35 protein-coding genes and 1 riboswitch are annotated in these 41,559 nt (G+C 67.5%); of the genes, 19 read left to right on the plus strand and 16 right to left on the minus strand.

Annotation, left to right across the window (positions count from 1 at the left end):
* The first annotated feature begins 19 nt into the window (after positions 1-19).
* Together CSC78_RS17095 and CSC78_RS17100 are read left to right on the plus strand one after the other, a co-directional pair.
* Entirely contained in the window at positions 20-583 is a 564-nt protein-coding gene (locus tag CSC78_RS17095; protein WP_162339075.1) for a YceI family protein, read from the plus strand.
* Between the two features lie 12 nt (positions 584-595).
* Positions 596-1,573 carry an alpha/beta hydrolase gene (locus tag CSC78_RS17100; protein WP_202924213.1) on the plus strand — a complete coding sequence of 326 codons (978 nt, stop codon included), beginning with the start codon at positions 596-598 and terminating at the stop codon, positions 1,571-1,573.
* On the opposite strand, the gene CSC78_RS17105 is transcribed toward CSC78_RS17100, so the two are convergent.
* Together CSC78_RS17105 and CSC78_RS17110 are read right to left on the minus strand one after the other, a co-directional pair.
* On the minus strand, positions 1,495-2,097 hold the full coding sequence (locus CSC78_RS17105; RefSeq protein WP_162339077.1) for a DUF3365 domain-containing protein: 603 nt from the start codon (positions 2,095-2,097) through the stop codon (positions 1,495-1,497). The genes CSC78_RS17100 and CSC78_RS17105 overlap by 79 nt on opposite strands.
* A gap of 90 nt (positions 2,098-2,187) precedes the next feature.
* Positions 2,188-2,415 (minus strand): glutaredoxin family protein, encoded by a 228-nt coding sequence (locus CSC78_RS17110; RefSeq protein ID WP_162339078.1) that lies wholly within the window; start codon positions 2,413-2,415, stop codon positions 2,188-2,190.
* 76 nt (positions 2,416-2,491) lie between these two features.
* Here CSC78_RS17110 and CSC78_RS17115 point away from each other — a divergent pair, with 76 nt between their 5' ends.
* From CSC78_RS17115 to CSC78_RS17130, 4 genes are all read left to right on the plus strand, one after another.
* Positions 2,492-3,874: an L-serine ammonia-lyase gene (locus CSC78_RS17115; protein ID WP_162339079.1), complete on the plus strand. Its 1,383-nt coding sequence runs from the start codon at positions 2,492-2,494 to the stop codon at positions 3,872-3,874.
* Positions 3,875-3,879: 5 nt separating this feature from the next.
* Positions 3,880-4,218, plus strand: coding sequence for a hypothetical protein (locus CSC78_RS17120; RefSeq protein WP_162339080.1), 339 nt, complete (start codon positions 3,880-3,882; stop codon positions 4,216-4,218).
* Positions 4,219-4,789: 571 nt separating this feature from the next.
* Positions 4,790-7,822, plus strand: coding sequence for a ligand-binding sensor domain-containing diguanylate cyclase (locus CSC78_RS17125; protein ID WP_162339081.1), 3,033 nt, complete (start codon positions 4,790-4,792; stop codon positions 7,820-7,822).
* A gap of 55 nt (positions 7,823-7,877) precedes the next feature.
* Positions 7,878-8,882, plus strand: coding sequence for an alpha/beta fold hydrolase (locus CSC78_RS17130; RefSeq protein WP_162339082.1), 1,005 nt, complete (start codon positions 7,878-7,880; stop codon positions 8,880-8,882).
* A gap of 18 nt (positions 8,883-8,900) precedes the next feature.
* On the opposite strand, the gene CSC78_RS17135 is transcribed toward CSC78_RS17130, so the two are convergent.
* From CSC78_RS17135 to metX, 3 genes are read right to left on the minus strand one after another with little or no spacing between them, the layout of a single operon-like run.
* Entirely contained in the window at positions 8,901-9,977 is a 1,077-nt protein-coding gene (locus CSC78_RS17135) for a homoserine dehydrogenase family protein (protein ID WP_162339083.1), read from the minus strand.
* On the minus strand, positions 9,974-11,197 hold the full coding sequence (locus tag CSC78_RS17140) for an O-succinylhomoserine (thiol)-lyase (RefSeq protein ID WP_162339084.1): 1,224 nt from the start codon (positions 11,195-11,197) through the stop codon (positions 9,974-9,976). The genes CSC78_RS17135 and CSC78_RS17140 overlap by 4 nt, the downstream gene beginning before the upstream one ends.
* The gene (gene metX / locus CSC78_RS17145) at positions 11,194-12,240 is read right to left on the minus strand and encodes a homoserine O-succinyltransferase MetX (RefSeq protein WP_162339085.1); all 1,047 of its coding nucleotides are present in this window, start codon (positions 12,238-12,240) and stop codon (positions 11,194-11,196) included. The genes CSC78_RS17140 and metX overlap by 4 nt, the downstream gene beginning before the upstream one ends.
* A gap of 89 nt (positions 12,241-12,329) precedes the next feature.
* A riboswitch (SAM riboswitch) is annotated at positions 12,330-12,446 on the minus strand.
* A 113-nt stretch (positions 12,447-12,559) separates the two neighbouring features.
* Here metX and CSC78_RS17150 point away from each other — a divergent pair.
* From CSC78_RS17150 to CSC78_RS17170, 5 genes are all read left to right on the plus strand, one after another.
* Positions 12,560-13,654: an NHL repeat-containing protein gene (locus CSC78_RS17150; RefSeq protein WP_162339086.1), complete on the plus strand. Its 1,095-nt coding sequence runs from the start codon at positions 12,560-12,562 to the stop codon at positions 13,652-13,654.
* Positions 13,651-14,577 carry a peptidoglycan DD-metalloendopeptidase family protein gene (locus tag CSC78_RS17155; protein ID WP_238391326.1) on the plus strand — a complete coding sequence of 309 codons (927 nt, stop codon included), beginning with the start codon at positions 13,651-13,653 and terminating at the stop codon, positions 14,575-14,577. Before CSC78_RS17150 ends, CSC78_RS17155 begins: the two co-directional genes overlap by 4 nt.
* Before the next feature lie 73 nt (positions 14,578-14,650).
* On the plus strand, positions 14,651-16,267 hold the full coding sequence (locus CSC78_RS17160; protein WP_162339087.1) for a peptide chain release factor 3: 1,617 nt from the start codon (positions 14,651-14,653) through the stop codon (positions 16,265-16,267).
* 80 nt (positions 16,268-16,347) lie between these two features.
* Positions 16,348-17,040: a PAQR family membrane homeostasis protein TrhA gene (gene trhA / locus CSC78_RS17165; protein ID WP_162339088.1), complete on the plus strand. Its 693-nt coding sequence runs from the start codon at positions 16,348-16,350 to the stop codon at positions 17,038-17,040.
* Between the two features lie 87 nt (positions 17,041-17,127).
* The gene (locus CSC78_RS17170; protein ID WP_162339089.1) at positions 17,128-19,077 is read left to right on the plus strand and encodes an AsmA family protein; all 1,950 of its coding nucleotides are present in this window, start codon (positions 17,128-17,130) and stop codon (positions 19,075-19,077) included.
* Positions 19,078-19,083: 6 nt separating this feature from the next.
* Here the strand turns inward: CSC78_RS17170 and CSC78_RS17175 are convergent, their stop codons facing one another.
* Genes CSC78_RS17175 through mtgA form a run of 3 tightly spaced genes read right to left on the minus strand, consistent with a single transcriptional unit; the run spans position 19,084 to position 21,291 of the window.
* A complete protein-coding gene (locus tag CSC78_RS17175) occupies positions 19,084-19,512 on the minus strand; it encodes a CBS domain-containing protein (protein WP_162339090.1) in 429 nt (142 codons plus the stop codon).
* Positions 19,472-20,512, minus strand: a complete 1,041-nt coding sequence (locus tag CSC78_RS17180; RefSeq protein WP_162339091.1) for a glycosyltransferase family 2 protein — start codon at positions 20,510-20,512, stop codon at positions 19,472-19,474. The genes CSC78_RS17175 and CSC78_RS17180 overlap by 41 nt, the downstream gene beginning before the upstream one ends.
* Complete coding sequence (gene mtgA, locus CSC78_RS17185; protein WP_162339092.1) at positions 20,509-21,291, minus strand: monofunctional biosynthetic peptidoglycan transglycosylase; 783 nt, start codon at positions 21,289-21,291, stop codon at positions 20,509-20,511. Before mtgA ends, CSC78_RS17180 begins: the two co-directional genes overlap by 4 nt.
* Before the next feature lie 66 nt (positions 21,292-21,357).
* Here mtgA and CSC78_RS17190 point away from each other — a divergent pair, with 66 nt between their 5' ends.
* The 4 genes from CSC78_RS17190 to CSC78_RS17205 all read left to right on the plus strand — a co-directional run bounded on the left by CSC78_RS17190 (position 21,358) and on the right by CSC78_RS17205 (position 26,468).
* The gene (locus tag CSC78_RS17190) at positions 21,358-22,665 is read left to right on the plus strand and encodes an aspartyl/asparaginyl beta-hydroxylase domain-containing protein (protein WP_162339093.1); all 1,308 of its coding nucleotides are present in this window, start codon (positions 21,358-21,360) and stop codon (positions 22,663-22,665) included.
* Positions 22,659-23,546, plus strand: coding sequence for an Hsp33 family molecular chaperone HslO (hslO, locus tag CSC78_RS17195; protein ID WP_162339108.1), 888 nt, complete (start codon positions 22,659-22,661; stop codon positions 23,544-23,546). Before CSC78_RS17190 ends, hslO begins: the two co-directional genes overlap by 7 nt.
* Before the next feature lie 148 nt (positions 23,547-23,694).
* Positions 23,695-24,528: an XOO1806 family protein gene (locus tag CSC78_RS17200; RefSeq protein ID WP_202924214.1), complete on the plus strand. Its 834-nt coding sequence runs from the start codon at positions 23,695-23,697 to the stop codon at positions 24,526-24,528.
* Between the two features lie 95 nt (positions 24,529-24,623).
* Entirely contained in the window at positions 24,624-26,468 is a 1,845-nt protein-coding gene (locus CSC78_RS17205; protein WP_162339094.1) for a tetratricopeptide repeat-containing sulfotransferase family protein, read from the plus strand.
* On the opposite strand, the gene CSC78_RS17210 is transcribed toward CSC78_RS17205, so the two are convergent.
* From CSC78_RS17210 to CSC78_RS17240, 7 genes are all read right to left on the minus strand, one after another.
* Positions 26,414-27,379, minus strand: a complete 966-nt coding sequence (locus tag CSC78_RS17210) for a class I SAM-dependent methyltransferase (RefSeq protein ID WP_162339095.1) — start codon at positions 27,377-27,379, stop codon at positions 26,414-26,416. The two genes, CSC78_RS17205 and CSC78_RS17210, sit on opposite strands and share 55 nt — an antisense overlap.
* 145 nt (positions 27,380-27,524) lie before the next feature.
* Positions 27,525-30,104: a TonB-dependent receptor plug domain-containing protein gene (locus tag CSC78_RS17215; RefSeq protein ID WP_162339096.1), complete on the minus strand. Its 2,580-nt coding sequence runs from the start codon at positions 30,102-30,104 to the stop codon at positions 27,525-27,527.
* A 327-nt stretch (positions 30,105-30,431) separates the two neighbouring features.
* A complete protein-coding gene (locus tag CSC78_RS17220; protein ID WP_162339097.1) occupies positions 30,432-31,328 on the minus strand; it encodes a DUF4097 family beta strand repeat-containing protein in 897 nt (298 codons plus the stop codon).
* 10 nt (positions 31,329-31,338) lie between these two features.
* Positions 31,339-31,827: a hypothetical protein gene (locus tag CSC78_RS17225; RefSeq protein ID WP_162339098.1), complete on the minus strand. Its 489-nt coding sequence runs from the start codon at positions 31,825-31,827 to the stop codon at positions 31,339-31,341.
* Positions 31,824-32,414 (minus strand): RNA polymerase sigma factor, encoded by a 591-nt coding sequence (locus CSC78_RS17230; protein ID WP_162339099.1) that lies wholly within the window; start codon positions 32,412-32,414, stop codon positions 31,824-31,826. The genes CSC78_RS17225 and CSC78_RS17230 overlap by 4 nt, the downstream gene beginning before the upstream one ends.
* Before the next feature lie 222 nt (positions 32,415-32,636).
* Positions 32,637-34,442, minus strand: coding sequence for a phosphoenolpyruvate carboxykinase (GTP) (locus CSC78_RS17235; RefSeq protein WP_162339100.1), 1,806 nt, complete (start codon positions 34,440-34,442; stop codon positions 32,637-32,639).
* Between the two features lie 621 nt (positions 34,443-35,063).
* Entirely contained in the window at positions 35,064-35,807 is a 744-nt protein-coding gene (locus CSC78_RS17240) for a helix-turn-helix domain-containing protein (RefSeq protein ID WP_162339101.1), read from the minus strand.
* Positions 35,808-35,916: 109 nt separating this feature from the next.
* Here CSC78_RS17240 and CSC78_RS17245 point away from each other — a divergent pair, with 109 nt between their 5' ends.
* Positions 35,917-36,363 (plus strand): hypothetical protein, encoded by a 447-nt coding sequence (locus CSC78_RS17245; protein WP_162339102.1) that lies wholly within the window; start codon positions 35,917-35,919, stop codon positions 36,361-36,363.
* 5 nt (positions 36,364-36,368) lie between these two features.
* Positions 36,369-37,184, plus strand: a complete 816-nt coding sequence (locus CSC78_RS17250; RefSeq protein WP_162339103.1) for a DUF2145 domain-containing protein — start codon at positions 36,369-36,371, stop codon at positions 37,182-37,184.
* Between the two features lie 75 nt (positions 37,185-37,259).
* Here the strand turns inward: CSC78_RS17250 and CSC78_RS17255 are convergent, their stop codons facing one another.
* Positions 37,260-37,859, minus strand: a complete 600-nt coding sequence (locus tag CSC78_RS17255) for a TetR/AcrR family transcriptional regulator (RefSeq protein WP_225589231.1) — start codon at positions 37,857-37,859, stop codon at positions 37,260-37,262.
* Between the two features lie 145 nt (positions 37,860-38,004).
* Here CSC78_RS17255 and CSC78_RS17260 point away from each other — a divergent pair, with 145 nt between their 5' ends.
* Together CSC78_RS17260 and CSC78_RS17265 are read left to right on the plus strand one after the other, a co-directional pair.
* Positions 38,005-38,967 carry an alpha/beta fold hydrolase gene (locus CSC78_RS17260; RefSeq protein ID WP_162339105.1) on the plus strand — a complete coding sequence of 321 codons (963 nt, stop codon included), beginning with the start codon at positions 38,005-38,007 and terminating at the stop codon, positions 38,965-38,967.
* A complete protein-coding gene (locus tag CSC78_RS17265) occupies positions 38,964-41,441 on the plus strand; it encodes an acyl-CoA dehydrogenase (RefSeq protein WP_162339106.1) in 2,478 nt (825 codons plus the stop codon). The genes CSC78_RS17260 and CSC78_RS17265 overlap by 4 nt, the downstream gene beginning before the upstream one ends.
* Positions 41,442-41,559: the final 118 nt, after the last annotated feature.

Genomic DNA, 41,559 nt, shown 5'->3' on the forward strand with positions numbered 1-41,559 from the left:
ACCCCGCAGGATTCCCCCGATGAAAACCCCTGACCGCGTGCGCCTGGCGCTCGCTTCCCTGCTGCTGGCCGTCGCCGGCCAGGCTACCGCCGCCGATTACGTGCAGGCGCCGGGTTCGACCCTGGTGTTCGCCAGCAATTACCAGGGCGAAACCTTCACCGGCAAGTTCGGCGGCTTCACCACCACGCTGAGCTTCGATCCGGCGAATCTCGCCACCAGCAAGCTCGACGTCGCCATCCAGCTGGCCGGCACGCAGACCGGCAACGGCGACCGCGACGGCACGCTGGTGTCGGCCGACTTCTTCAACGTGGCCAAGTTCGCGCAGGCGCGCTACACGGCGACCAAGTTCCGTTCGCTGGGCGGCAACCAGTACGCCGCCGACGGCACGCTGTCGCTGCGCGGCGTCAGCAAGCCGGTGACGCTGACCTTCACCTGGACGCCGGGCGCGCAGCCCGTGCTCGCCGGCAAGGCGACGGTGAAGCGCCTGGACTTCGGCGTCGGCGGCGGCGACTGGGCCGATACGTCGACCATTCCGAATGACGTCGCGATCAGCACCAAGGTCGTGTTTAAACCGGCCAAGTAACGCCGGATGCGCGTGCGACGCCTGCTGATTCGTCTCGGCGTCGCCGTCCTGCTGCTGTGCGCAGCCGGTGCCGCCGGTCTGTTGTGGCTGGGTGGCACGCTGGTTGCGCCACGTCCTGCGGTGGTCGGACCGCCACCTGCGGATCTCGACGCACGCGAGGTGCGGATCGCAGTCCCTCATGCCACGCCGGTGGCCGGTTGGTGGCTCGAAGGGACGCCGGGGCATGCCAGCGTGCTGCTGTTGCATGGCATCCGCTCGGACCGTCGCGCGATGCTGGGCCGCGCCAGGCTGCTGTCGCAGCATGGATACGCCGTCTTGCTGGTCGACCTGCCCGCGCATGGTGAAAGTCCGGGCGACGCGATCACGCTGGGATGGCGCGAAGCCGCCGCCGTAACGGCCGCCCGCGACTGGATGCGTGAACAACGTCCCGGCGAGAAGCGCGCCGTCATCGGTTTATCGCTGGGCGGCGCGTCAGTGTTGCTCGGACCACAGCCCAGCGGCTTCGACGCGGTGGTGCTGGAAGCCGTGTATTCCGACGCGCGTCAGGCCATCCACAACCGCATCGCCATGCGGCTGGGCGACACCGCCGCCGCGCTCTCGCCGCTGCTGGCGATGCAGGCCGAGCTGCGGCTCGGCATTCCTGTGCGCCAACTTTCCCCCATCGACCGCATCGCCGGTCTCGGCGCGCCGGTGCTGGTGGTCGCGGGCGGACAGGACCGGCATACGCTGCCGGCCGAGTCGCGTGCGATGTACGAGCGCGCACGCGCGCCGAAATCATTCTGGCTGCTGCCGGATGCCGCGCACGTGGATTTCCTGGCGCACGCTCCCGCCGGTTATGCGCATCACGTGATCGGCTTCCTGGATCGACATCTGGCCGATTCCTCGCGGTGTCGCGGCCAACAACACCCCGCTCACGAGGACGTGACGCGCTCCGGCTGGCAGGAAGGCGATGCCGACTGCGAGGGGATGGTAAGCCGTCCCAGCCCATAACCCAGGGCGCCCAGCACGTCGCCCTCGCGATGGTCCTCATGGCATGACAGGCAGGCCGGGCGCGCACGGATCGCGCCCATCGCACGTTCGCCGCGCGGCGTGTTCCGCACGACGATTTCCTTGCCCGCCTGCAACGCCGCCAGCGCCTCGCGTTCCCACGGTTGCAGGCCGCGCGTGGAGGCAGGCGATGCGCGCAGTCCGGGGTCGCCATCCGGGTGCTGGAAGCCCATGAAGCTGGCGGCGTGGACCACCGGCGGATCGTGCCGGGCGACACCGACCAGTTCCACGTCGACCACGCAGCGCCCGTGCTCGTCGACCGCATTGAACGCGGCGTCGCGCATGCGCGCCATCATCGGCGTGACACGCATTCTGCCGAAGCCCCGGCTGTCCACGAAGGCATCGACGAACTCGCCATGCATCCGCCGTAGCGCCGGATCATCGTCGTGGACAGCCCCCGCGATCGCGAGTGGCGCGCAGGCACCCGCGATCACGACCATCAGCCACACGCCGCGCATCGATGCCATCGGAATCCCCTCGACTGGAGGGGCCAAGCCTAGCGCGGCCGTGCCGGGGACAGGCGCGCCATCGTCCGCCCGTTCCGTCGACGGACAGCCTTACCGGTGCAGGAACGCCGTCACCGCCCCCGCATCGAACGGCCAGTCCAGCTCCGCACCGGTGTCGCTGCGATGCAGCACAGGGATGCGGATGCCGTAACGCGCTTCAAGCGCATCGTCTCCGTCGATGAAAACGCTTTCGAACTCGGGAATGCGGGCGTGCGCGAGGATGTCGAGCGCCAGGTCGCACAGGTGGCAGTCGTCGCGCTGGTAGAGGGTCAGGGGCATCGCAATTGAGGGATGAAGGGCGTCCGGCGTCTACGTGCTTAGAATAGCGGCCTTTTTCGACGGCGGTTTTTGCAGCATGGCAGTCAGTACGTTCGACCTGTTCAAGATCGGCATCGGTCCGAGCTCCTCGCATACGGTGGGGCCGATGCGGGCGGCGGCGCGCTTCGTGGGCCGCTGGCTGGTCGATGCCGGCCGGCTGCAGGACGTGGCGCGCATCCGCGCCGAGGTGTTCGGCTCGCTGGCGCTGACCGGTCGCGGCCACGGCACCGACAAGGCCGTGCTGATGGGGCTGGAAGGCCATTATCCCAACGAGATCGACCCGGACATCATTCCGCCGGCGCTGGAGCGCATCCGCCAGGACAAGCGCATCCTGCTCGGCGGCACGCATGCGCTCGCCTTCGACGAGAAGCGCGACCTGCTGATGAACAAGCGGCAGAAGCTGCCGTACCACACCAACGGCATGCGCTTCACCGCCTACGACGCCAACGACGAGGTCATCGCTACGCGCGACTACTACTCGGTCGGCGGCGGCTTCGTGGTCAACCAGGACGATGCGGCCGTGGACCGCATCGTCGCCGACGAGACCCCGCTTCCCTACCCGTTCAAGAGCGGCGACGAGTTGCTGGCGCAGTGCCAGCGCAGCGGCCTGAGCATCGCCGCGTTGATGTTCGAGAACGAGAAGGCCTGGCGCAGCGAGGACGAGATCCGCGACGGCCTGCGCGCGATCTGGAACGCCATGCAGTCGTGCATGGCGCGCGGCATCCGCGAGGAAGGCACCCTGCCAGGCGGCCTGCACGTCTCCCGCCGCGCCCCGACACTGCACCGCGAACTGTCCAGCAAGCCGGAAGCCGCGATGCGCGACCCGCTGACGGTGCTGGACTGGGTCAACCTGTACGCGCTGGCGGTGAACGAGGAGAACGCCGCCGGCGGTCGCGTGGTCACCGCGCCCACCAACGGGGCGGCCGGCATCATCCCGGCGGTGCTGCACTACTACGACCGCTTCTGCCCCGGCAACAACGAGCAGCGGGTGTTCGACTTCCTGCTCACGGCGGCGGCCATCGGCATCCTCTACAAGGAGAACGCCAGCATCAGCGGCGCCGAAGTCGGTTGCCAGGGTGAAGTGGGCGTGGCCTGCTCGATGGCTGCCGGTGGCCTGGTTGCGGCCCTGGGCGGCAGCCCAAGCCAGATCGAGAACGCCGCCGAGATCGGCATGGAACACAACCTGGGCCTGACCTGCGACCCGATCGGCGGCCTGGTGCAGATCCCGTGCATCGAGCGCAACGCGATGGGCGCGGTGAAGGCGATCAACGCCAGCCGCATGGCGATGCGCGGCGACGGCAAGCACAAGGTCAGCCTGGACAAGGTAATCAAGACCATGCGCGACACCGGTCGCGACATGCAGGACAAGTACAAGGAGACCAGTCGGGGTGGGTTGGCGGTGAATGTTATCGAGTGCTAGGAAAGATGATCTTTGCTGCCGCCACAGATGAGGGCACGCTTTTCGTATTCCCGTCGTTGGAAGACGCCATCGCATATTGCGAAGGTATCGATGTGGAAGATGGCAGCTGGCTCTTCTGGAACGAAAACGGTAGCGCTCTTGTCGCCGACTTCGTCGTTCCCAACCATCGCGGTAGGCACACGATCTGCAGCGGCACCTATCAGTTGGTTCCAGCGAGCAGCCTGCCCTCACTGGAAGAAGTGCTGGCTCGCATTCTGCAGATGGACCGCAATCCTTACTTCACAGATCTTTCCGACGTCCGCGTCCATCTCGCAAGCGCGAGTCAGGCGTCCTTCCAATCGTAGTCTCCCGGGTAAGTTCCCGTAGCCCGGGTAAGCGAAGCGCACCCGGGAACCGACACACTGACGCACTCCCCGGGTGCGGCCGTTGGCCTTACCCGGGCTACGGAACTCGATGCCGAGGAAAATTGCCTCGTCGACCCACCTTTTGAGGTCACGCACGGTGCAATGCGTATTGGCGACCTGCCGAGCCCGCCTCGCGGCCGACGCAAATCGTCTTGCCACCGTATTTCGATGCCCTGCGCATGCACCATTCCGGGGTGGTTTCGCGGAGCCAGAGTAGCCCGGGTAAGCGAAGCGCACCCGGGACCCGACACACTGACGTACTCCCGGGTGCGGCCTCCGGCCTTACCCGGGCTACGGGCTGGCTCCAGGTTTCAATGTCCACGGTACGACCACACTCCGGGCCCGATCCTTCCACCCTTTAGGCCTGCGGCCCCGCGCCGATACCCTTCTTGGTAAACCGACTTACCGGAGACGCGTCCTGTCCGACCCCGTCGACAAGACCCGCTGCGGCACGCCCTGGTGGCGGCGCCGACTGGCGGCCTGGTGCCTGCCCCTGCTGGGCGGGATGGCCATGCTTTGCCCGACGGCGCACGCGCTGGACCCCTCCAAGTCCTTCCACCACTACGTGCGCAACCACTGGAGCCTCGAACAGGGCTTGCCCCAGCTGAGTGTGCTCGCCATCGCCCAGGACCGGCCCGGCTACCTCTGGTTCGGTACGCAGGCCGGCCTGAGCCGCTTCGATGGCGTGCGCTTCACCAACTTCGACCTCGACAACACGCCAGAACTGCCCAGCACCTGGATCCAGGCCCTGCACACCGACCGCGAAGGTCGCCTGTGGATCGGCACGCCGCAGGGACTGGCGGTCCGCGACGGCAACCGCATCAAGGCCATCCCGCTCGCCGCGGACGAGGCGGCCGGCGTCGTCGACGTGCGGGCGCTGACGCGCGACGTCCGCGGGCGCTTGCTGGTGGCCACCCATCGGGGCGTCATGGTGGTCGTGGCCGACCGCCTGAGGACGCTGCATCCGATCGACGACGGCGCGCTGTCCCTGCACGCCGACGACGACGGCACGCTATGGGCCGGTGGCCGTGGCCGCGTGCACGCCTTCGACGGCACCGGCGAGCGCGTCCTCAAGCTGCCCGCCGGCGCATCGCTGGCGACGGTCACCTCGCTGGCGCGCCACGACGGCCGCCTGTGGGCCGGCTGCGATGCCGGCCTGTTCGTCCTCGATGGCCAGCACTGGCAGCGCGACCGTAATGTCGTCGCCGTCAGCGGTGGGGTGCAGACGCTGCACGAGGACCGCGACGGCATCCTGTGGGTGAGCACCCGCGACACCGTGTACCGGCTGCAGAACGGTCGGCTGCTGGAACGGATCGCCGCCGACGGACCGCTCGCGGAAATCCGTGCCTTCTACGAAGACCGCGAGTCGAACCTGTGGCTGGGCAGCAACAACGAAGGCGTCAGCCGCGCGTGGAACGGCTGGACGCGGCGCTACAGCCGCGCCGAGGGATTGCAGCAACCCCTGCTGTGGTCTGTCGCGCAGGCGCCCGACGGACGCGTGTGGGTGGGCAGCGACGACGGTGTCAGCGTGCTGGAAGGCGGCCGGTTCCGCTCCCTGATCGCGGGACGCGACCTGCCGCACCCCGCCGCCTACAGCCTGCTGCCCGAGAACGGACAGACCTGGATCGGCACGCGCGACGGCGCCGCCGTGTACCGCGACGGTCGCGTGCAGCGGCCGCGGGCGCTGGCGGCGCTCGATGCCGCGCAGGTGAACGGCATCATCCGCGATCGACAGGGACGGCTGTGGTTCGCCACCAGCAATGGCCTCTACCGCTGGCGGGAAGGCGACGAGCGCGCGCGCCACTACGGCGAACGGGAGGGCCTGCGCGACATCCGCGTGCGCGTGCTGATGGAAACGCGCGACGGGCGCCTGCTGGTGGGTACGCAGAGCGGTCTGTACGAATTCGTCGATGAACACCTGGTCCAGGTTCCGTTGACCGGTACCGGCCTGGACGCGCCGCACATCGTGTCCCTGTACGAGCTCGCCGGCGGCCAGTGGCTGGCCGGCGCGCTGTCGGAAGAACTGATGCTGCTGTTCGACGGCCATCGCTGGACGCGCCTGGACAAGTCGCGCGGCATCCCGGCAAACGCGCCCTTCTTCTTCGCCGAGGACCCCGGCGGCTTCCTGTGGACAGCCGGTCTGCGCGGCATCTACCGGGTGCCGGTGGCCGAGCTGCTCGACGCCGCCGACGATCCTGCCCGGCGCGTGAACGCGCGGACCCTGCTCAACGAGCGCGGCGACCGCCATGGTGGGCAGAAGGGCGACTGCTGCAACGGCGCCGGCAACAGCCGCGGCTTCCTGGCCGACAACGCGCTGTGGCTGCCGACCCGCGATGGCGTGGTGGTGATGGCGACCGATCAGTCCCTGTCCAACGACTACCTGCCCGAGTCGGTGGTCGAACGCGTCCAGGTGCAGGGCCAGTGGCGGCCGGCCGAGCGCGCGACGGAATGGTCGCTGCCGAGCGCCGCGCGCGACCTGCGCTTCGAGTTCACCACGCTCAGCTTCCAGGCGTCGGACCACATCGACATCCGCTACCGACTCAAGGGCTACGACGACGAGTGGAAGCTGCTGGACGACCCGCACCAGCGCAGCGCCACCTACACCAACCTGCCCGCGGGACGCTACGTGTTCGAGGTGCTCGGCACCAACAACAGCGGCGTCTCCGGACGTGCGGCCGCCACGCAGGCGTTCGCCATCGCACCGTACTTTTACGAGAGCCCGTGGTTCTACCTGCTGCTGGCGTTCGCGCTGGCGGTCCTGGTGCTGCTGTCCAACCGGTGGGTGCTGCGCCGCCACCACAACCGTCGCGTCGCCCTGGAGCGGCTGGTGGAACAGCGCACCCGCGACCTGCAGCAGGCCAACCGGCAGTTGGAAGCCATCAGCCTCACCGATCCGCTGACCGGCCTGCACAACCGCCGCTACCTGACCCGCCAGCTGCCCGCCGACATCGCCTACTACCAGCGCATGCCCGGCTTCGCCGCCGGCGTGGACGTGCTCGCGTTCGCGCTGCTCGACATCGACCACTTCAAGTCGATCAACGACGGCCACGGCCACCAGGCCGGCGACCACGTGCTGCAGACCGTCGCGCACCGGCTGCGCACGCTCTCGCGCGATGGCGACTACGTGATCCGGTGGGGCGGCGAGGAATTCCTGATGGTGTTCCGGCCCATGCCGCGCCACGAGCTGCATGCGCTGGGTCGGCGCATCTGCACGGCGATCGCCGCGGAACCGGTCGACGTCACCGGCACGCAGCTGCAGGTGACCGCATCGCTGGGACTGATCGGCTATCCGCCGTTCCCCAGCGCTCCTGACCTGCTGGGGTGGGAGCAACTGGTCTCGCTCGCGGATCGCGCGCTCTACGAAGTGAAGGCGCATGGCCGCAACGGCTGGGCGTTGTACGAGGCGACGCCACTGGCGCTCCCCGCCGTCGATGCCGACCAGGTACGACGCGACCCCGGCGAACTGGTGCGCAGCGGCCATCTGGCGCTGCGGGGCCCGCATCATCCGGCCACGACAACGTCGCCCTCCGCACCCCAGGATTGACGTCCACGCAACGCGTCCGCGATACGCTGGCCTGCCCCGTCGCAGAGACCGCTGCATGAAGAATCCACGATCGGCGCCGGCCGCGCTCGCCATCCTGCTCGCTTCCAGCGCCATCGCACGGGCCGAACCGCTGCCCACCTACGGCGCCCGCCTGGAAGGCTTCGACTATCCCTATCCGGTGAAGACCTTCGCCTTCGATTCGCAGGCGCAGGCGCTGGAAATGGCCTACCTGGATGTGGCGCCCACGATGCCCAACGGCCGCACCGTGGTGCTGCTGCACGGCAAGAACTTCTGCGCGGCCACCTGGGAATCCGCGATCGCGGCGCTGGCGGGCGCCGGCTACCGCGTGATCGCGCCGGACCAGGTCGGCTTCTGCAAATCGAGCAAGCCGCCGCGCTACCAGTACTCGTTCGGCCAGCTGGCGGCCAACACGCACGACCTGCTCGACAGGCTCGGCATCCAGCGCGCGGTGATCGTGGGCCACTCCATGGGTGGCATGCTCGCCGCACGCTATGCGCTGCAGTATCCGGAGGCGACCGAGCGGCTGGTGCTGGTCAATCCCATCGGACTGGAGGATTGGAAGGCCGCAGGCGTGCCGTGGCGGAGCATCGACGCCTGGAACGCGCGCGAAATGAAGACCTCCTTCGACAGCATCCGCGACTACCAGCGCACCGTGTACTACAGCGGCGACTGGAAGCCGGCGTACGAACGCTGGGTACGGATGCTGGGCGGCATGTACGCCGGCGACGGACGCGAGGCCGTCGCCTGGAGCCAGGCGCTGACCTCGGACATGGTGTTCAACCAGCCCGTCGTGTACGAGTTGCCCCGCATCGCGGTACCGACCACGTTGTTCATCGGCCAGAAGGACCGCACCGCCATCGGCAAGGATCTGGCGCCGCCGGCGGTGGCGAAGCGGCTCGGCGACTACCCGGCGCTGGGCAGGCGCGCGGCCGCGGCGATTCCCGGCGCGACCCTGGTGGAGTTCGCAGAGCTTGGCCACTCACCGCAGGTCGAGGATCCGGCGCGCTTCAATACCGCCTTGCTCGACGCCTTGCGCTGAGGCGGCGGAAGGTGGGCGCTACGCGCGCCCGCTGATCGCCAGCACGTCGTCCAGCAATGCGGCGGCGGTGACTTCGGCGCCCGCACCGGGTCCCTGCACAACCAGCGGCTGCTCGGGATAGCGGTCGCTGTAGATGGCGACGCGGTTGTCGGTGCCGCCACCGCCGCAGAGCGGGTGGTCCAGCGGCAGTGCCTGCAGGCCCACGCTCGCGCGTTCGGCATCGAAGCGACCGAGGAATCGCAGGCGCGCGCCGTTGCGGTAGGCGTCCTTGAAACGCGCGGCGAGCGGCGCATCGAGATGGACGAGCGCACTGTCCAGATCGGACAGCGGCAGCGCGGCCAGGTCCGCCGGCACCAGCGAGTCCACGCGCACATCCTCGGACTGCAACGGCAGGCCGGCGGCGCGCGCCAGGATCAGCAGCTTGCGGCGCACGTCCTCGCCGGACAGGTCCACGCGCGGATCGGGTTCGGTGTAGCCGCCCTGCCGTGCCTGGCGGACGAAGCCGGAAAACGCGCGCATGCCGTCGTAGTGGTTGAACAGCCACGCCAGCGATCCCGACAGCACCCCTTCGACGCGATGGATGCGGTCGCCGCCGGCGACGAGGGCGCGCAGGCTGCGCAACAGCGGCAGGCCGGCGCCGACGGTGGCGGCATCGCCGTAACGGGCGCCGGACTCTGTACGCGCGCGGCCGATCGCCTGTGCGCGGGCCAGCGCACCGCCGATACCGAGCTTGTTCGCCGTCACCACGTGCACGCCGCGCGACAGCCATTCCGCGTGCCGGTCGGCGACGCTGTCGCTCGCGGTCGCATCGACCACGATGTCGCCGGCCCGCAGCGCCTCACCTTCGGCCCACGGCGGTACTGCGTCGTTACCGGCAGTGGCCAGCCTGGCGTTGTCCAGCGCCTGCTGCGCAGCGCCCTCACAGGCGTGCAGCGCGCGCGAATTGGCCAGCCACGCCAGCGCTGGCAACGGCAGCGCGCGATCCTGCAGACGCTGGTAACGCGCGACGAACGCACTGCCCACCACGCCGGTGCCGAGCAGCGCCAGCTTCGGCGCGGTGCGCGACGCGGTCGCGAGCCGGACGACGGTGCTCATGCGTCGGCGAGTTTGCGTTTGGACTCGGCGGCGACGGCTTCGGCGCGCGCCAGCGCGGCGGTGAGGTCGGCCAGCAGATCGTCGGTCGCTTCGATGCCGACCGACAGGCGCAGCAGGCCGTCGGAGATACCGGCCTTGGCGCGCGCCTCGGGCGTCATCGCGGCATGCGTCATGGTGGCCGGGTGCGCGACCAGGCTTTCCACGCCGCCCAGCGACTCGGCCAGGGTGAAGTAGCGCAGGCCTTCGACGAACGCACGCACCGCTTCCTCGCCACCTTCCAGTTCGACGCTCAGCATGGCGCCGAAGCCCTTCTGCTGGCGCGCCGCGACGGCATGGCCGGGATGCGACGCGAGACCGGGGAAATAGACCTTCGACACCACCGGGTGCGCATCCAGCAGCGCGGCGATGGCGGTGGCGTTCTCCTGGTGCGCGCGCAGGCGCGCGTCCAGCGTGCGCAGGCCGCGCAGGGTCAGGAAACTGTCGAACGGCGAGCCCGTCAGGCCCAGCGCATTCGCCCACCACACCAGCTGCTGGTGCGTTTCCTCGTCGCGCGCGATCACCGCGCCGCCGACCACGTCGCTGTGGCCATTGATGTACTTGGTGGTGGAGTGCAGCACGATGTCCGCGCCGAACGCGATCGGCGTCTGCAGCGCGGGCGACAGGAAGGTGTTGTCCACCACCGTGCGCGCGCCGGCCTTGTGCGCGGCGTCGATGACGAAACGCAGGTCGGTGATGCGCAGCAGCGGGTTGGACGGCGTTTCGATCAGCACCAGCGTCGGCGACTGCGCCAGCGCGTCGGCCAGCGAGCGCGGATCGGTCAGGTCGGCGGTGATCAGCTCGAAGTGGCCCTTCTTCGCCAGCGCATTGAACAGGCGCCAGCTGCCGCCGTACGCGTCGTGCGGCACCACCAGGCGGTCGCCCGGCTCCAGCAGCGCGTTCAACACCAGCGTGATCGCGCCCATGCCGGTCGCGGTGATGACGGCGCCGGCGCCGCCTTCCAGTTCGGCCAGCGCGTCGGCCAGCAGGTCGCGCGTGGGATTGCCGCTGCGGGTGTAGTCGTACTCGCGCTTCTGCGCGAAGCCGGCGAAGCTGAAGTTCGACGACAGCACGATCGGCGGCGTCACCGCGCCGTAGGCGGTGTCGCGGTCGATACCGGCACGGACGGCGGCGGTGGCGGGACGACAGGGCGCGTCGGCGTCGGTGGGGATGTAGCTGCTCATGCGAGGTCTCCGGCGGCGCGCAGGGCCGAGGTGAGGATGGAATCGATGCGGTCGGTTTCTTTCAGGAAGGCGTCGTGGCCGTAGGGCGAGCGCAGCACGCGCAGCTGGCCCAGCGTGGCGAGGCCTTCGACCAGCGAGACGGAATCGGACAGCGGCACCAGGCGGTCGCCTTCCACCGCGACCACCAGCGTGGGCACGCGGACATCGGCGGGATCGACACGATGCAGGTCGATGGATTCGGAAAGGCGCACGTAGGCGGTGATCGGCGTGCGCGCGACGTACTGCGCGCCAGCGGCGTCCAGATAATCCTCGGCGGCCACGCGCACGCGGCCGTTGACGATCTCGGGTGCGGTGTCGAAACGCTCGCCGAATTCCTCCGGCGTGCGGTAGCTCAGCATGGCGAACTGGCGCGCCAGCGACAGGCCCTGCGCATCGGCGCACTGCAACTGGCCCAGCGTCACCGCACGGCGCTGCAGCGCGCGCCAGGCGGCGGCATAGGGATGCGCGCGGTGGGCGCCGCTGACCGCAACCAGTGTCTTCAGCCGCTCGGCATGGCGCACGGCGAACTGCAGGCCGACCAGCGCGCCGTAGGAATAGCCGACGAAGGCCTCAAGCCGCGGGATGCCCAGCGCCGACAGCAGCTTGGCGATGGCGTCGGCCTGGTCGGCGGTGTCGATGGGGGCGTCGAGGCGGCCGTCGGCGCCGATGAAGTCGAAGGCGAGCAACTGGCGCTGCGACGGATCCAGCGCGCGATCCGCGCCGACCAACTCGTTCAGCCAGCCGCTCTCGGGAAACACGTCACTGCCCGCCAGGTGGCGATGCGCGGAAATGCCGCCGGCGACGAACACGACGGGTGCGCCGACCGGACCCTGCAGTTCGTAGCGCAGCGTCACCGCGCGTGTGCCGGCGTGGCGCATCGCCAGTTCCACCACCACTTCGCCGCGCAGCGCGCGCGGACCATCGTCCTGCGTGGACGACAACGGAAAGCCGTCGATCGACGAGGGCTCGGGCAGGCGGTTCAGGGCGGGACTGGCGTAACTCATGGCGGCATCCGGTGGCGGTGTCCCAAGCGGGACGGGACTGCACCACCGAGCTTCGCGGAGCTCGCGTTCGCCGTGCGAGGGCACGGTACGAACCATCTTCCGGCAGACGCTGGGGTCCCCGCAGGATTTGGCACCACCACGGCGCTTGCGCGTCGCTGGCTGCCCCGGCTTCTTCGGGCCTGTCCCTCTGCCGGTCTCGATGGTGGACGTACTGTGCCCACCCGTTTTGCGGATGTCAATCGCTTTATTCGGATGAAGCGATGAAGTTTGACGGGCGTCGCCCTGCCGGCCGGTGCGGCGATGCCGCATAATTCCTCACATGATCCGGAATCTCCTCCTGGGCGGCCTGTGCGCAGCCTTGCTCGCCGCCTGTTCCACCGCCCCGCTGCATACCTCCACCCCTCCCGCGCCGCCGCCGAAGACCGCGGCCGACGCCGTCATCGCCGAAACCTGGGTGTCCACGCCCGTGGCCGGCGACGAACTGGACTCGCTGGCCGCCTGGCCGACGGAAGACGGCCAGGTCTGGCTGATCGCCACGGCCAAGGCCGCCCACCAGTTGGCCATCTACGACGCCGACAGCGGGGAACGACTGCGCACGGTCGGCGCCCCCGGCAGCGCGGTCGGCCAGTTCAACCGCCCCAACGGGATCGCCGTGTTCGGCGACCTGCTGTTCGTGGCCGAGCGCGACAACCACCGCGTGCAGGCGTTCCGGCTGCCGGAATTCGCCCCGCTGGGGCCCTTCGGCGCCGACGTGCTGCGTTCCCCGTATGGCCTGTGGGTCCATGAGACCGCCCCGGGCGAGCTGGAGCTGTTCGTCACCGACAGCTTCATGGCCGACTTCCGCACCATGACCCTGCCGCCGATGGAAGAACTGTATGGCCGGGTGAAGCGGTTCCGCGTGCGGGTGGAAGAAGGCGGGAAGCTGGAAGCGCGCCTGCTGGGCCAGTTCGGCGACACCGGCGCGGCCGGCGCGTTGCGCATGGTCGAGTCGATCGCCGGCGATCCCGCGCACGATCGCCTGCTGATCGCCGAGGAAGACCGTCGCGTGGGCTCGACGCTGCGCGATTACCGGCTGGCGACCGGCACCTACAACGGCCACAGCCTGCCCACGTTCGATGCCGATGCCGAAGGCATCGCCCTGTGGTCGTGCAGCGTGGACAGCGGCTATTGGGTCGCGGTGGACCAGCTGATGCCGACCCGGTTCCGTCTGTTCGACCGCGCCACGCTGGCGCCTGCCGGCGTGTTCTCCGGCAAGGTGACCTCCAATACCGACGGCGAGACCGTCTACGCCGTCCCGACCAGACGCTTCCCCGCCGGCGCGCTGTTCGCGCTGCACAACGACGAATCGCTGGCGGCCTTCGACCTGCGCGACATCGCCCGCGCGCTCGACCTGCAAGGCGACTGCCCGCGGTGAACGCACGCCTGGTGGCCCTGGCCTGCGGCATCGCCGTGCTGGTCGGCAGCCTCGGCGACGCGGACGCCGCCCGCCTGTACCGCTGGAAGGACAAGCAGGGTTACACGCAGTACGGCGACCAGCCGCCTCCGCCCGAGCAACTGGCCGGCAGCGGCGTGGACGTCATGCGCTTCCGCAACCCGCCCAGCGCGCTGGTGCGGCTGCGGCTGGAGAAGCAGGGACTGCGCTACCAGGCCTGGGCCGACAACCTGATGCATGGGCCGGTGGAAGTGCAGCTCGGCTTCCGGCGCCAGCGCGACGTCCGCAGCGCTCCCAGCCTGCCCGCCCGCGTCGTGGTACCGGCGCGCAGCAGCGTGCTGGTCGCCGACATCGACGTGACCGACCCGCTGCGCGGCGGCGATTTCGAGCTGACCCTGGACGGCACGCCGGGCGATCCGGCCAGCCGGCCGCAGGACTACGAATACCGCCTGCCGTTCGACTACGGCCGCGTGCGCGTGGACCAGGGGCCGGGCGGGCGCTTCAGCCACAGCGACCCGCAGAACCTGCATGCGGTCGATTTCGCAGTGCCCGAAGGCACGCGGATCGTCGCCGCCCGCGAGGGCCTGGTGATGCAGGTGGAGTCGGACTTCGACAAGGCCGGCCTGAACCGCGAGAAGTACGGTGGCCGAGCCAACTTCATCCGCATCCTGCACAGCGACGGCAGCATGGCCCTGTACGCACACCTGAAGGCCGAAGGCGTGCAGGTGCGCGTGGGCCAGTACGTCACCAAGGGGCAGTACATCGGCCTGTCCGGCAATACCGGCTTCTCGACCGCGCCGCACCTGCACTTCGTGGTGCAGGCCAACCGCGGCATGCGGCTGGAGTCGGTGCCGTTCCGCATGTTCGGCCCGCTGGGCCAGCTGCAGTTCCCGTCGGGCCGCTGAGCCGGCGGCAGCCCGCCGGCCGGTATAATCGCCGCCTTCCCGCTCCTTCAGCGCCCGCCCGGGCGCCCGCCCCATGTCCAATCCGACCAGCGCCGTGGCCAACGAAGCCACGCGTCGCCGCACCTTCGCCATCATTTCCCACCCCGACGCAGGCAAGACCACGCTGACGGAAAAGCTGCTGCTGTTCGGTGGCGCCATCCAGATGGCCGGCTCGGTGAAGGGCCGCAAGGCCGCGCGCCATGCGACGTCCGACTGGATGGCACTGGAAAAGGAGCGCGGCATCTCCGTCACCTCGTCGGTGATGCAGTTCCCGTACGAAGGCAAGATCGTCAACCTGCTCGACACGCCGGGCCACGCCGACTTCGGCGAGGACACCTACCGCGTGCTCACCGCGGTGGACAGCGCACTGATGGTCATCGACGTGGCCAAGGGCGTGGAAGAGCGCACGATCAAGCTGATGGAGGTCTGTCGCCTGCGCGACACGCCCATCATGACCTTCATCAACAAGCTGGACCGCGAGGGCAAGGACCCGATCGAACTGCTGGATGAAGTGGAAAGCGTGCTGGGCATCCAGTGCGCACCGGTGACGTGGCCGATCGGCATGGGCCAGCGCCTGAAGGGCGTCGTGCACCTGCTGACCGGCGAAGTGCACCTCTACGAGCCCGGCCGCAACTTCACCCGCCAGGATTCCACCATCTTCCCGTCGCTCGACGCACCGGGGCTGGAGGAGAAGATCGGCAGCGAAATGCTGTCCGCGCTGCGCGACGAACTGGAACTGGTGCAGGGCGCCAGCCACCCGTTCGACAAGCAGGCCTACCTGGACGGCAAGCAGACGCCGGTGTTCTTCGGCTCGGGCGTCAACAACTTCGGCGTGCAGCCGCTGCTGGACTTCTTCGTCGAGCATGCGCCGTCGCCGCAGGCGCGGGAGACCACCGGCCGCGAGGTGCAGCCGGACGAAAACAAGCTGACCGGCTTCGTCTTCAAGATCCAGGCCAACATGGACCCGCAGCACCGCGACCGCGTGGCGTTCATGCGCGTGTGCTCGGGCCGCTTCGAGGCCGGCATGAAGACCTTCCACGTGCGCAGCGGCAAGGAGATGAAGCTGGCCAACGCGCTGACTTTCATGGCCAGCGACCGAGAGATCGCCGCAGAGGCGTTCCCGGGCGACGTGATCGGCATCCACAACCACGGCACCATCTCCATCGGCGACACCTTCACAGAGGGCGAGGCGCTGTCGTTCACCGGCATCCCCAACTTCGCGCCGGAACTGTTCCGCCGCGCCCGCCTGCGCGATCCGCTCAAGCTCAAGCAGCTGCAGAAGGGCCTGGCGCAGCTGTCGGAGGAAGGCGCGACCCAGTTCTTCCGCCCGCTGATGAGCAACGACCTGATCCTCGGCGCGGTCGGCGTGCTGCAGTTCGACGTGGTGGCCTACCGCCTGAAGGACGAGTACGGCGTGGACGCCTCGTTCGAGAACGTCAGCGTGGCCACGGCACGCTGGATCCGCTGCGACAACGCCAGGAAGCTGGAAGAGTTCCGCGACAAGAACGCGATGAACCTGGCGCTGGACGCCGCCGGCGAGCTGGTCTACCTGGCACCCACGCGGGTGAACCTGCAACTGGCGCAGGAACGCGCGCCGGACGTGCAGTTCCTGGCCACCCGCGAGCATGCGCACAGCGTCGACCTGGGCTGAGCGCGCGGGCGTGAACCGGGCGTCGAACGATCGACGTCCGCCCCCATGCAACCCGTGCTGCATTGCGGTAACGTGACGCCATGAGTGAACCGACGCCCTTCCAGACCCTGCGCGCCCGCAAGCGGGCCGACCATCTGGTCGACCTGCGCGACGAGATCGCCAGCGCACTGACGCATGGCCTGGGCGCCGTCCTCGCGCTGGCCGGCGGTGCGGTGCTGATCACCCTGGCCGCGGTCCATGGCGATGGCTGGCAGCTGGGTGCGTCGATCGTGTTCGGCGTCACCCTGCTGCTGCTCTACACCGCGTCCACGCTGTACCACGCCATCCAGCATCCCGTGGCGAAGGGCCGGCTGAAGGTCTTCGACCACTGCGCCATCTACCTGCTGATCGCCGGCACCTACACGCCATTCACCCTGATTGGCCTGCGCGGGCCATGGGGCTGGGGTCTGTTCATCGCCATCTGGACGATCGCCATCGCGGGCGTCATCTTCAAGCTGTTCTATACCGGCCGCTTCAAGCTGCTGTCGACGATCCTCTACATCGCGATGGGCTGGCTGGTGGTCGTGGCGATCAAGCCACTGCTGACCTCGGTCGATCCGTGGACGCTGGGTTGGCTGCTGGCAGGCGGGCTGTTCTACACGCTGGGCACCTTCTTCTACCACCGCGAGTCGATCCGCTACTCGCACGCGATCTGGCACCTGTTCGTCATCGTCGGCAGCGTCTGCCATTTCGTCGCCGTCACCCAGCAGGTACTGTCGCCGCGCCTGGCGTGAACCGCGCGTCCACGTTCGTGTCCCGCGCATGAACCGCTGAGCGCGCGTTTCGCGGTACGTGAACACGCGGTCCCCAACCATGGGGCCATGAATGCAGCGCCTTCCCCACGTCGCCGCTTCGCCCTGCGCCCGCTGTCGCGCGCCGGTGCGATCATCCTGGGCGTGCTGGCGGCCGTGATCGTGGTGGTGGCGATCCTGTTCGAATGGAACTGGCTGCGCCGGCCGATCGAATGGGTCGTCGAGAAGCAGACCGGGCGCAGCTTCCATATTGCGGGCAATCTGGATGTCGACCTGGGCAGGGTGACGACGGTGCGCGGCGACGCGTTGACCTTCGGCAATGCCGCGTGGTCCAAGGTGCCGACGATGGCGGCGGCCGACCGCGCCGAGGTGAGCATGGAAGTGCTGCCCTTCGTCTTCAAACGCGAGACGCGCATCCCCCGCATCCATCTGACGCGCCCGCAGCTACGCCTGGAGAGCGGACCCGATGGCACGGGCAACTGGGTGTTCGGCGACACGAGTGGCGAAAGCCGCATGACATTCGGCGACCTCCGGATCGACCAGGGCCGCCTGCTGTTCCTCGATCCGAAGGCGAAGACCGATGTCGACGTGACGCTGGACAGCGCCAAAACCTCCGCCCCCGATGAGGCCTCGGCGGTCAACGTCGACGGCAAGGGCCACTGGGCGGGCAGCCGCTTCACGCTGGCCGGCCAGGTGGCGTCGCCACTGGCGCTGCGCGACACCGACAAGCCCTACCGCATCGACCTGCGGGCGACTGCGGGCCCGACCCGTGCCCATGCGCGCGGCACGCTGCTCGATCCCTTCCGTCTGCGCGATTTCGATCTGCAGCTGATGCTGGCCGGCGAGGACATGGAGGACCTGTTCCCGCTGATCGGCATCGCGACACCCCCCACCCCGCCGTATCGTCTGGATGGCCGCTTCACCCGCGAGGGCAACACGTGGCGCTACGACGGCTTCACCGGCGTGGTCGGCGACAGCGATCTCAGTGGCTCGGCCGCGGTGACCGTCGGTCGCGAGCGTCCATTGCTGAAGGCCAATCTGGTCTCGAAGCGCCTGGATTTCGACGACCTGGCCGGCTTCGTCGGCGCACCGCCACAGACGGAGGGCGACGAAGCCAGCAATGCCGAACAGCGCGCGAAGGCGGTCGCGCTGGCGGCGGACGCCCGCCTGCTGCCGGATACGCCCTACGACCTGACCAAGCTGCGCGCGATGGACGCGGACGTGCGCTGGAAGGCGCACCGCATCAATGCGCCCAGCCTGCCCATCGACGACATGGATGCACACCTGCTGCTAGACGCCGGCCTGCTGCGACTGGAGCCGCTGAACTTCGGTGTCGCGCAGGGCGACATCCGTTCGCAGATCCGGATGGATGCGCGCAACGACACCATCCGCACGCAGGCGAAGATCGCCATGCGCGGACTGGACCTGGGCGAGCTGTTTCCACAGGCCGAACTGACCAGGAGCGCGGTCGGCCGCATCGGCGGCGACGTGACGATCGCAGGCACCGGCAATTCGATCGCCGGCATCCTGGGCACGGCGGACGGTGACATCGCCGTCGGCATGGGCCGCGGCCAGATCAGCAACCTGCTGATGGAGCTCGCGGGCCTGGATATCGCCGAGGCGCTGAAGTTCCTCATCACCAAGGACAAGACGGTGCCGGTGCGTTGCGCCTTCGGCGACTTCGCGGTGAAGGACGGCGTGATGCAGGCGCGCACGCTCGCGTTCGACAGCGCCGACACGATCATCGTCGGCAAGGGTCAGATCAGCCTGAAGGACGAGACGCTGGACTTGGAAATGCGACCACGCCCGAAGGACCGCAGTATCCTGGCGCTGCGCTCGCCGCTCGTGGTCGGCGGCACGTTCAAGGACCCCTCGTTCCGTCCCGACTTCAAGCGACTGGGCCTGCGCGGCGCGGTGGCCGTGGCACTGGGCACCATCACGCCACCGGCGGCCCTGCTCGCCACGATCGAGGTCGGCCCCGGCGAGGACAGCGCCTGCGGCGGGCAGTACGCGAAGTGAGGCGGCTCAGCTGGCGATGTAGCGCTGCAGCTGGTCCAGTTCGACCTTCTGGTCCTCGATGACCGCCTTCACCAGATCGCCGATGGAGATGACGCCGACGATGGTCTCGCCGTCTGCCACCGGCAGGTGACGGATGCGGTGCTCGGTGACGACCTGCATGCAGTGGTCGACGCTGTCGTCCGGCCGCACCGTCACCACCTTCGACGTCATGATGTCGCGCACCGGCGTATTGGATGACGAGCGGCCCTGCAGCACGACCTTGCGCGCATAGTCGCGCTCGGACACGATGCCGCACAGCCGCGGCCCCTGCATGGCGAGCACCGCGCCGACGCCTTTCTCGGCCATCAACCGGATGGCGTCGAGCACGGAGGCATCGGGCGATACCGCGAAGACTTCAGGGGTCTTGGCCCCCAGCAACTGACGAACCGTGCGCATGGCGATCTCCTGGATGGGGAGCGGGTCGATCGGGTCCGGCCAAGGATACTCCTGCCAACGCGGGTTGCCAGGCATCCACCAGATAGAGCGGTCGCTGCTTGGATTCCTCGTACAGGCGACCGAGGTACTCGCCGATCAGGCCCAGCGCCACCAGTTGCACGCCGCCGAGGAACAGGATCACCGTCATCATCGTCGGCCAACCCGCGACGGGATCCCCGAACATCAACGCCTTGCCCACGATGTAGAGGGCAAAGGCGAAGGCCAGCAGCGCGGTCAGCACGCCCAGGTAGGTCGCCACGCGCAACGGCGCCGTGGTGAAACTGGTGATGCCCTCGAGCGCGAAGTTCCACAGTTTCCAGAACCCGAAACTGCTGCTGCCCGCCACGCGGGCCTCTCGATGGTAGGGCAGCGACTTCTGGTTGAAGCCCACCCAGCCGAACAGGCCCTTCATGAAGCGGTGGCGCTCGCGCAGTTCGCGCAACGCGGACAGCGCGCGCGGCGACAGCAGGCGGAAGTCGCCGGTGTCGGCGGGGATCGGCGTCTTCGACAATCGGCCGATCACGCGGTAGAACGCATGCGCGGTGGCGCGCTTCAGCCAGCCTTCGCCGTCGCGCTCGATGCGCGTGCCATGCACGTTGTCGTAGCCGGCCTGCCATTCGCGCACGAAGTCACCGATCAGCTCCGGCGGATCCTGGCCGTCGGCGTCCAGGATCACGGCCGCGCCGCTGTCGATGCGGTCCAGGCCCGCCGTCAACGCGGCCTCCTTGCCGAAGTTGCGCGACAACCGCAGCACCGACACGCGGGGATCGGTCGCGGCGAATGCCTGCAGCACTGCCCAGGTGGCATCGCGACTGCCGTCGTCGACATACAGGACGCGTCCGTGGACGCCTTCCAGCGCATCCAGCGCCGCCATGACGCGCGGGTGCAGCAGCGGCAACGCTTGCGCTTCGTTGTAGGCAGCCACCACCACGGTGACCTGCCAGGGTCCGTCGTTGCTCATTGCAGTGCCTCGAGGTACCTGGCGCCACCGATCTGCCGGACCTGCCGTTGGATATTCGCAGCGCGGCGCTGCACATAAGGCCCCGGCCGATGCGCGCTGTAGCGGCGCGGCGCCGGCAAAACCGCCGCGAGGCGGGCGCTCTCGTTGGCGGTCAGGCCCGCGGCATCCTTCCCCCAGTAGCGTCGCGCCGCCGCTTGCCCGCCATACACGCCGTCGCCGAACTCGGCGACGTTCGCATAGACCTCCAGGATGCGCGTCTTCGGCCACAGCGCCTCGATCAGCACGGTGTACCAGGCCTCGAGTCCCTTGCGCGCCCAGCGCGTGATGCGGTTGCTGCCTTGCCAGAGAAACAGGTTCTTCGCGACCTGCTGGCTGATGGTGCTGGCGCCGCGGATGCGCGTCACCGGCCGGCCCCGCTTCTCGGCACGCTCGACCATCTTGCGGTTGTGCACGCGCGCCTTCTCGATCGCATCCAGGTCGAACCCGTGATGGCTCGCGAAGTTCTGGTCCTCCGCCGCGACCATCGACAGCGGCAGGCTCGGCGACATGCGGTCCAGGTCACGCCAGTCGTAGGCGATGCGGAAACCGAAGTCGCCCTGTCCCCAGGCTTCGAACATCCGCGCCACCATGAATGCGCTGAACGGCGGATCGACGAAGCGCAGCACCGCCACCTGCAGGATGCTGGCAGCCGCGAACAGGAAGGGCAGGGCCAGCAGCCAGCGGAACCAGCGGCGAATCCGTCGCGGGAGCGCCGCGGAAGGTTGGCTGTCGTAATTCAAGTTACGGACACCAAGTGTTCAGTTCTCGTTATTCTGGGGCCAGCGCCCCATTCTTGTCTCGCCATCATGAGCTCCACGCAGTCCTCGGCCCTGAACGATGCCCTGAAGCAACTGCTCGAGCAGGCCAACGCATGGGCCAAGCAAAACCAGCCTGATCGTGCCGCGGACTGTTGGCGGAAGGTGCTCGAATTGTCGGCAGACGTGGCTCCGGCGTTGAACGGCCTCGGCACCTACTACCTGGGCCGGGGCGAGCTGAGTCAGGCGCAACGCCTCCTGGAGCGCGCGGCTTCGGTTTCTGACCAGCCTGCCATGGCACACGCCAATCTGTCCCGAGTGCATTTGGCGCGCGGCGACCTCCCCCAAGCGCTGGCAGCGATCAAGCAAGCCATCCAGGCCGAACCCGCGGCGTGGGGCGCGCACGCGGAGAAAGCAAGGTTGTTGCAACGGCTGGGACGGGATCGGGAGGCCGCGACGGCCTGGTCGTCCGCCATGGCCTACATGCCGTCGGCGTTCGCGCAGGCGCCGCACATGCAGGACCTGATTAGCGAGGCAAAGGCATCCATCACGGCAAACCAGGCCCAGTTGCGGGACTTCCTGCTGGACCACATGCACGGCGCGCTTGAAGGGGGTTCGCGACGCGAACTGGAGCGATTCGATCATTGCCTCGATATCGTCACTGGCCGCCGCGCTTTCGTCACCGCCCGCCCACTGATGCTCCCTTTCCCACGCTTGCCCGCCATACCTTTTTTCCATCGCGAGGACTACGCGTGGGTATCGGACGTGGAGTCCGCCTTTTCCGGCATTCTGTCCGAGCTGGAGGCACTGCTGGCGCAGCAGCACCCCTTCGAACCCTACGTGCAGACTCCCGCTGGCGAACCGAAGGGTCAGTTTGCCGCGCTTGACCGCAAGCTGGATTGGGGCGCGTATTTCCTCTGGCGTAACGGCAAGCGGATCGATGACCAGGCCGACCGGTGCCCGCTTACCGAGCAGACACTACTGTCACACGCGCCACTCAACTCGATTCCCTCACGGGCACCTGTCGCCTTCTTCTCTGCCCTGAAGCCCGGCACCCATATCCCGCCACATCATGGCGCGACCAATACGCGGCTGACCGCGCACTTGCCATTGATCATCCCGCCGGATTGCGCACTGCGGGTAGGCGGAGAAACACATGTGTGGAAACCCGGCGAGTTGGTGATGTTCGACGACACCATCCAGCACGAGGCGTGGAATTTCAGCGACCGTCTGCGCGTTGTGCTGATCTTCGACATCTGGCACCCGATGCTCACCGACTTGGAAAAGCGCCTCGTCGCCCACACCGTGGAAGGAATCATGGCGTACTACGGCGAAGACGCCGACCTGGGAGAATTGTGAGCAGCGACACCCTGACCCGCTTCCTGCTGCCCGCCGCCGGCGTCCGTGGCGTCGCCGTCCGGCTGGACGAGACCTGGCGGACAGTGGCCGGACGTGCCGACTACCCTGCGTCCGCGCGCGAACTGCTGGGCGAGGCCAGCGCGGCCGCGGTGCTGTTCACCGGCCACACCAAGGTCGACGGCCGCCTGTCCATCCAGTTGCGCAGCCAGGGCAGCCTACGCAGCCTGTTCGCCGAATGCACGGCGGCGGGCACGGTGCGCGGCATCGCGCAGGTTGCCCCTCATCAGGATGCGCCCCGCGACCTGCGGGAGCTTGGCAACGACGCCCTGCTGGCCATCACCATCGAGAATCCCGGCCTGGACCCACGCGAGCCGCAGCGGTACCAGAGTCTGGTCGGCCTGGAGGCGAGCCGCCTGGCGGAGGCGTTCGAAGACTACTTCCGCCAATCCGAGCAGCTGCCCACGCGCCTGCTGCTGGCAGCGGACGGCGACCAGGCCTGCGGCCTCATGCTCCAGAAGCTGCCCGGCGACGAGGGCGACGACGACGGCTGGAACCGCGCCGGCGCGCTGTTCGACACGCTGGGAGAAGCGGAGCTGCTCGCCACCCCCGTCCCGGACCTGCTGCACCGCCTGTTCCACGAAGAATCCCTGCAAATCCTGACCCAGCGCCCAATTCGCTTCGGCTGCTCTTGTTCGCGCGAGCGGGTCGAGAGCATGCTGCAGTCGTTGGGGGAGGAAGAGGCGACGGCCGCGCTGGCCGACGGGGTGGCCGAAGTGCGTTGCGAGTTCTGTGGGCAGGAGTACCGGTTCTCCCCCGTCCAGATCGCGGAACTTTTCAGCCAGCCCAGGGTCGAGGTAGACGCGCCCAGCCGACTGCAGTGATCCGGCGGTCGGATGGCCGCCACGGGGACTTGTTAAAGAATCATAAACGGCATAGCATCGGTTCCCCTTCGGGAGGGGAACTCCGGGTAGACCCAGGAGTCTGAAGCCAGCCATGAATCTGCGTAGCCTTTCACTGTCGCTAGCCCTGTTGCTCGCCTCCGGCGTGGCAACGGACGCGCATGCGCAGAAGGCCGCGCGCAAGCCCGCTTCGGATCCCCACCCCACCGCCCTGCCGATCTGGAACAACGACGGCAAGGTCGAGGCCGTGCTACTGCTCGAACCCACCGGCCAAGCCGAAGCCGGCGCCCGCTGGCGCCTGGGCCGCAACTCGCTGACGACCGCCTTCGGACTGGAGAGCGGCGATGAACTGGGCCTGGTCTGCAATCGCAAGGCCGGCGTGGTCGGCAACATCGGCAATCTCGCAAGCCACTGCATGCTGGCGACGCTCGGCGACGATGATGACGCTACGACGAGCCAGCGCGTCAGCGCTTCCGCGATCCTGAGCCGCCCCGGCGGCAAGCTCGGCCTCTCGGCAGGCACCGGCCGCGACACGCTGCCAGTCTGGTTGTCGTCCGGCCGTGGCACCGGCCGCGTCGAACAGAATGACCTGACCGTGTTCGGCCAGAAGAACATCGGTCGCGAAGGCTTCGTGTCGATCGGCGGCGCGGTGGCGAAGGCCACCCTGGTGCCCGCCTCGGACCTGCCCGCCCTCGCCGACCGCTGGAACAGCCGCAGCCTGTCCGTCGGTGGCGGCTATGGTCCTTTCAGCGCCAACATCATCGGACGCGTCATCGACGTCCCCGGCCAGCCCGGCAAATTCGAAGGTCTGGGCCTTGGCCTGACTTGGCGCACGCCGTGGAGCGGACAGCTCACCGTTGGCGCCGAGAACGTCATCACCCGCGGCAAGAACCCCTTCTCGCTGACCAACGAGAACGCCGACGAAGGCACCGTGCCTTACGTACGTTACGAGCAGGATCTCTGATTCAGAGATTGGCACCGGAAGCGAAGAATCGCCTATCTGCCTTCCGAATCGCTCTGCGGCGATAATGCGACTTTAACGTTGTCGCACGTGATGTCATGAATCCGCACCAAAGCGTTACAGATGCGCTCGACAAGGCTGCCGCCTTTGAGCGTGCGCGTGAGTACAGCGACGCCATTGAATGGCTACGAGTAGCCGCCAACGCAGGCCATCTGGACGCGCGTGTCCAACAGCATGTCGCGCAAGCCGCCATGCGGATGGGGCACTCGGCGTTCGCGCTCTCCGCAATGCATCAGGCCGTCCACCTGACACCTTCGGACGGCGACCTGCGCTTCCAGTATGCGTGCCTGCTGGCGCACGAAGGCCAACATTCGTTTGCCCTGGAGCACTTCTACGCGAGCGTCCCCTTGCAGGCAGGCAACCCACAAGCGTGGCGACTGCTGGGGGTTACCCTGCAACGGCTTGGGCGGCATGCGGAGGCGCTCAAGCCGCTGCGTAGAGCCCGCGAACTCGCGCCCGAGAATGTGCGCGTGCTGGAAACGCTGGCCGAATCCGAGTTCCATGCGGGATATCCGGCGGAAGCACTGCCGCTGCTGCATTCGCTGTGGCAAGCGAAGCCCAACGAACCGAGACGCGTACTGCGCCTGGCAGAAACCTATAACCGGCTGGGTCGTCACCAGGATGCTTTCACACTGCTCGAGATGGCAGTGCCGACCATCGGGGAGCCCGATGACCTTCTGGTTGCGATGGCCCAGACAGCAGAAGACATGGGAGATCGCGAAGCCGCCGGGCGGGCGTATCACGCTGCCCTCGCAAGGCGGCCGAATTGGGCCTTCCCGCTCAGCGGTCTCCTGGGGCTCCACCGCGGCAGTGTGGACGACGCGCTGATCGTGCAATCGCAATCGTTGATGGCAGATGAGCACTTGCCCGATCCCGATCGGGCGCTTTTGGGATATGAACTTGGCAAGGTCTTCGATGCGCGGCAACGTTTCGATGAGGCTATGGACAGTTGGCATCAGGCCAATGCGGCGCGTCGACGCATGACAGGCTCAGCGGACATCCCCCACTTTGCACTCCAGATCAACAAGAGCATCGAAATACTGACACGCGAGCGACTGGAAGCGCGACGCACAAAGTGGGCAGGCCATCCTGATCCCCGGCTCCTGTTCATCGTCGGTATGCCTCGCAGCGGCACGACGCTGACGGAGCAGATTCTCGCTGCGCACCCTTGCGGCCATGGCGGCGGCGAGCTCCCGGATATCTGGCTGATCGTGCGCAATCTGCCCTTGGAAGTAGGGCGTGATCGAACATGGCCAGAGTGTCTGGACGACATCGGCGATGCGGCACTACATGCTGCTGCCGAACGCTATCTTCAGGCGGCAACCCGAGGCGCTCCACCAACGGCTGCCACGCTGGTGGACAAGGCGCCGCTCAATTTTCTCCAGTTGGGTCTGATCGAGCTGCTGTTCCCTCATGCACGCGTCGTCTGGTGCAGGCGCGATCCCCGCGACATCGCGGTGTCGGTGTATGGGGAGAACTTCGCGCTCGAAGAGCGCCTGGCGAATGCCCTGGGAGATATCGGCCACTACATCAGCCTGCAGACACGCCTGATGCGGCATTGGCAGTCCGCCCTTAAACTGCCGATCCTTGAGCTGGTTTACGAGGATCTGGCGCGCAACCCCGAGGAGCAAGCGCGCAGGTTGGTCGATTTCGCAGGCCTTCCCTGGGACCCCGCCTGCTTGGAGTTTCACCGCAACGACAAGGGCGTGCAGACGCCAAGCCGTTGGCAGGTGAAGCAACCGATCTACACGCGTTCCATCGAGCGCTGGCGCAACTACGAGACGCATCTGGAGCCGTTGCTGAAGGCGTTGACGCCCGATGCGTACCCCTATTCGCCAAGGAGTCGCGCGAGCAGCAACCATGCCACGCAACCTTCTTCCTGACGCAGCTCGTCATACTCGACCCGCGTCCCCGGCCTGAGTTCTGTCAGCTGGTGCGCTAGCGCCTCGATATCGTCCTTCGTGAGAGCACACGCCACCATTTCCGATGTCCTCAGCCTTGCAGCCTCCAGCGCGTCGGCGTAAGACCGCAACTGCATCAGGATGGCCTCCTCATCCCGCTGTAACCTGCTGATGAGTCCATGCACGGTACTTCGGGCCTCAAGCAACAGATCCGGTGCGGTCGAGCGAGACACCGCATCCGCCAGCCTCGACATCGCAACGTTGTAAAGCCCGCGAGCCTGGTCCGCGCGTCCATCAGGAGCCATTCCGCTCCTGATCTTCGCCATCCAGGGGATCACCTCCGTCGCCGCAGTCAATAGGCCATCTTGCGCGACCAACTGCGCGTGATGATGAAGCTCTTCGCGACCGACGTCGATCAATGCTGAGCCGGCATGGTGCATGACAAGCGCGATACGTGAGCCAGACTTGGCAACGCGCACGCATTCAGCGAGCGCCTCGGGCCTGATCGCGTACTCGAAGCCGTACTGGCTGATGACAGCATCGAACACGGCATCCGGGAACGGCAGTGCCTCCATGCGCGCGCCCGTATGGAACCGGATCGACGGCTGCTTCTGGGTATCGTGCCATCCAGGTGCGATGCTCGCGAAATCCACGGCGTCGATCTCGACAGCGTCCTGACGAAGTTCAGCCAGCAAGCGTGGCAGAGGACCATTGCCCGTCGCGAGATCCAGTACGCGTGCGCCCGGCTCCAGGGACAGCAGCCACTGCCTCCAGAAGTCACCGATGGCGCCGCGGTAGTTGCTGCCCGAGCTGTTTACGCATGAGTGCAGCCGGCCGCTCGCCCAGTAGGCTCCCCAGGCGGCTCGCCGGGCGTTGCTGTCGTTGGATTCCATGGTGCCGCCATCTTCGCACCCCCAACGCCCGCATGCACCCGGCAGCGATGGTGATGACAGCGGGTCCGGCGAGGCATACGGTCATTCGCACAAAAAAAGAAGGCCCCGTTTCCGGGGCCTTCTTCAACACTACCTCAAACGACTATCAGAACGTCTGCGTGTAACGGAAGTACACGGTACGACCGTAGGCGTCATACAGGTAGAAGTTCCACGGACGGCCGTCAAACGGCACCAGTTCCGGATAACGATCCCCAATGTTGGTCGCGCCAACAGCGATCTTCGCGTTCCACGGAGCGTTCCAGGTGAACTGGAGGTCGTTGGTCGCGTAACCGCCTACCTGCAGGGCAGGCGCGATGGTCACACCGCCCACCACCGTGGCCGCCGTGCTCTGGTCACCGATGTAGTTGATGCCCCAGTTGACGCCGAAGTCACCGAACGTCCACTCGTTGCTCAGGTTGGCACGGAGGTCTGGGTAACCCTGCTCACCGGCGTACTCCGTGGTGTAGTTGCCGTTGATCACATCATACTTGTTGATGTACGACACGGTCAGCTTGTTGCGCAGGCGACCGGCGTTACCCAGATCGAAATCGGTGTTGGCACGGAAATCCAAGCCATCCGTTTCCAGGGTGCCAATGTTGCGGTAGCCAGCGGTCACTTCGATCACGCGACCATTGGCCGCGTTACGCACTACACCCAGGCCATCCGGCACCGGACCGTAGGTCTCAGGTGCCAGCTCCCGGTTGATGATCGCCTGGGCGCCCAGCACCGTGATGCTGTTTTCAATCTCGATGTTGTAGTAATCCAGGCTCAGGTCCAGCCAGTCGACCGGGTCGTACACGATACCGGCGGACCACTGGGTCGACTGCTCCGACTCCAAGTTCGGGTTTGCGATGAAGTAGGTATCGACCTGCTGCTGAACCTGACGACCAGCCGTGTTCAGGCAGAACTCGTTCAGACCGGCGGCCAAGCAGGTCTGGCGGTCCACCACCGGCTCGGCGGAGAACGAATCAGCCTGGTTCAGGATGTCCAGACCCGGGGCGCGGAAGCCTTGGCCGTAGGACGCACGGAGGGTCAGGTTGTCCAGCGGCTGCCAGCGGGCGGCGATCTTCGGCGAGAAGTCGTTGCCATAGTCGCTGTAGCTGTCGTAACGGCCGGCCAGGGTGATGTCGAAATTGCTGCTGAACGGCAGCAGCCACTCGAAGTAGGCCGAGTAGACGTCACGCGTACCGCCCGAAGCGCCACCCGACGAGCCCAGCACCACACCCGCCTGCGACAGCGAGTCGTAGACGTCGGCGAACTGGTCTTCACGGTACTCGGCACCGACCACCGCATTGGAGATGCCACCGCCCATTTCGAACAGGTCGAACGAGACGTTGCCGTAGAACTCCTTGGTCTTGAAGAAGGAATTGCGGCCGATCGTCGCGGTGAAGCTGTTCAGGGTCTCCTGGCTGGCACCGAAGGGATCGGTCAGTACGTAGTCGCCACGGTCGATCGCCTGGTTGGCGAGGCTCTGGATGATGTAGCCGTAGCCGTTCTCGTCGTACTGGTAGTTGGTACGGCGCGCACCGAAGTCCACCGAGATGGAGTCGGTCAGCTGGCCTTGGAAGCCCACCAGGAAGTCCGAGTTGTTCGTCGTGGTGTAGTTGTCGCGGTTACCGGCCGCAGCGAAGCGGTGATAGTAGTAGGTCGGCAGACCATCGCCCGGGAACAGGTCCTGTGCGTTGCCTTCTTCAGCCCACACCAGACCCGGGACCGGAGCGTAACGACCGAAGGTCTCGACCTTGGTCGTGGTGGCCGTCATGTAGACGTTCCACTTGTCGTTGATCTGGTAATCGCCGCGCACGAACACCGAAGTGTTGTCCACCGAGGCCTCGTTGGCCGCCACCGAGTTGAAGTCGAACGAGCAACGACCGTTGGACTGCAACCAGAACGAGCCGGTGCAATCGAAGCCCGGGACGGCTTCCGCCAGACCGGTTTCCGGGTTGTAGAAGTTGTTGCCGTAGACCGACACACCCAAGGCCTGGCCGCCGATCTGGTCACGCGTGAACACCATGCCGCGGCTGGACTTGGAGGCGCCACCGATCAGCTGGCCACGATCCGAGGAGATGCCGAAGACCGCCGACGCGTCTTCCAGATCGCCGCCCTTGACCTTGGTCTGGCCGACGCCGTAACGCAGTTCGGCGCCGTTGAAATCCTTGCGCAGGATGACGTTGACCACGCCGCCGATCGCGTCGGAACCGTACACGGCCGAGGCGCCATCGGACAGGATTTCGATGCGCTCAACCGCTGCCAGCGGAATGGCGTTGAGGTCCGAGCCGGACGAAGCCGACATGGGGTTGGTCGGCGCACGGCGGCCATCGATCAGCACCAGCGTACGGCCCGAACCCAGACCACGCAGGTCGACCGACGCCAGCGATTGCGCCGAGCTGCCCGACTGCGGCTTGAAGTTACCGAACGAAGCAAAGGTGCTGTCACGCAGAACGTCGGCGACCGACACATCGCCGGTCGCATCGATGCTGGCGCGGTCGATCACGATGACCGGTACGGCGCCTTCGATGTCAGCGCGCTTCAGGCGCGAGCCAGTGACCTCGATGCGATCAAGGGTCTTGGCTTCCGAATCGCTGCTGGCAGCTTCCTGGGCGAACGCATTGCCGGTAGCCAGCGACGCGGCGCTGGCGAACAACGCAAACTTGATCGCGTTGGGCAGCTTCTTGAGGGTAGTCATTAGAGGCTCTCTCTCCAAATGTTCACTGAAAAGCCAAAGCCTCGCGGCCCGGGCCAATGGTTCAGACGCATGAATGCCTTGCGACTGGTGACCAGAGGATAACGTAAATTTTACGGCAATGAGAAGAACCCGCTGATTTCCCAGAAAAAACCTGTGTCACTCAAGAAAATCAGTTGCTTAGGAAACTTTAATATCCCAAGCCGGTTTGATCGGTGGCACGTCGTTGCGGGGGGCGCCATTTCAGCGAACGCCCGCGCCCTATTCAGGAAACAGGGCAGTCCGGCGGTTCCGTGCAGTCCTTTCGAGGAGGAAGCCCGACTGACAAAGCTACTCCACCCGCACTTCCGCACTGCCCGAGAACGTCTCCAGATTGACCCGGCCGCTGCCGCCACCGTAGGTGGTGGAGAAGCTGGCGCCGGGGCCGCGGCGCTTCTCGATGGTCACGCCGGTGGCCTTGAGGCTGCCGCTGAAGCTCTCGCCGCTGACCTGCGCGGAGACGTCCTTCGGCAGGCGCAGCAGCAGGTTGCCGCTGACGGACTCCATGCGGATCTCCCCCGCGGGGGCCAGGGCGGTGCTCACTTCGGCGCGGCCGCTGACGGTGGTGGCACTGAGGTCGCGGATGCGTTCGCCATTGACGTTGACCTCGATGCGACCGGAGACCGTCTCCGCATCGATGTCGCCATTCAACCGCCCGCGCAGCACGATCGACCCGCTGACCGTGCTGACATCCACGTCCTCGCTGTTGAGGGTCAGGTTGGCGTTGCCGCTTACCGTCTCCACGTCCGCCTTGCGCGGCGCGGCGGCCGCGACGACGCTGCCGCTGACGCTGCTGATCGACAGTTCGCTGGACGCCACGCCGGTGACATGCACGTCGGCGGCGACGGATTCGATGTCCAGGTCCGCGCGCACCGGCACCATCACCACCAGCTCGGTGGGGCCGGTCTTGCTGCCACCCCAGCCGCCACTCCTGGGATAGCGCACCTCGATGTCGAGCTGTTCGCGGGAGCCTCCAATCTCCAGGCGTTCCACGCCCTGCCCGAGCGTGCCCGTGATCTGCACTTCGTTGCGGTCCCAGCCGCGCACTTCGATGCGGCCTTTGACATTACTGATGTCGACGCGACCGCGCGCATCGAGCGGCCGGGTCTCGTTGATGGCGGTCTGCGCCAGGGCGGACGGCGCCAGCAGGGCGGTGGCCAGCAGCAGGGAGAAGGAATACGTGCGCATGGGGAACTCCTCAGGTCATGACCGCGCGCTGGGTCAAAGCCAGGCGTCGGGCGTAGGTGCGGCGCAGCTGTTCCAGCAGGAAGCGCGCCTGGGGATCGGTGGCGATGGCGTGGCGGATCTCGGCCGCGCTCTGGTCCAGCGCATGCAGCGCCGGCGCGTAGTCGGGCGACGCCTTGGCCTGCGCATCCATCTGCGCGAGGGCGCCGCTGTAATCGCGCGTCATCGCCGCGGCTTCGCGCTGGATCAGGGCATCGCCCTCGGGGGTGCGCTGCAGCTGCCAGGTCATCGTTACCGCCAGCAGCACCGAGGCCGCCAGCGCGAACGGAGCGACGCGGCGGCGACGCGACGCGGGCGCGGCGACAGGCGTCTGCGGCGCGGCGGCGAGCGCGGCGGCGATATCCGGCCACAGGTCGCGCGAAGGCGGCGCATCCTGGCGCAGGGCGCGCAACTGCCAGCGCAGCGCGTCGTCGGACAACGGGGTGGGATCGTGGGAGGTCATGCGTGTGCTCCTAGACGCTCGCGCAGCAGGTGCCGCGCGCGGTGCAGCTGGGCCTTCGAACTGCCGACCGCCATGCCCAGCTCGGCGGCGATCTCTTCATGCTTCCATCCTTCGATGTCGTACAGCACCAGCACGGCGCGGGCGCGGGGCGGCAACGTGGCGACCGCGCGCTCCAGATCCATCGACAGGGCCGTGCCCTGCCCCGCACTGTCGGCCAGGCCCAACCCGTCCAGCGCGTCCTCGTCATCGTCGAAGCGCGGGCCTGTACGGCGGCTACGCAGTTCCATCAGCGCGGTGTTCACCGCCAACCGGTGCAGCCAGGTGCCGAAGGCGCTCTCGAAGCGGAACGCCGGCAGTGCCTGCCAGGCCCGCACGAACGCCTCCTGCGTCAGGTCCTCCGCCCGCACACCATGCTGACCCACCAGCCGCTGGATGACGCCATGGATACGGCCGGCATGGCGCCGGTACAGCGCCTCGAAGGCCCGCATGTCCCCCGTGGACGCCGAGCGTGCCAGGGTAGTGTCTTGGGCGGCAGCGTCCTCGGGCGTGAGGCAGTCGGCGAACGGGTCGATCACGGCATTCAGCATACTGACTAGGATGCGGGGAGGGGCACAGGGGTTTAGAGGCGCCGGACTTTTTTGCCGGGTATGGATCCATTCCGCAGCGCGGACGCGAGCTGTGCACGGACAGAGCCCCTCTCCCGAAGGGAGAGGGGCTCGCAGCGCTCTCACCGCCTAAGAAAAAGCCCCGCCGCATCCGGGGTGGACGCGGCGGGGCTTGCGCAGGAAAGGGATGCGCGAGGCGGGGAATCAGTGCGCCAGGCGGGCGGCGATGCGTTGCTGTTCGTCCTTCAGCGCCTGCGGGGTGCGGGTGCCGAATTCCTGCAGGTACTCGCCGATGCTGGCGAACTCGGCCTGCCAGCCGGCGCGGTCGAAGCCGAACAGCAGCTCGTGCGCTTCGTCGCTCAGCGCCACGCCGTCCAGGTTGAGATCCTCGGCGCGCGGCAGATGACCGATCGGCGTCTCCACCGCATCGGCCTTGCCTTCGACGCGCCGGATCATCCATTCCAGGACGCGCAGGTTTTCGCCGAAGCCGGGCCACAGGAATTTGCCGTCGCCGCCCTTGCGGAACCAGTTCACGTGAAAAATCTTGGGAAGAGCCGTCTTCGGCAGCTTCGCATCGGCATCGCCGAACGACAGCCAGTGCGCGAAGTAGTCGGCGAAGTTGTAGCCACAGAAGGGCTTCATCGCCATCGGATCGCGGCGCATCACGCCGACCGCGCCGGTGGCGGCGGCGGTGGTTTCCGAGCCCATCGCCGCGCCCACCAGCACGCCGTGCGTCCAGTCGCGCGCTTCGAACACCAGCGGCACCAGCGAGGCGCGACGGCCGCCGAACACGATGGCGCTGATCGGCACGCCCTGCGGGTCTTCCGCCTTGGCGGAGTAGCTGGGGCACTGCCTGGCCGACACGGTGAAGCGCGAGTTGGGGTGCGCGGCCGGGCCGTTGGCGGCGTCGTACGGACGGCCCTGCCAGTCCAGCGACGGCGTGCGCGTGTCCAGACCTTGCCACCACGGTTCCTGCTCGTCGGTGACGGCGACATTGGTGAAGATGGTGTGGTGGCTGATGGTGGCCAGCGCGTTGGGGTTGGAACTGTCGGAGGTGCCCGGCGCCACGCCGAAGAAACCGGCCTCCGGATTGATCGCGTACAGGCGGCCGTCGGCGCCGGGGCGCATCCAGCAGATGTCGTCGCCGACGGTCCACACCTTCCAGCCGGCCTGGCGATAGCCTTCCGGTGGAATCAGCATGGCCAGGTTGGTCTTGCCGCAGGCGGACGGGAACGCGGCGGCGATGTAGTGCGTCTCGCCCTGCGGGTTCTCGATGCCGACGATCAGCATGTGCTCGGCCAGCCAGCCCTCGCTGCGGGCCTGGTGCGACGCGATGCGCAGCGCATGGCACTTCTTGCCCAGCAGCGCATTGCCGCCGTAGCCGGAGCCGAAGCTCTTGATGGTCAGCTCGTCGGGGAAATGCATGATGAAGCGGCGGTCCGGGTCCAGTTCGCCGGTGGAGTGCAGGCCGCGTACGAACGTTCCTTCGCGCTCGATGCGTGCGAGGGCCGGCGCGCCCATGCGGGTCATGATGCGCATGTTCGCCACCACGTACGGCGAATCGGTGATCTCCACGCCGCAGCGCGACAGCGGCGAATCGATCGGGCCCATGCAGTAGGGAATGACGTACAGGGTGCGGCCGCGCATGCAGCCGGCGAACAGCGCGTCCATCTTCGCGTGCGCCTCGGCCGGGGCCATCCAGTGGTTGTTGGGGCCGGCGTCTTCCTGCTGCGGCGTGCAGACGAAGGTCAGGTGCTCCACGCGCGCCACGTCGCTCGGGCTGGAGCGGTGCAGCCAGCTGTGCGGGTGGGTTTCGGGGTTCAGCGGCAGCAGCGTGCCGTCGGCCAGCATCTGCCTGGTCAGCAGCGCGTTCTCGGCATCGCTGCCGTCGCACCAGTGGATGTGGTCGGGCTGGGTGAGCGCGGCGACCTCCGCAACCCAGGCATTCAACGCGTCCAGCGAACTGCCCGGAAAATCGTTGCGTTTGAAAACATCGACCGCTGCGTTCATGCCCCGCCCTCGAAAAGTGAGACCAAAATGATACCAATGTCTTGTCCTTCAGACGAGGAGAACGTCGACAGGCGGTCAGCCCGCTTGGCAAGGGCGGCGGATTCGGGTGATTCCGTCCAACTGCAGAGCGAGAGGCTCGACGCACGAGGCTCGACGGCCCGCCGCCGGCGCTGAGGCGCCTCCGGATGGGGATCCGGAGGTCGTCCACGGGACCTGGAGGCCGGACGCCGGGGCTCGGAGCCCCATCGATGGGGCTCGGACTGTCATGGACGGGGCATGCCATGCCATCGATGGTGTTCCGAAGGCCATCGATGGAGCAGAAAGGGACATCGATCGGGCCTGGAAGGCCATCGCTCGGGCGCCAAGGCCCCTCCATGGAGCTCCGAATGCCGGCTCGACGGGGCCCGGAAGGCGATCGATGGGGCTCCGAGCGCCATCGATGGAGCAAAAAGGCGCATCGATGGTGTCCGGAGCCTGATCGATCGGGCTCCACGTGCCATCCCGGTGGGGCCGGGAGGTCGATCGATGGAGCTCAGAGCACCGTCGATGGAGCAAGAAGGGCCATCGATGGGATTTCCAGCCCGATCGATGGGGCTCCGGGCTCGATCCGTGCCACGGCGCCTATGCCCCGCGCGAGCGCCGGTAGGGATTGAACAGCTGCAGCAGCCACGGCTTCTGCGCCAGCACCAGGCTGACGCCCACGCGATCTTCCGCCGGCAGCGTGGCGTCGCGGGCCAGCAGCGCATCGAACTCGCGCGCCACTTCCTCCAGCCGTTGCCGCAGCTGCTTGATGCCGTCGACGCTGAGGCTGCCGCTGAGCAGCAGCAGTGCATCCTGTTCGCCATCGAACGGATCGGCGAAGTAGTCCGTCAGCAAGGTGTGGCGGAAGTAGCGTTCCATCGGGCCGTCCGCGCGCCAGCGGAAGTTGCGCGCGGTCAGCGCACGGCCGCGGTTGCCGGGCATCAGTTCGATGATGCCGAGACGATCCAGCTTCACCAGCAGGCCGGTCCATTGCGCCGGGGTGAAGCCGAAATGCCCCATCACATCGTCCTGCCGCCAGCGGTTGAGGGTCAGGAACAGCGCCAGCAGCAGCGTGGGTTCGTCGACCAGCGCCTGCTCTTGCGCCTCGCTCAGCAGCGCCATCGCCTTGCGCCCGCGCGAGGCTTCCGCGCTGAGTTCGGCCAAGCCCACATCGAGTACCTCGCAGATCTGTTCCAGGCGCTGCAGGCTCATCGCGCGCCGCGAGAACATGCGCTTCACCGCCGCTTCGCTCATGCGGATGCGCGCGGCGAGTTCGCGGTAGGTCAGGTTCTGCGCGCGCAGGCAGCGCTTCAATGCATCGATCAGGTCGACCGAGACGGCCATCGGTAGCGGATTCCTATACCGGTTGATGCGCCGGAGCTTACCTCGTCGATGCGGGTTGAACAGCGCCGAGGGCCACGCCCAAGGTGCGGCGACGCCGGAGACCCCTGCCATGACCCGCATGATCACCCGTTCGCTGACCCTCGCCCTGACCGCCGCCCTGTCAGGCGGCCTGGCCCTCCCGATCCAGGCCGCACCCCAGTCCGACGGCGCCAGCCGGCTGTCGCAGGCCAGCCTGGAAGCCTCCATCGAAGTGCCCGTCGCGGTGATCCACGCGCTGGGCCACGGCGCCTCGGCGGTGGTCACCGGCGTGGCGGTGGTGGCCGGCAGCGTGGCGGTGACGGTGTCAGTCGCCGCGACCGGCGTGGTCGCGGGCGCCTCGTTCGTGGTCTACCTGAGCGCGGAGGCGATCAAGCGTCTCGGCATCGCGGTGGGCACGGCGATCAGCGTCGCGGTGGTGTCGACCGGCTGGATCCTCAGCGCGGCCGGCGAGGCGTTGTGCTTCATCGCCAACGACGCCGCGCGCCCGCATATCCACAGCCATCGCTACGGCGGCTGAGCGTGATGCGCGCGCTCGCGGTGCTGTGTCTCGTCATCGCCCTCGCGCTGCCAGGGACGGCACGCGCGGGCGATGCCTGCAAGCAGATGGAGATGCCGCCGTACAAGGTAGCGGAGGCCGCGCGCACCGCCTTGCTGGCCGCGCAGCAGCTGGACGAAGTGGACGCGCCGGTCGCGCTGCTCGCGCGCGTCGGCACCGACCTGTCGAAACAGGGACTGGTCTACAGCCATGCCGGCTTCGCGGTGCGCGACCATGCGCACGGACGCTGGACCGTGGTGCACCTGCTCAACGAATGCGGCGGCGACCGCTCCGGGCTGTATGCGCAGGGGCTGGTGAACTTCTTCGCCGACGACCTGGTGAACCAGAATCTACGCATCGTGTGGTTCGAACCGGACGTCGCCGACCGCCTGGCCGCGCGTCTGCAGCAGATGCCGCGCCACAGCCTGCACCACCCGCGCTACAACCTGATCGCACGGCCCGGCAGCGAGGACTACCAGAACTCCACTGCGTGGATCGTCGAGGTGATGGCCGCCGCACTGGCCGACCGCGGCATCCACGACCGCCGCAGCGCGTACGCCTTCGCCCGCGGCGACGGCTTCGTGCCGGATACGGTGCATATCGCGTATTCCAAGCGCGTCCTGGGCGGCCTGTTCTCCGCCAATACCGATTTCACCGACCACTCCGTCGGTACGCGGCTGTCCGGCGACTATCCCGTCGTCACCGTCCGCTCGATCTTCCAGTGGCTGGAGCGCAGCGGGCATGTACGCGAGCAGCGGGAGTGGCGGAGCGGTGTGCGGCAGCGGACGATGGGGCCGGCGTGAGTCTCATCGTAGGGTGGGCCTTGGCCCACCATCGGCGACGCGATCACGCGCGGTGGGCCAAGGCCCACCCTGCGATCAGGTCGGGATCAACGTCGAGATGACGTGTTCGAGGTAGGTCTCGAATTCTTCCGAGGTCATGCGCGGCTGCTGCAACTGCAGCGACAGCTGCAGGAAGCCCACGTAGGCCGCATAGGCCAGGCGCGCACGGTGTGTGGCGTCGGTGCGCTGCAGGCCCGCCTGGCGGAACATCGCCACCAGGTAATCGAGGCGGCGCTGGGAGATGCGGTCGATCACCGGCTGCACAGCGGGATGATCCAGCGCCTTCAGCAGCTCGCTGTAGATGATGTGCGGTTTGACTTCGTGGCCGACTAGTTGGAACAGCGCACGCAGGCGTTCGCGAGGATCGGCGACCTTCTCCAGGCTGCCGAAGATGTTCTCCTGCTCCCCGACCTCCCAGCGCTCCAGCGCCGCTTGCAGCAGGGCGTCGCGGGACGGGAAATGCCAGTAGAAGCTGCCCTTGGTGACGCCCAACCTGCGCGCCAGCGGTTCCACCGCCACCGCCGACACCCCCTGCTCGGCGATCAGGTCGAGGGCCGCCTGGGCCCAGTCGTCCGCGCTCAGGCGGGCGTTGCGGGTAGGCGTGCTGGCGGGTGTTTCCGGGCTGGGTGTGCTCATGGTCCGCATTTAACCATACGCCGAGGTGTGTAGCGGTATGTATGCTGCATCGCACAACAAATAAAGACAAATCAATCGGTTGCATGTGAAACACGAATGGCAAACCGATTGACTGCTCTAAATGCGACAACCCATACTAGCCCGTATGGTGACACCCGCCTCTTCTGCTTTCACAACCCCTTCCAGCGTCGTCGACGCGGGATCGGAGCGCGCGCTGAAGGGACAGGGGGATGTTGCGCTGGCGATCCGCCGCTTCCCCTCGCCGCGCACGTTGCAGGGACACCCCGCGCTTGTCTATGCGCATGGCTTCGGCCAGACCGGCGGCGCGTGGAACCGCACCGGTGAACAGATGGCCGCCCAGGGCTACAGTGGCCTTGCCTACGACGCACGCGGCCATGGCGTGTCGGATCGCAACCCACCAGACCTGCCTTACACCGGCGACCAGTTCGCCGACGACCTGATTGTCGTGGCCGGCGAGCAGGCCGAGCCGCCCGTGCTGGTCGGCGCATCGATGGGCGGGCTGTTCGGCCTGATCGCCGAATCGCGCTGGCCCGGCCTGTTCCGCGCGATGGTGCTGGTCGACATCACCCCGCGCTGGGAGCCCGCTGGCCTGCAGCGCATCCTCGCCTTCATGACCGCGTTCCCGGACGGCTTCGACTCGCTCGACCACGCCGCCGACACCATCGCCGCCTACCAGCCGCAGCGCCGCACGCGCAAATCCGCCGACGACCTGCGCGAGCTGCTTCGCGAAGGTACCGACGGGCGCTGGCGCTGGCACTGGGATCCGCGCCTGGTGGACGAACTGGCGCGCGACAGCGCCCAGCATCAGGACGCCATCGCCGAGGCCGCGCGCCAGGTGCAGTGCCCGGTGCTGCTGATCAGTGGTGGCCGCAGCGACCTGGTCTCCGAGAAGACCGTCGAAGAATTCAAACTGCTGGTGCCGCATGCGCGCCACGTGCACCTGCCGCAGGCCACGCACATGGTGGCCGGCGACGACAACGACGCCTTTACCGCCACCGTGCTGGAATACCTGGCAAGCCTGTCGGCTGCGCCGGGTAGTGCCGAATCCGATGTAACCGAATCCGTGTCCGGAGCAACAACGCCATGAGCATCGTCATCCCCTTCCTCGCCTTCCTGCTGGCGGGCGCGTTCGCCGCCTACCACCGGATCCGGCTCGCCTACTGGGCGGCGATCACCGCCAGCCTGCTGGTCGCGTGCTGGCTGCTGGGCGCCAATCCCACCGCCACCGTCGTCGCCGCGCTGGTCGTGGTGGCGGTCGCCGTGCCGCTGCTGATCCCGGCGATCCGCAAGCCGCTGATCACCGCGCCGGCGCTGGGCTTCCTGCGCCGCGCGCTGCCGCCGCTGTCGCAGACCGAGCGCATCGCGCTGGAGACCGGCTCGGTCGGGTTCGAAGGCGACCTGTTCACCGGCGACCCGGACTGGAACAAGCTGCTGGCGTATCCCAAGCCGCAGCTCACCGCGGAAGAACAGGCGTTCCTCGACGGTCCGGTAGAGGAGCTGTGCCGGATGACCAACGACTGGGAAATTACCCACATCCACGCCGACCTGCCGCCGGAGCTGTGGGACTTCATCAAGAAGAACAAGTTCTTCGGCATGATTATCCCGAAGCAGTACGGCGGCCTGGGCTTCTCCGCGCTGGCGCACCACAAGGTGATCCAGAAGATCGCCTCGGTCAGCAGCGTGGTCAGCTCCACCGTCGGCGTGCCCAACTCGCTGGGCCCGGGTGAACTGCTCAACCACTACGGCACGCAGGAACAGAAGGACTACTACCTGCCGCGCCTGGCGATCGGCCAGGAAGTGCCCTGCTTCGGCCTGACCGGTCCGTTCGCCGGCTCCGATGCGACGTCGATCCCCGACTACGGCATCGTCTGCAAGGGCGAGTGGAACGGCGCCAACGTACTCGGCATCCGCCTGACCTTCGACAAGCGCTACATCACGCTGGCGCCGGTCGCCACGATCATCGGCCTGGCGTTCCGCATGTACGACCCGGACGGCCTGATCGGCGACACGCGCGACATCGGCATCACCCTGGCGCTGCTGCCGCGCGATACCGAAGGCGTCGACGTCGGTCGCCGCCACTTCCCGCTCAACTCGCCGTTCCAGAACGGCCCGATCCACGGCAAGGACGTGTTCATTCCGCTCAGCCAGCTGATCGGTGGCGTGGAGATGGCCGGCAAGGGCTGGAACATGCTCAACGAATGCCTCGCCGTGGGCCGCTCCATCACCCTGCCTTCGACCGCCAGCGGCGGCGCCAAGGCCGGCGCACGCGTCACCGGTGCGTATGCGCGCATCCGCAAGCAGTTCGGCCTGTCGGTCGGCCGCTTCGAGGGTGTGGAAGAAGCGCTGGCGCGCATCGGCGGCAAGGCCTATGCGATCAGCGCGCTGTCGCAGGCGACGGCTGCTGCAGTCGATCGCGGCGACGTGCCGTCGGTGCCGTCGGCCATCGCCAAGTACCACTGCACCAACATGGGCCGCGACGTCGCCAAGGACGTGATGGACATCGTCGGCGGCAAGGGCATCATCCTGGGCCCGCGCAACTTCGCCGGCCGCGCGTGGCAGGCCTCGCCGATCGCCATCACGGTGGAAGGCGCGAACATCATGACGCGCAGCCTGCTGATCTTCGGCCAGGGCTCGATCCTGTGCCATCCGTACATCATCAAGGAGATGCGCGCGGCGCAGGATCCGGACACCAGGGCCGGCATCCACCAGTTGGACGCGGTGCTGTATCCGCACATCGGCGGCGCGATCTCCAACGCGGTGCGCTCGTTCTGGTTCGGCATCACCGGTTCGAAGATCGGTGCGGCGCCGGGCGATGCGTACACGAAGAAGTTCTTCCGCAAGCTCGACCGCTACGCGGCCAACCTGGCGCTGCTGACCGACATCTCGCTGGGCGCGCTCGGCGGCAAGCTGAAGTTCAAGGAATCGCTGTCGGGCCGCCTGGGCGACGTGCTGAGCCACCTGTACATGATGAGCGCGGTGCTGAAGCGCCACCATGACGAGGGCACGCCGGAAGCCGACAAGCCGCTGCTGGCCTGGGCCTTCCACAACAGCGCGTACGAGATCGAACTGGCGCTGTCGCAGGCGCTGCGCAACTTCCCGATCAAGCCGCTGGGCTGGCTGCTGTGGCCGGTGGTGTTCCCGTTCGGCCGCCGCGCCGTGGCCCCGGGCGATCGCCTGAGCCACCGTGTCGCCATGCTGCTGATGGCGCCGAACGAGGCGCGCGATCGCCTGGGTCAGGGCGTGTTCCTGACTCCATGCGAGAACAACCCCGGCGGCCGCATCGACAGCTACCTGGCCGCGGCCGTGGCGGCCGAGCCGGTCGAGCGGAAATTCCTGAAGGCGCTGAAGACCAAGGACATCGAGGCGCTGGACTACAGCGCGCAGCTTGACGAAGGCGTGCGCGAAGGCTGGATCACCGCCGACGAGCGCAAGCAGCTGGAAGACCTGCGCGCGATCACGCTGGACACGATCACCGTGGACGATTTCGACACCCACGAACTGCGCGCCGCCAGCTTCTACGCCCTGCCGCAGCACAAGCGCCATCCGCGCGAAGCGGCCTGAGGACGCGATTCGCCCCCTCCCCCGCCTGCGGGGAGGGCTGGGGTGGGGGCGGCCGAAGCCGCCGATCCATGAGTGTCGCAATACCATCCAGAAACTGCCGCGGCGCGCAGTAATCCAA

Source organism: Pseudoxanthomonas japonensis (genome assembly GCF_010093445.1).
Lineage (GTDB): Bacteria > Pseudomonadota > Gammaproteobacteria > Xanthomonadales > Xanthomonadaceae > Pseudoxanthomonas_A > Pseudoxanthomonas_A japonensis.

Bases quoted from the DNA above. Each gene is read 5' to 3' on its own strand.
- CSC78_RS17095 (WP_162339075.1), top strand. From the start codon at position 20: ATGAAAACCCCTGACCGCGTGCGCCTGGCGCTCGCTTCCCTGCTGCTG.
- CSC78_RS17105 (WP_162339077.1), bottom strand. From the start codon at position 2,097: ATGGCATCGATGCGCGGCGTGTGGCTGATGGTCGTGATCGCGGGTGCC.
- CSC78_RS17110 (WP_162339078.1), bottom strand. From the start codon at position 2,415: ATGCCCCTGACCCTCTACCAGCGCGACGACTGCCACCTGTGCGACCTG.
- CSC78_RS17115 (WP_162339079.1), top strand. From the start codon at position 2,492: ATGGCAGTCAGTACGTTCGACCTGTTCAAGATCGGCATCGGTCCGAGC.
- CSC78_RS17120 (WP_162339080.1), top strand. From the start codon at position 3,880: ATGATCTTTGCTGCCGCCACAGATGAGGGCACGCTTTTCGTATTCCCG.
- CSC78_RS17125 (WP_162339081.1), top strand. From the start codon at position 4,790: ATGCTTTGCCCGACGGCGCACGCGCTGGACCCCTCCAAGTCCTTCCAC.
- CSC78_RS17130 (WP_162339082.1), top strand. From the start codon at position 7,878: ATGAAGAATCCACGATCGGCGCCGGCCGCGCTCGCCATCCTGCTCGCT.
- CSC78_RS17135 (WP_162339083.1), bottom strand. From the start codon at position 9,977: ATGAGCACCGTCGTCCGGCTCGCGACCGCGTCGCGCACCGCGCCGAAG.
- CSC78_RS17140 (WP_162339084.1), bottom strand. From the start codon at position 11,197: ATGAGCAGCTACATCCCCACCGACGCCGACGCGCCCTGTCGTCCCGCC.
- metX (WP_162339085.1), bottom strand. From the start codon at position 12,240: ATGAGTTACGCCAGTCCCGCCCTGAACCGCCTGCCCGAGCCCTCGTCG.
- CSC78_RS17150 (WP_162339086.1), top strand. From the start codon at position 12,560: ATGATCCGGAATCTCCTCCTGGGCGGCCTGTGCGCAGCCTTGCTCGCC.
- CSC78_RS17160 (WP_162339087.1), top strand. From the start codon at position 14,651: ATGTCCAATCCGACCAGCGCCGTGGCCAACGAAGCCACGCGTCGCCGC.
- trhA (WP_162339088.1), top strand. From the start codon at position 16,348: ATGAGTGAACCGACGCCCTTCCAGACCCTGCGCGCCCGCAAGCGGGCC.
- CSC78_RS17170 (WP_162339089.1), top strand. From the start codon at position 17,128: ATGAATGCAGCGCCTTCCCCACGTCGCCGCTTCGCCCTGCGCCCGCTG.
- CSC78_RS17175 (WP_162339090.1), bottom strand. From the start codon at position 19,512: ATGCGCACGGTTCGTCAGTTGCTGGGGGCCAAGACCCCTGAAGTCTTC.
- CSC78_RS17180 (WP_162339091.1), bottom strand. From the start codon at position 20,512: ATGAGCAACGACGGACCCTGGCAGGTCACCGTGGTGGTGGCTGCCTAC.
- CSC78_RS17190 (WP_162339093.1), top strand. From the start codon at position 21,358: ATGAGCTCCACGCAGTCCTCGGCCCTGAACGATGCCCTGAAGCAACTG.
- CSC78_RS17205 (WP_162339094.1), top strand. From the start codon at position 24,624: ATGAATCCGCACCAAAGCGTTACAGATGCGCTCGACAAGGCTGCCGCC.
- CSC78_RS17210 (WP_162339095.1), bottom strand. From the start codon at position 27,379: ATGGAATCCAACGACAGCAACGCCCGGCGAGCCGCCTGGGGAGCCTAC.
- CSC78_RS17215 (WP_162339096.1), bottom strand. From the start codon at position 30,104: ATGACTACCCTCAAGAAGCTGCCCAACGCGATCAAGTTTGCGTTGTTC.
- CSC78_RS17220 (WP_162339097.1), bottom strand. From the start codon at position 31,328: ATGCGCACGTATTCCTTCTCCCTGCTGCTGGCCACCGCCCTGCTGGCG.
- CSC78_RS17225 (WP_162339098.1), bottom strand. From the start codon at position 31,827: ATGACCTCCCACGATCCCACCCCGTTGTCCGACGACGCGCTGCGCTGG.
- CSC78_RS17230 (WP_162339099.1), bottom strand. From the start codon at position 32,414: ATGCTGAATGCCGTGATCGACCCGTTCGCCGACTGCCTCACGCCCGAG.
- CSC78_RS17235 (WP_162339100.1), bottom strand. From the start codon at position 34,442: ATGAACGCAGCGGTCGATGTTTTCAAACGCAACGATTTTCCGGGCAGT.
- CSC78_RS17240 (WP_162339101.1), bottom strand. From the start codon at position 35,807: ATGGCCGTCTCGGTCGACCTGATCGATGCATTGAAGCGCTGCCTGCGC.
- CSC78_RS17245 (WP_162339102.1), top strand. From the start codon at position 35,917: ATGACCCGCATGATCACCCGTTCGCTGACCCTCGCCCTGACCGCCGCC.
- CSC78_RS17250 (WP_162339103.1), top strand. From the start codon at position 36,369: ATGCGCGCGCTCGCGGTGCTGTGTCTCGTCATCGCCCTCGCGCTGCCA.
- CSC78_RS17255 (WP_225589231.1), bottom strand. From the start codon at position 37,859: ATGAGCACACCCAGCCCGGAAACACCCGCCAGCACGCCTACCCGCAAC.
- CSC78_RS17260 (WP_162339105.1), top strand. From the start codon at position 38,005: ATGGTGACACCCGCCTCTTCTGCTTTCACAACCCCTTCCAGCGTCGTC.
- CSC78_RS17265 (WP_162339106.1), top strand. From the start codon at position 38,964: ATGAGCATCGTCATCCCCTTCCTCGCCTTCCTGCTGGCGGGCGCGTTC.